The organism is Rhodopseudomonas sp. P1 (assembly GCF_039642825.1).
In the GTDB taxonomy this organism is placed as follows: domain Bacteria; phylum Pseudomonadota; class Alphaproteobacteria; order Rhizobiales; family Xanthobacteraceae; genus Rhodopseudomonas; species Rhodopseudomonas palustris_H.
This window is the reverse complement of sequence record NZ_CP088006.1, coordinates 1,081,339-1,137,943: the sequence shown is the minus strand read 5'-3', so window position 1 is coordinate 1,137,943 and position 56,605 is coordinate 1,081,339. Positions and strand designations below refer to the sequence as shown.

The window sequence follows — 56,605 nt, the reverse complement described above, 5'->3', positions numbered from 1 at the left end:
GATCAGGGCGCCGGCGAGGCCGGCCAGTGCCGCACCGAAAGCAAAGGTGGCACCATAGATTGCGTTGGTGGAGATGCCGGAGGCACGCGCCAACGCCGGGTTCTCAAGCGAGGCGCGGACCCGCAGGCCGAACGAGGTGCGCGACAACAGCAGATAGCTTCCAATCATCACCAGCGCGGTGACGATCACGATCACCAGCCGCCATGTCGACAGATGCATGTCACCGATGGTGATCGAACCACCGACAGGCTCCGGCACCGAGATGTAGAGGCCACCGATCAGGCCGCGCACGATCTCGCGGATGATCAGGCCGAGCGCATAGGTACCGAGCATCGCCACGATCGGCGCGGCGTAGAACCGCCGCACGATCAGCCGTTCGAGCATCAATCCGAACGCCCCGACCACGAACGGCGCCGCGACCATGCCGGTCCAGACCGGCAGGCCGGCGGTGTGGGCCAGGTAGGTGACGTAGGCACCGAGCAGGACGAACTCCCCCTGCGCGAAGTTGAAGATGCCCATCATGCTGGCGATGATCCCGAGCCCCAGCACCACCAGCACGACGATGGACCCGAAGCTCAGGATTTCGAACAGGGCGGCGAACAGGTTTTCCATTCGGCGTTACCGGCTGACGGGCATCGCGCGTGCTACATCGTCTTCCAGTCGCCCGACTGTTCGAACGCATGAGCCGCACGGTAGATCGTCGGTTCATCGAAGTGCTTGCCGACCAGCATCAGGCCGATCGGCAGGCCATCGACCATGCCGCAGGGGATCGACATCGCCGGATGATGGGTGATGTCGAATGGCGCAGTGTTGGTGATCATCTCGAATGCGCGACCGATCACTTCCTCACGGGGGGCGTTCGGTGCCGGCAACGGCGTTGCCTTCATCGGCGTCGTCGGCATCAGCAGAAGATCGAAATTTGCCAGCGCCGCATCGTAGGCGGCGGTGATGCGCCGCGAGATGTTGACGGCCTTGCCGTAGTAACGCGGGCCGAAGGTGTTGTTGATATAGGTGCCGAGCAACAGCATCATCTTGGTGGTCTCGGACAGGGAGTCCGCCTGGCCGCGCCAGCCGCGATGCGCCTTCATCAGCGTCGTCGAGTAAAGATCCGGGCGGCTGAGGCCGTAGCCATCCCCTACCATCATGGTCTGGGTCATGCCCTCGGTGCCGATCGGCATCCACACCGCGCCGGCCAGATTGTGGGCCGGGATCGAGATTTCCTCGATGGTGGCGCCGAGACCAGCGAGGCGTTTGGCGGCCTCGCGGACGCTTTCGTTCACTGCAGGCTCTCCGCCGGGCTGCTCGAAGCCTTCGCGGACGATGCCGATCTTCATGCCCTTGATGCCTTGGCCGAGCGCCGTGGTGTACTCGTGCACCTTGGGTGCGCGGATACGAGGGTCGTAACCGTCGTCGCCGGCGAGCACTTCGAGCAGCAGCGCGTTGTCTTCGACGTTAGCCGTCATCGGCCCGGTGTGATCGACATAGATCTCGATCGGCATGATGCCCGTGTAAGGAACGAGACCCCAGGTCGGCTTCATGCCATAGGTGCCGCTGAATGACGACGGCATCCGGATCGAGCCACCCTGGTCGCCGCCGATCGCCATATCGGCCTCCCCCAGCGCCACCACCACAGCGCTACCTGAGGACGAGCCGCCGGCCGAATAGCCCATCTTGTGCGGGTTGTGCACTGGGCCATTGGAGCCGGTGTGGCTGCCGCCGGACATGCAGAAATGCTCACAATGCGTCTTGCCGAGAATCTCGCCGCCGGCGTCGAGGATACGGGTGACGACGGTGGCGTCGAAGTCCGGCACGTAGCCTTCGAGCGTCGAAGAACCGTTCATCATCGGCACGCCGGCCAGCATGATGTTGTCCTTCAGCGCGACCGTCTTGCCTTTGAGCTTGCCTGAGGACGCGCCCTGCACGCTCGCCTTGCGATACCAGGCATTACGCTGGTTCTCGTCCGGGCCCGGTGTGTAGCCGGGCGTGCGCGGGTACTTCACCAAGGGCACTTCGTCGGGCAGCGCCGCAACAACATTGTAGGCATCGATCGACGGCTGCATCAGCCCGCGAAACGAGACGATGTCCTCGTCGGTGAGCGACAGGCCGCACTGATCGGCGACTTCGAGAAGCTGCGTCGGGGTGGGAAGCGAAACGGCCAAGATCATTCTCCTGCGCGTAGGCGGATCGGCGATGCGGCCCGGGGAAGGCCTGGAGCGGCTCGCGCGAACGGCGCCGCGTCACAGCGATAATACATACGGAAATATTTTCCGTTTCAAGTATTATTTTGCGACTGAATAGCGCGAACGCGAGTGGCGCCGTCTAGAAGGTGCGGAGCAGCTTGAAATCCAGGCCGTCGGCCTCGGCAAGGTGCATCGTCATCCGTGCACGGCCGTCCCTGATCGTCACGTCGCCGCGGCCGCCCTGGTACACAACATTGCGCGCTGCCTGCAGCAGCGAGCGGGCCTGCAGCGTCTGCGCCTTTTCGGCAATCGTCGCCAGAAATCGCAAACCTTCATAGTTGGACTGCCCGACCGACCCGATCGGCGGCGCGGTCGCCCCGAACATCCGGCGATAAGAATCGCGAAACGCATCATTGGCAGCGCAGTCGTAGCAGCCGAAATAGCCCGAGGCGCAGAACAGATTCTCGGTATTGTCCGCGCCGATGCCCAGCAGCACCGTCTCGTCCATCGCACCGGCCAACCGGAGGATATGGCTCGAAAGCCCAGCTTCGGCGAAGGAACGATTGAACGTCACGCTGTCGTTGCCGATCAGCGAAATCAGTACGACATCGGGTCGAGCGGCGCGAATCCGGTCGAGGTGCCGTTCGTGATCGTCCTCGCCGAGCGGCACGAACTCCTCACCAACCACCTTGCCGCCCGCCTCCTTGATGTACTTCTTGACAGCGCGATGCGACAGCCATGGCCAGACGTAATCGCTGCCGATCAGGTACCAGCGCTGCGCCCTTCTCTCCTGGGCCAGCCAGTCGATCGCCGGCCGGCTCTGCCAGCGCGGCGTCTCCCCGATCGCCATCACGCCGGGAGCACGCTCGCCGCCTTCATAGACCGGCGTGTAGATATAGGGCACGCGACCTCGGATGGCGTTCCGCAGTGCTACCCGCACTGCACTGATGTGCGAGCCCATCACGATATCGACGTCGTCGTAGTCGACCGCCAGAGCGACCCGCCGAGCGACGTCCTCGATCGGACCGCCGGCATCGCTGAACACCAGTTCGACCTCGCGGCCCAGGATGCCGCCGCGCTTGTTGATTTCCGCAGCCGCGAGCAGCGCCGCATTGGTCGAGGCCGGCCCCCACAGCCCAGGCGAGCCCTGGAAGGTGACGAAATTCGCAACGCGAAGCTTGTTGCGTGCGCGGCGCGAGGCCGCGCCGCCGCCGTCTCCCGGCCCTTCCACCCAACGCGCATCGGTAAGCGCGCCGCGCTCGAGAAAACCGAGCGGCGGCACTCCATAGGCGCCACTATGTCCGAGATCGACAGCCGAAAGCACGCCCTCTCCTGCCTGGTGCGGGTGATCCCCGCCGAAGTCCCCTCCCCGGGTTCGACGATCGATGCTATTCGAAAATATTGAATCTTCAAGGATTGCTGTGCATATAGATGCAGCAAACTGCGCATCCGATTCACTCAGACGGAACGATAAAGTCTCATCGTGGCCAAATCGCCGACCCGCAATCCGCCGATCACCGAGCACCTCGCCTATCTGCTGGCGCAGGCCAATCGGGAGATCAACCGCCAGCTCGAAGCACGGCTACGCAGCGAAGGGGTGCCGGTCGAGCAATGGCGCATCCTCAAGGTGCTGTCCGACGGCAAGGGCCATTCGATGGGCGAACTCGCCGAGGCGGTGCTGCTCAATCATCCGACCCTGACCAAGATGATCGACCGAATGGTTTCGGATTCGCTGGTGTATCGCGTCCAGGATCCGGAGGATCGCCGCAAGGTGCTGATGTACACCTCCGACCGCGGCAAAGCTCTGACCCAGCGTCTCAATACGTTGGCGCTGAGCCAAGAGGCGCATATCGCCGAAAACTACGGCGACAAGGCCACTGCCGAGCTGAAGCGGCTGCTTGAAAGCCTGATCGACAGCGCCACCTGAGCGCCCTCCATCGTCGCGGATGCTGCGGCTGCGAACAGCGCAGCCGCCTGCAGCGACACGCCGCAAGATACGGCGGTCGCAACGTCTATCCTGCACCGCCGAACTGGCTTAGATCAGCGGGCGATGCGCCGTGCCAAGCGGCCGCCCATTCGAGTGAGGAAACATGGAATACCGATCACCCTGGATGACCGAAGAGCTGGACACGTTCCGCGACCAGTTTCGCAAATTCCTCGCCAAGGACCTCGCACCCCATGGCGACAAGTGGCGCAAGCAGAAGATGGTCGATCGCTCGGCCTGGCTGAAGCTCGGCGAGATGGGGGCGCTGCTGCCCAGCGTTCCGGAAGAGTATGGCGGGCTCGGCGCCAGCTTCGCCTACGATGCCGCGGTCTATGAGGACATGGAGAAGATCGTCCCCGACGCGCTGTCCGGCGTCACCGTGTCGAGCGGCATCGTGGCGCACTACATCCTCAACTACGGCTCGGAAGAGCAGAAGCGGCGTTGGCTGCCCGGCATGGCGCGCGGCGAGTTGATCGGCGCAATCGCGATGACCGAGCCCGGCACCGGCTCGGACCTTCAGAGCGTGCGCACCACCGCCAAGCTCGATGGCGACGACTATGTCATCAACGGCCAGAAGACCTTCATCACCAACGGCCAGAACTGCGACCTGATCATCGTGGTTGCCCGCACCGGCGGCGCAGGCGCCAAGGGGCTATCGCTGATCGTACTGGAGACCAAGGACAACCCCGGCTTCAAGCGCGGCCGCAACCTCGACAAGATCGGCCTGCACGCCTCCGACACCTCCGAACTGTTCTTCGAGAATGCCCGCACGCCGAAGCAGAACCTGCTCGGCGGCGAAGAGGGCAAGGGCTTCGTGCAGCTGATGCAGCAGCTGCCGCAGGAGCGGCTGATCATCGCGATCGGCGCGGTGGCGGCAATGGAACGCGCGGTCGCTCTGACCTCGGACTACACCAAGGAACGCAAAGCCTTCGGCCAGCCGATCATCGAATTCCAGAACACCGCCTTCGCGCTCGCCGAGCGCAAGACCGAAGCCTTCATCGCGCGGGTGTTCGTTGATTACTGCCTGGTGCAGCTGATCGCCGGCAATCTCGACGCCGTCACCGCCTCGATGGCGAAATGGTGGACGACGCAGAAGCAGGTCGAGACCGTGGACGAGTGCCTGCAACTGCACGGCGGCTACGGCTACATGCAGGAGTATCCGATCGGCCGGATGTTCATCGACTCGCGGATCCAGAAGATCTACGGCGGCACCAACGAGGTGATGAAGCTGCTGATCGCTCGCTCGCTCTAACGCGAACAATGCAGGCGCCTCCGCTACTGCTGCAATTCAGCGGTGCGGAGGCGCCGGCAGTGTTCAGTCGCCGCTTTCCGAGACTTCGCGCTTGAGACGGCGCGGATCCTGGGGCTGGCTATCCCATGGCACCGGCCGCTCCAGCCAGCGCTGGATAAAATTCCAAGAGCGCCGATAGCCGTTGTGCGGCAGGGTGCAGTCCGAACAATCCTTGCGCGTCAGCCCATTGCGATCGACGAAGGTCTTGTAGGGGCCGGGGCACTGATAGGCGCTCAGCGGGCAGTAACAGAACAGGCAGTTGAATTCCCGCTCGACGCCGCGATGGCACGGCAGAAACGGGCAGGCCTCGTTGGTGAAGCCCTTAAAGGCTTCGTTGGTCGTTGTGTCTTTCGGCTCCATGACCGTTCCCTCGCGCCGCAGCAATGGGCCGCCAGCTCGATCGCAGCGGCGCTGTGGCTGATTCTGATTGAAGGGGGATGAGTGCTAGGCGATGCCAAGCGTCGCGTGACGCTGCTCCTGCGCCGCGCGCGGCTTTGCCTGCTAAGAGAATTCGGTCATCGCTGCTCCGCTCTCGACCCGCCGTCGATCGGTTAGATGCTTCCGTCTTCGGCCGGTCTCCTGGCTCACGGATGTCGTCTGGATCGCCTTCCCGACGCCGATGGCGTCAGTGGCATATGATCCGGACAGATCCGCTTACAGTTGCGGGGGCAGCTACGGATTTGGCGAAAAACACCGCACCGTATTCCCAGTTTCACCTCGCACGCGAGGCACCGAAGACGTCAAAACCAGAGCACGGGGCTGCAGCCTGTGCAAGCAAAAAGGCTTCGTTCTAAACGGCCAGCCTAACCGACTACGCGATTGACCCAGACGATCCGCCAACCGGACGAGCCCAGCCGGTCGATCTGCGTCAGCGACAGCGGATCGATCACAAAGCTCAGCGCAGCCTCGGGGGATGTCTTAAGGGCAATCGCCAGCACGGCGCGAATGGTGCCGGAGTGTACCACCAGCACGACGTCACCACCGGGCAGCCGCGCCAGACCGCGCCGCACCCGTTCGATCTGATCGACGAAGCTCTCGCCGCCCGGCGGCGCCAAGCGCGCCGCATCCTGCCAGAATGCATCGTAGGTAGGGCCGAGTTCGCGCGACAGATCGTCGTGACGGCGCCCGGTCCAGCTGCCAAAATCCTGCTCGCGGAAATCGGGGTCGAGCATCGCATCGAAGCGGAGTGCTGCGGCGGTCTCGCGCGTGCGCCGGCTGGGGCTTGCGACCACCGTCGCATCGTGCGGCAGTTGCTCGCAGAGCGCAGCGAGCACCGCAGTGTCGCCGAGATCGACCGGCGCGTCGGGAGCGTGAATCACGCCCTTTGGCCCATCCACCGGCGCATGCCGCACCAGCCACAGCCGGCTGAAGTCGCTCATCGGTCATCCTCGCGCAGTCATGATCCGTCCGACAGAGCACGTCGGAGCCATGCCTCGCAAGCGACGACGACCGCTACCGCCCGGCGTCCAAAAAAATAGCAACCTCTGCCGCCTCTCGGAGTTGAAGCCCCCAAGTTCCATCAACCCTATCAGATGATCTAACTTGAAAGGCGGACCATGAAGGATGTCCATCGCGTGCTGATCGACAAACTGCGCGAGCATTCCCGTCTGTCGGCCGATGACCTCACCGCGATCCGCAATTTGAGTTTTACGCTGCGGGAGCTCGAGAGCAGCGAGGATCTGATCCGCCAAGGCGAAACGCCGAAGGGCGCCGCGCTCGTCGTCGAAGGCATGGTCGGACGGTATCATTTGCAGCGAAACGGCCGCCGCCAATTCCTGTCGTTTCACATGGTCGGTGACCTGCCGGATGCGCAGGGGGTTTTTTTGGAGCGGATGGATCATTCGCTGTGTGCGATTGGGCACGCGGTGACGGCGATCATCCCGCATCGGGAGATCCTGCGGATGTTCGAAGCCCGGCCCGGGCTCGGCTTTGCGATCTGGCGCGAAACCCTTGTGGACGCGGCGATTTTCCGCGAAGCGATCACCAACAATTCGGCCCGGACGATGAAGGCGCGGATGGCGCACCTGTTCTGCGAATTGTTCTACCGCGCCGAGGTCTCGAAGCTGACCGACGGTAACTCGATGCAGCTCCCGATCAGCCTCGCCCAGCTCGGCGACACGCTGGGCATGGCGATCGCGACCGTCAACCGCACCATCTCGTCGCTGCGGGCGTCGAAGACGATGGACTTCCGCTATGGGGTGCTGACGATCCGCAACTGGCAGGGGCTCGCCAAGATCGGCGAATTCGATCCCGGCTACCTGCACCTGAAGCGCGCACCGGCGCGCTGAGGCGCTCCGGCGAAGCTACGCGGCAGCGTCGTCCGGCTCGGGATAGACGCCGCGCAGCACCACGTCGAAGTGCTCCTTCACCGCATCATTGCAGCGGCAGGCCCGCGACCGCAGCTTATCGGCATCGTCAACGATCAGGGCGCCGCGCCGCGTCGTGAGAATGCCCTCCTGGCGAAATGCCTGCAGCACGCGGCTGGTGTAGCTGCGGCCGACGCCCATCATCGCGGCGAGCTGTTCATGGGTGAGCGGCACCATGCTGTCGCCGGTGCGGTCCATCGCCGCCGCGATCCACTTCGCGGTGCGCTGCTCGATCGAATGGATCGCGTTGCACGCGGTCGATTGAAACATCTGCGCCATCAGACAGTCGGCGTAGCGCGCGAAAAAGGCCTTGAAGCTCGGCGACCGATCCTTGGCGGCCTGAATGTTGAGGATCGGCATGCGGACGAACGGGCCCTCGAACTTGACAACGATCAGACAATACGCCGGCAGGAAACCGGAGCTGACGATGCCGCCGACCGCGCCTTCGCGCCCGACCAGCACCGTCTCGACGCCGCGGCCGTCGCCGTCGGTCACCTCATAGGAGACGAGGCTCGGCCCGCACGGGAAGAACGCGCTGCCAACGTGATCGCCGGGGCGATACAACAGATCGCCGGCGGCCCGGGTCTCGCACCTCAGATGCGGACGCACGAGCTCGAAATCGCTTGGGCTCAGTGCTCGCAACAAGTTGTTGTTGGGCCGCTCAGAAGAGGCGATCACGGCTGTTCCTCTGTCTACTAGTGAACGGAACAAATAATGCGCTGCGGCTACATTGGTTCCAGCGTCCAAGCGAGGCACGTTGCGAGTGTCTCCAGCCTTAGCCCGGTGGACGGCTTGTCAGCTCGCCCCTCCCCACACCGTAAGGCACCCATTGGCTGTAGGCGCAACGATCCTATCGACGACTGCTTCTGCTCATCGCTCAAATGAGATCAGGCGTGTAGCACCGTGCGCCGCGACGACGCGGAGGTCACGCCATGCCGCATAAGGTCGACCTCACCTCCTGCGATCGCGAGCCGATCCACATCCCCGGCAGCATTCAGCCGCGGGGCTGCCTGCTGGCGTGCGACTCGCAAGCCGTGCGGATCACGCGCATCTCGGAGAACGCCGGCACGATCCTGGGCCGCGAGACGCCGCGGGTCGGCGAGCTGCTGGCCGATTACTTCGGCGAGACGGAGGCACACACGTTGCGCAACGCGCTGGCGCAGGCGTCCGATCCGAAGCGGCCGGCGCTGATCTTCGGCTGGCACGACGGCGGCACCGGACGCACCTTCGACGTCTCGCTGCATCATCACGACGGCACCTCGATTATCGAATTCGAGCCCGCGGCCGCCGACCAGGCCGACAACCCGCTGCGGCTGACGCGGCAGATCATCGCACGCACCAAAGAGTTGAAGTCGCTCGACGAGATGGCGGCGCGCGTGCCGCGCTATCTGCAGGCGATGCTCGGCTATCACCGGGTGATGATGTATCGCTTCGCCGCGGACGGATCCGGCAAGGTGATCGGCGAGGCCAAGCGCAGCGACCTCGAGAGCTTTCTCGGCCAGCACTTCCCGGCCTCCGACATCCCGCAGCAGGCGCGACTGCTGTATCTGAAGAACGCGATCCGCGTGATCTCGGATTCGCGCGGCGACAGCAGCCGGATCGTGCCGGAGCGCGATGCCTCCGGCGCCGCGCTCGATCTGTCGTTCGCACACCTGCGCAGCGTCTCGCCGATCCACCTCGAATACCTGCGCAACATGGGCGTCAGCGCCTCGATGTCGCTGTCGATCATCATCGACGGCACGCTGTGGGGGCTGATCGCCTGCCATCACTACGAGCCGCGCGTGGTGCCGATGGCCCAGCGCGTCGCCGCCGAAATGTTCGCCGATTTCTTCTCGCTGCATTTCACCGCGGTCCATCACCAGCGCCGCTTCCAGTCGTCGCTGCGCACCCGCCGGACGCTCGATGCGCTGACCAGCCAGATGTCGTTCGATGCCTCGGTCGACGACTTCCTGCGCGCGAATCTCCCGCGCATTGCCGACCTGATTCCAAGCGACGGCGTCGGGCTGTGGATGAACGGCGTCTGGACCGCGCATGGTTCGACGCCGCCCGCGAATGCGCTGCCGTCGATCATGTATCTGCTCACCGGCCGGGCCGGCAACGAGATCGTCGCCACCCATGCCCTCGCCGACCGGATTGCGGCGGCGACCGACTATGCGGGTGCGGCCGCCGGCATGCTGGCGATCCCGTTGTCGCAGACCGCCGGCGATTACTTGCTATTTTTCCGCAAGGAGCAGGTGCAGACGCTGAACTGGGCGGGCGATCCGAACAAGACCTACGACACCGGACCGCTGGGCGACCGGCTGACGCCGCGCAAGAGTTTCTCGATCTGGAAAGAGCAGGTCGAAGGCCAGTCGATCCCGTGGAGCGCGGATGATCGCGACACCGCAGCCACCATCCAGGTCGGCTTGCGCGAAGTGCTGCTGCGACAGAGCGAAATTCTCTCGGCCGAGCGCAAGAAGGCCGAAGTGCGCCAGCGCGTGCTCAACGAGGAGCTGAATCACCGCGTCAAGAACATCCTGGCGCTGATCAAATCGCTGGTGAACCAGCCGGCCGGCGAAGGCAAATCGCTGGAGGAATTCGCCTCGGCCTTGCGCGGGCGGATCATGGCGCTGTCGTTCGCGCACGATCAGGTGGTGCGGTCCGACGGCGGCGGCGCGCTGCTCGATCTGATCCGCGCCGAGCTGTCACCCTACCCGGCCACTCAGATCACGCTGGATGGCCCGGACGTCGGCCTCGATTCCCGCGCCTATTCGGTGCTGGCGCTGGTGCTGCACGAGCTGGCCACCAATGCGGCGAAGTACGGTGCGCTGTCGCGATCATCGGGCCGGCTACGGGTGAGTTGGTCGGTGCGCGACGACGGCCGCTGCGACATCGAATGGACCGAGAGCGGCGGTCCGCCGGTCCGGCCGCCGACCCGGCACGGCTTCGGCACGGTGCTGCTGAGCCGCAGCATTCCGTTCGATCTCGGCGGCTGGAGCGAGATCGACTACACGCCGGGCGGTGTCGTCGCCAAGCTCGGCATTCCCGGCCAGTTCGTCACCGAGTCGCTGCAGCGGCTGTCGAGCCCGCAGCCGAACAATGCGAGCGTCGACAGCAGTTCGCTGAATATCGCCAATGCGGCGATCCTGCTGGTCGAAGATCAGCTCGTGATTGCGCTCGATGCCGAGGAAATGCTCGGGGCGATCGGTGCAAAGTCGGTGATCTCGGTCGCGTCCGCCGAAGAGGCGCTGCTGACGATCGCACAGCGGCCGCCGACGCTGGCGATCCTCGACGTCAATCTCGGCAACGGCAGTTCACTGCCGGTCGCCGACGAACTGGAGCGGCTCGGAATCCCGTTCATGTTCGCGACCGGCTACGGCGACACTGCGATGATCCCGGAGCGGATGCGCGACCTGCCGATCGTGCGCAAGCCATATTCGATCGAGTCGCTGCGCGGCGCCCTGTCGGCGATGCTCGACGCCCGCGGCTGACGAGCTTCCCGCCCCGGCCTCAGCCGATACCGACACCGAGCAGGCGGTCGGCCAATTCCCGATCGGCCCTAAACTCCGCCGCCTGGCCACGCCAGACGATGCGGCCGCGCTCGACCACCAGCACGTCGTCGGCAAAGTCGAGCGCGCGCTCGATCTGCTGTTCGACCAGCACCACGGTCATCTCGCCGGACTGCGCGAGCTTGACGATGGTCTCCATCAGCTGATCGCAAATCACCGGCGCGAGGCCCTCGAGCGGTTCGTCGAGCAGCAGCACGGTCGGCTTGCCGAGCAGCGTGCGCGCCAGCGACAGCATCTGCTGCTCGCCGCCGGAGAGCTGCATGCCACCATGGTTGCGGCGCTCCGCAAGCCGCGGAAACATCGCGTACACCGAGTCGAGTTCGGACCGCGGCCGGCCCTTCAGTCCGGTGAACAGGTTTTCCTCGACGGTGAGCGAGCGAAACACGTCGCGAGTCTGCGGCACGTAGCCGAGGCCTGCGGCGGCCCGCGCATAGGTCTTCAGCCCGGTGACCTCGCGTTCGCCGACCCGAACCGTCCCGCCTTTGTGGGTGGTCAGTCCCATCAGCGTCGCCAGCAGCGTGGTCTTGCCGACGCCATTGCGGCCAAGCACGGTCAGCCGCCCGCCTGCCGGCACTGCAAAGCTGATGTCGCTCAGGATGCTCACCGAGCCGTAGCCCGCCGCGAGACCTTGAACCTCAAGACGTGCGGCGGGCATCGGCATAGTTTCCCAGATAGGCCGCACGGACGGCGTCGTTTTCCTTCACCTCGGCAGGCGTGCCTTCGAAGATCAGCGCGCCATTCGCCAGCACCAGCACGCGCTTTGCGAATTTGAACACCAGGTCCATGTCGTGCTCGATCATCAAGATCGCGATATCCGGCGACATCCGGCCGATCGCCTCGAGAATCCGCGGCGACTCGTCGTGCGGCACCCCGGCCGCCGGCTCATCCAGCACCAGCACCCGCGGCTTCATGGCGAGACCGATCGCCAGATCGAGCAGCCGCTGCTGGCCGTAAGCCAGCTTGGTCACCGGCGTCGCCGCCAGATGGCCGATGCCGAGCAGGCTGAGCACGCTCTGCCACTCGTCGCGGACGTCGGCTTTGTCCATCACCGAGGAGAACATCCGCTTGGTCAGGCCGCGGCGCTGCATCACCGCCAGCGCGACGTTCTCGGCGACCGTAAGGCTGGTGAACAGCCGCGTTACCTGGAAGGTGCGTACCAAGCCGCCGCGGACGCGCTCAGGGATCGACGCGGTGGTGACGTCCTGGCCCGCCAGCAGGATACGGCCGTCGGAGGGCGCCAGATCCCCGGAGAGCTGATTGACCAGCGTGGTCTTGCCGGCGCCGTTCGGCCCGATCAGCGCGACCCGGTCGCCACTCGACAGCGTGAACGAGACGTCGTCGGTGACGCGCAAGCCACCGAACGATTTCGACAGGTGCTGGACTTCGAGCAAGGTCGTCATCGCGCCGCCCTCGCCTGCCGGAAATCGCTGATCCGCCGGGTCACTTCGTTGACCAGCCCCTTGGGGAAGAACAGCACCACCACGATCAACAACACGCCGACCAGGATCATCCAGTGGAACGGGCTGGCGGTCGAGACGTAGTGGTGAAACAGCTCGAACAGGATCGCGCCGATCAACGCGCCCCACAGATTGCCGGCGCCGCCGAGGATCAGCATGATCAGGGCTTCGGCGGAGCGTTCGAAGCCGACGCTGTCGAGCCCGACCACGCCGGTATTGATCGCCGTCAGCGCACCGCCGAGACCGGCGACCGCGCCGGCGACGCAGTACATCACCACCAGCCGCGGATACACCGAGACGCCGATCATCCGCGTCCGCAGCGTGTCGTCCTTGATGGCACGGCACATCAGCGCGAACGGCGAGCGGGCGAACCGCAGCAGCGTCACCATCGTCACCAGCAGTACGATCACCGAGAAGACGTAGCCGGTGCGGCCGAACATATCGAAGTTGAAGATGCCAAACACCGGGCTCGGCGAGATGCCGGCCAGGCCATCGCTGCCGCCGGTGATCGACGACAGCTTGTTGGCGAGCGCGGCGACGAGCTGACCGAACGCGATCGACAGCACGAGCTGGGGCAGACCGCGGAAGCGCGTGACCAGCAGGCCCGAGACCAGCCCGGTGGCCGTGCCGGCAAGCGCGCCGACCAGCAGCATCAGGATCGGATCGGTGACGCCGGCGAGACAGAAATTCCCGGCCGCATAGGCGCCGACGCCGAACAGCGCCGCATGGCCGAGCGTGGCGACGCCGCAATAGCCGGTGACGAGATCCAGCGAGATCACCAGGAACGCGAGGCCGATCACCCGGATCAGGAAGGCGAGGTCGTCGGGATAGACGAAATATCCGATCGCTCCGAGCGCGGCGATCACCGCCGCGGCGATCAGGTCGTTGCGAAGACCGGCCCAGGCCGACGGCGCAGCGGTGACGGACAAGGTCGCCATCCTAGTGCGCCTTTCCGAACAGGCCGTGCGGGAACACGTAAACGATCACGATCACCGCGACATAGAAAAAGAACTCACCGAACTCCGGCGCCAGATATTTGCCCGTGGTGTCGGCGAGGCCGAGCAGCAGCGACGCCGCCATCGCACCGGTCACCGAGCCGGCGCCGCCGACCGAAACCACGACCAGGAAGGTCACCATGTAGCGCAGCGCGTAGAACGGCTCGACCGGCAGCAGCTCGGCGCCGACCACGCCGCCGAATGCCGCGAGCCCGACGGCCAGCGCGAAGGTCGCCGAATAGACGATCTGGGTGCGGATGCCGAGCGCCTCGGCCATATCGCCGTTGTCGACGGCCGCGCGCAGCCTGACGCCAAATTCGGTCTTCTCGATCATCAGCCACAACGCCACCGCGGTGACGACACCGCAGCCGATCACGAACAGCCGGTGCGCCGGGATCATGCGAAAGCCGAGATCGAACGGCCCCTTCAGCATCTCCGGCAGCGGGATCGGCTTCGAGGTTGGACCGAAAATGTAGTTGGCGATGCCGACGATGAAAAAGGTGATGCCGATCGTCAGCAGGATCTGGGTCAGTTCATCGGAGCGACGATAGATCCGCCGGTACAGCAGAAACTCGAACGGCACCGAGATGATCACGGCACCGATCACCGCGATCAGGATGGCGATCGGATAGGATACGCCGAGCGAGGTCAGCGCGAACGAGGCGAGGTAACCGCCGATCATCGCAAACGCGCCGTGTGCGAGATTGACCACGCGCATCAAGCCCATCATGATCGACAGGCCGATCGAGATCGTGAACAGCACCATGCCGTAGGCCAGTGCGTCCGGCAGGATTCCGAGAATCGTCCTCATCACAGGGCCGCTGGCGCGGACGCCGTCGATGCCGTTCGCTTCGATCCAGCCTTCACAATCTCACTCCCGACTCACTGGGCGCGCTAACCGTTGAACGTCAGGCGCTTTCTTCAAGAGGACCACGATCCGCTTTGTTCGAAAACGCTATAGTCGACCGGAGCCCTCCGCGCCAAGTCACGAACGAAGGCGCGAAGGGCTCAAAGTTTCGGCTTACTGCTTAACAAGTCCCCAGTCCGGCTGATCCTTGAAGGTCTCGATCTCCTTATTGATCAGCTTGCCGTCCTTCTTTTCCACTTCGCGCAGATACACGCTCTGGGTGATGTGACGGGTGGTCGGATCGATCGACACCGGGCCGCGCGGGCTGGTCCACTTCATGCCTTCGACAGCCTTGACCGCCTTCTCGGGATCCTGCTTGCCGCCGGTGGCCTCGATCATCTTGTAGATCAGACGGGCACCGTCATAGGCCGCGACCGAGGTCATGGTGACGTCGCTGAGCTTGGCGCCGCCCTTTTCGAGCTGGGCCAGGAACGCCTTGTTCTCGGGCGAGTCGTGCGACACCGCGTAGTGGTAGGTCGACAGGATGCCGATGCCGGAATCGCCGATGTTCGGCAGATCGGGCTCGGTCACCACGTCGCCGGTCGACATCAGCTTGACGCCGCCCGCCTTGAGGCCGTTGTCGATGTAGGCCTTGACGAAGCCGAGGGTCGGCGGACCGGCCGGCAGGAAGGTGAAGATCATGTCGGCGCCGGAATCCTTGATCCGCTGCATGATCGGACCGAAGTCGGTGGTGGCGAGCGGCATCCGGATCGCCTCGACGACGCTACCGCCTTCGGCCTCGAAGGTCTTCTTGAACGCGGTCTCGGCGTCGATGCCCGGACCGTAATCGCTGACCGCGATCGCGACCTTCTTGGCGCCCTTCTGCTTGGCGACCTTGGCGGCGGGCACGGTGTTCTGGAACATCGTGAACGAGGTGCGGACGATGTAGGGGCTCTTTTCGGTGATCGATGAGGTCGCCGCGTTCAGCACCACCATCGGCACCTTGGCTTCCTGCAGCAGCGGCGCCACCGCCATCGCGTTCGGCGTGAAGTACAGGCCGGCGATGTACTGCACCTTCTCCTTGACGATCAGCTCCTGCGCCAGCGCCTTGGACTGCGCCGGATTGGGCGAGACCTCGTCACGATAGACGAACTCGACGGTGTGGCCGCCGACCTTGTTGCCGTGCTCGGCGACCCAGGCGTCGATGCCCATCTTGAAGTTCTGGCCGAACAGCGCGTACGGCCCGGACATGGTGCCGATCACGCCGACCTTGATGGTGTCGGCGTGGGCGCCTGCCGCGACGAACGACAAGGCCGCAGCCGCGCAGACCGATCGAAGTCCCTTCATGTTGTGCTTCCTCTCCTCTGGCTGACGAAATTGGTGCCGCTGATCGCTAGAACATCTCGAAATATTCGCGCTGCTCCCACTCGGTGACTTCCGCCTGGAAACGCTCGATCTCGGCATTCTTGATGAAGGTGTAGTAGTCGATGAACCCGTCGCCCATCGTGGTGCGGAAGAACGGATCGTCGCGCAGCGCGAAGATCGCCTCGCGCAGCGACTTCGGCAGCAAGTCCGCCTGGGTCTCGTAGGGCGTGTCCGCCGACGGACCCGGATCGAGCTTGCGATCGACGCCGTCGAGACCGGACAGGATCTGCGAGGCCATATACAGATACGGATTGGCCGCCGGCTCGCCGACCCGGTTCTCCATCCGGGTGGCGCGGTCGCCGGGACCGCCGAGGACGCGGATCATCACGCCGCGATTGTCGCGGCCCCAGATCGCCCGGTCCGGCGCCAGCGAATACGAGCGATAACGCTTGTAGCCGTTGATCGTCGGCGTGGTGAACACCGTCGCGGCGCGGGCGTGGTGCAACAGACCGGCGAGATAGTGCCTGCCGAGATCGGACAACACCTCGGTCTGCGACACGAAGGCGTTGCTGCCGTCGGTCCGCGACACCAGCGACTGATGCAGATGCCAGCCGGACGACACCACGTTGGGTATCTTCGGCCGGCACATGAAGGTGGCGTGGTAACCATGCCGGCGGCAGATCTGCTTCACGGCGCTGCGGAACAGCACCATCAGGTCGGCGGGCATCAGCCCGACGGTGGGCTGGAAGGTGAATTCGCACTGGCTCGGCCCGAACTCGACTTCCATCGAGCGCAGCGGCAGGCCGAGCGCCATCACGTCGTGACGGATCAGGTCGAGCACCGGCTCGATCTGATCGTAGCGCTGCTCGGTGAGATACTGATAGCCGTGCGAAAGCAGGCTGACGGCCGGCGGCTCGCCGGGCTGGCCGGCATGCTCCGGCGACATCATCACGTCGTCGAGCTTGAAGACGTGGAATTCGACTTCGAGCCCGGCCATGTAATCGTAGCCGCGGTCGGCCAGTTGCTTCAGCACCGACCGGTAGAGGCCGCGCGTTGCGAACGGCACCGGCTGACCATTGCCGAAATACAGATCGCACAGCACCCAGCCGGTCTTCGGCGCCCAAGGCAGGACACGGAAGGTGGTCGGATCAGGCAGCATGATGGCGTCGGCGCCGCCTTCCATCTCCTTGATGCCGAAGCCGCCGCCGGCCTTGAACACCGGAAACACGGTGCGGTGCGAGGTATCCTTGCACAGCATCGTGGTGGTGATCGAAGCGCCGCTGTCGAGACAGCTCAGCGCTTCGGCGGTGATCAACGTCTTGCCGCGCAGGATGCCGTGCTGATCGGGGAACGAGAACCGAATGGTCTCGAGCCCCTGTTCTTCGGCGATCCGCCGTACCCGCGCCGCTGCTTCGATCTGCTCGTCGGACCAGAGGCCGTACTTCTCAACCAGACTCAACGTTCGATCCTCGATCCGTTGCCGCGCCGTCTCATTCCGCTGCCGTCAGATGCGGCACCTTCGCCGCGATCTCGGACGGCACCGGCGCGGCCCAGGGCGCGCCGCGGCGACGCTTGACGTCGACCTCCATCCAATAGGTTTCCCAGCCGCGGCTCGGGCCGATGCCGTCCATCGTGGCCGGCCCTTGGATCGCGCGGGCCGCAGCCTCGTCGAGCGCCAATAGCGGCTTGGCGCCGGTGGCGGCCTTTTCGATCTCCTGCCGCAGCAGCCGGCGATACTGGATGATCGCCTTGTCGCTTTGTCCGAGATGTTCGCGGGTGCGATCCTGGATCGCGCCCATCGACTCCACCGCCCACTGGTCGTGCACGTTGATGTCGAGACCCATGCCGGTGTAGGTCGCGGTCGCCTGTTCGTGCGGATCGAAACCGTAATCGTTGGTCTTGTTGCGGCGCGACTTGTAGTCCGGCAGTTCGTAGAGTTCGAGGCGCTGATCGCGCATCTTCACCTTGTCGACCGGCGCGGCGTAGCTGGTGAAAATCGCGTACCAATAGCAGTGGGTGTCGTCGACCGGGACGTGCCACTGCGTGATCGTCATCTCGGTGCTCATCGGGATGACGAAGCCGTGCGGGAACAGCTGATTGGTGACGCGAACGTGGGTACGTTCGTCGTCGATCTCACGCAGCGCGATCAGCCGCAGGCCGTATTCGGTGTGCTCGACATTGATGATCGGGCGATCGTATTCGCGCAGCACCTTGGTCATCGGCAGATCGCTGCCGGCGGATGCGCCGCGGAATTGCTTGCCGTAGGCCTGCGAGGTGTCCTCATCCTCGAAGAAGCGATGCAGGAACGAGGCGTGCGCCGGATCGATGCCGACCTCCAGCGCCTGCAGCCAGTTGCATTCCATCAAGCCCTTGAACGCGAACACGTGGGTGTCGGGCGCGATGAAGCAATCGATCTCCGGAAAAGCCGGCGGCTCGCCCGCGCCGAGATAGGCCCACAGGATGCCGCCCTTCGCGACCACCGGAAACGCGCGCTGCTTGATGTTCTTGCACAGCGGCGAGCCGGCGGGCTCGGCGGGGGTGTCGATGCAGTTGCCGTCGACATCAAACAGCCAGCCGTGGAAGGCGCAGCGCAGGCCGCCGTTCTCCAGCCGGCCGAACGCGAGATCGGCGCCGCGATGCGGGCAATCGCGATCGATCAGGCCGTAGCGGCCGGTCTCGTCCTTGAACAACACGAAGTCTTCGCCGAGCAGTCGCACCGGCTTGATCGGCCGCTCGCCCTCCAGCTCGTCGACCAGCGCCGCCGGCTGCCAATAGGCGCGCATCAGCTTGCCGCACGGCGTCCCCGGTCCGACCCGGGTGATCAGATCATTCTGTTCCTGGCTCATCATGGCGTTGGCCTCCTTCGCGCAGCCTCGGCGGGCCGCTTGTTGTGAGCGCAGGAGCGATCGCGGGTCAGCGAGCGCAGCAGGTGGCCGGTGCCATAGCCGCTCGAATTGATCCTGACCATCATCCGCCCTGCGCGACAAAACGTTCAATAGACGAACATTCGTTCGTTTAGAATGAAACTGCCTCTAAAGAGCATTTCAGGCAAGAACAAATTCTCCGCGTTCCGTGCCTATGAGGATGGCAGCCGCCTAACTCGCTGGCGAACTTGTGTTCGTTGAACGAACAATCGTATAGCTCAGCGCTCAAAGGTCGCGGCGCCTGCCGTCAGCGCCTCGCCTCATCCCCATACCGAAGTACCCGCATGCCCAAACTGAAACGAACTGCCGACGATGCGCCAAGCGAGGGTGCCGAGTTCATCGAAAGTCTGTCGCGCGGCCTGCGGGTGATCGAAGCGTTCGGTTCCGAGAAGCGGCCGATGACGCTGAGCGATGTCGCCAAGGCGTGCGGCCTGCCGCGCGCGACGGCGCGGCGGATCCTGCTGACGCTGCAGAGCGCCGGCTATGTCAGCAGCGACGACCGGCTGTTTGCGCTGACGCCGCGTGTGCTTGGTCTCGCGTCGGCGTATCTGGCGTCCAACCAGATCAGCGCGGTGCTGCAGCCGCTGATGGATCGGGTGTCGGCCAGCGCCAAGGAAGTTTGCTCGCTGGCGATTCTCGACGGCGACGACGCGGTGTTCGTGGCGCGGGCCAGCCCGGCGCGGGTGTTCTCGGCCGGGATCGATCTCGGCTATCGGTTGCCGCTGTTCTGCACCTCGGTCGGCCGCGTGCTGCTCAGCCGGCTTGATAATAACGAGCTGACCGCGACGGTCGGCGCGATGACGCTGACCAAGCAGACCGAAGACACCATCACCGACAAGCAGACGGTGATCGCCACCATCATCGCCGATCGCACCAAGGGCTACTCGCTGGTCGACCGCGAAGCCGAGCCCGGCTTCCGTTCGGTCGCGGTGCCGATCCGGCGCTATGACGGCACGATCGTCGCCGCCGCCAATATCGGCGCCCATGTCGACCGCATCACCACCGGCGAAATGATCGACCGCTTCCTGCCGCTGCTGCAGGCGATGGCTGAAGAAGCGAAGCCGCTGATGATGTGAGGACGCCGACCGCGTCCTTGTATCATCCGGTCGGCCGTGTCCGGCGCTCGGAAATCGCCCGCCGCAGCACGCGCGAGATCGCCTCGACCGAATACGGCTTCTGTACCAGTTCGAAGCCCTGGTGCGCGTTCTCGGCGAGCACACTGCTGTAGCCGCTGGTCAGCACAACCGGCAGGCCGGGATAGCGCTCGCGGATGATGGTGGCGAGTTCGACGCCGTTCTTGCCGGGCATGATCACGTCCGAGAACACCAGGTCGAACGCGAACTCATCCTCGGCCAACGCCGCCAGCGCCTCATCGGCGGATTTCGCCCATTTGATGGTGTAGCCGAGATCCTGCAGCAGCTCGGTCGAGAACTTCCCGACCTCGACATTGTCTTCCACCACCAGGATGCGATGGCCAAGCCCGCCCGCCGGATCGGCGCGCGACAGCGTCGCCGCCGCGGTCTGCTCCGGGGCCTGCGCCTGCGGCAGATAGATGGTGAACGTCGCGCCCTCGCCCTGCGTACTGTGCACGCTGATCTCGCCGCCGGACTGTTTGGCAAAGCCGAAGGCCTGACTGAGACCAAGCCCGGTGCCGCGGCCGACTTCCTTGGTCGTAAAGAACGGTTCGAAGATCACATCGAGATTGCTCGGCGCAATGCCGCTGCCGCTGTCGGTGACCGAGATCGCCACGAACGCGCCGGGCCGCGCCGGTTGCGACCGCACCGGCGGAATCTCGTCGACGCGGCGGAGCGCGATCGACAGCCGGCCCTCGCCATTCATCGCGTCGCGGCCGTTGACGGCGAGATTGACCAGCGCCGTCTCGAACTGGCCGACGTCGGCGATCGCGTAGTTCGGCCCCAAGCCGGTGTCGACGTCGATCTCGACACGGCTGCCGACCAGCGGTCGGATCAGATTGGCGATGCTCTGGATCTGCGCTGCGACGTCGAACACCACCGGCGACAGCGGCTGCCGCCGCGCGAACGCCAGCAACTGCCCGGTCAGCTTCGAGGCGCGATCGGCCGTATCCGAGATCGCATCGACATAGCGGCGGCGGCGCTCCTCGGGCAGATCGCGCCGGCGCAGGAAGTCCACTGCGGAGCGGATGATGGTCAGCAGGTTGTTGAAGTCGTGCGCGACACCGCCGGTGAGCTGCCCGACCGCCTCCATCTTCTGCGCCTGCCGCAGCGCCTCTTCGTTGCGCCGGCGCTCGGTGGAGTCGATGCCTTCCGCCAGCACCGCCATCACGCCGCCTTGCTCATCCGACACCGGCCGCAGCGAGAAATCGATGTGCCGCGGCCCGGCCGGAAGCTGCAGCTCCAGATCGAGCTTGGCGATCTCCCCTGCCCGCGCTGATCGGAACGCGCGTTCGATCACCACCGGCGCGTCGGGCGTCGCGTCGAACCACGGCGTGTTCCAGAACAGCGCGCCCAGCACCTGCGCCGGCTCGGCCCCGATGCCGGCGAGCGCGGTGCCGTTGACGTAGAGCAGCCGCCCCTTCAGATCGAGCAGGCCCTGATACTGGTTGGTGGTCTCCAGAATCGCGCGGAGTTGCGACTCGCTGGAATGCAGTTGCGCGGTGCGCTGCGCGATCAGCCGCTCCAGCACATCGTTGACGTTGCGCAGATCGATCTCCGCCTGCTTGGCGCTGGTGATGTCATGGGCGACGCCGATGAAGCCGATGTGGCGCCCGGCCGGATCCCAGCGCGGCTGCGACTCCGACCTGATCCATCGCCATTTTCCGTCAGCGCGACGGTAGCGGCCCTCAAGCACGAACGGCTGCAGCGAGGCTTCCCCGGCGACGCTGTTACGGACCACCTCGGCGACATCGTCGGGATGGATGATGCTGCGCCAGTCGAACACCAGAGCTTCCTCGTAGGGCAACCCGATGAAGTCGCAATAGGCGCGGTTGGCGAAGCTGCGGGTGCGGTCGAGCCGCGTCACCCAGATCGGCACCGGCGCGCTGTCGGCGATCAGCTTGAAGCGCTGCTCGCTCTCGCGCAGCATCTCGCGGGCGACGGCGCGATCGGTGATGTCGATATGCGCGCCGACCATCCGCACCGCACGCCCCGACGCATCGCGTTCGATCCGGCCCTCGGCCGCGATCCAGCGCACTTCGCCGTCGTTCGGGCGGATGATGCGATACTCGGCCGAGTAGCGCTCGGAGGTGCTGTTGACGAGATCGAGAAACTGCCGCTCGGCGCGCTCGCGATCCTCCGGGTGCAGTCGGCGCACCCAATCTTCATGCGTCTCGTTGACGGCCTCGGGCGGCAGGCCGTGGATCGCCAGATACTCCGGCGAGCGGTGATTGCGGAACCCGGCGGTCAGATCCACCACCACACCGCCGACTTTGGCGATGCGCTGAACCTCCGCGAGTTCCCTTTCCCGATCGATGAGCGCCTGCTCGGACGCCGACAGCTTGTTGGTCACCTGCAGCCTCTTGGGGCCTTGTTGCGACAAACCTAGCGCAATCTTCGGTGACGAGTCGACCTGGGGACGCTCCGATCGCGATGGAACTCATCGGTTCCATTGCACAGCTCACGGCGCAGGTAGCATCAGGGTGAAGACTGCGCCGCCCCCACTGCGGTTCGCTGCTGCAAGCGTGCCGCCATGTTCGCGCGCGATGCCGTAGCTGATCCACAAGCCGAGCCCGGTACCTTCACCGACCGGCTTGGTGGTGAAGAACGGCTCGAAGATCTTGTCGATCAGCCCGTCGGGCAGACCGGCTCCGTTATCCGTGATGGTGATGACGATCTGGTCGCCGTCGCGCTGCGCGACGATCTCGATCCGCGGCGCGGCCTGGCCGCGCACCGCGTCGAGCGCGTTGTCGATCAGATTGACGATGATCTGGTGAAACTGGCCTTCATTGCCGAGGATCTGCAGATCCGGCGCGATGTCGAACGCGAAGTCGACGTGATGCGGCTTGGCGCGCGCCGCCCAGCGCACCGCGGTGCGCACCACGCGATCGACATCGACGCGTAGGCTCTCGCCGCTCTTCGGGAAGCTGAGCCGCCGCAGGTTCTTGACGACGTCGGCAACCCGCATCGCGCCTTCCAGCGTGCCTTCGATCAGCGAGCCGTAATCGGCCAGCAGCGCGTCGATCTTCAAGTCGCGGCGCAGCCGTTCGATCTCTGCAGGTTCGGCGCCGCGATGGATCGCGCCGAGATACGCCGACATCCGGTCGCGATAACGATCGAGCGTATGGATGTTGCCGTAGATGAAGCTGATCGGATTGTTGAGTTCGTGCGCAACACCGGCGACCAGACGGCCGAGGCTCGCCATCTTTTCCTGCTCGACGAGCTGGCGCTGTGCGTGCTGCAGCTCGCTGTGCGCGGCATGCAGCGCCTCATAGGCGCGGCGCAGCTCGCCGATCGGCCGCCCGGTCAGCACCGCACCGAGCCGGTGCCCGGCCGGATCGCAGCGGGTGGCACCGTTGATCGCATAAAGATCTGAGAGGCCGCGCTCGGTGACGAAGCGGATTTCGAGGTTGCTGATTTCGCTCGGACACTGCGCCTGCAACAGCGCATCGATCCGGCCGCGATCGGCGGGATCGACGAGATCGGTAAGCGACCGATGCAGCAGCGTGCCGGCGCTGTCGCCGAGCAGCCGCACCGCCGCCGGATTGACCTGCAGGATGCTGCCGTGGCGATCGCAGACGATCAAAATGTCCGACACCGACTCGATCACGCTGGAGATGAACGCCTGCGCTTCCTCCAGCGCCGCGTTCTTCTCTTCCAGATCGGTCTCGTAGCGCAGCAGGTCGGCGTAGACCTCGTCCATCTTGCGGATCACTTCGATCCACGCCGCCTCCTGGTCGCCGGCAAACGGCGACGGCAGTTGCGAGCCGACCCGGTCGATCAGACTCTCGCGACCGCCGCGATCAGACCTCATCGGCGAGGCCCTTGCGCAGATCGTAGCGGCCGAGCTTGTTGCGCAGCCCGACGCGCGACAGCCCGAGTTCGCCGGCGACGCGGCTGATATTGCCGCCATGGCGATCGAGCGCCTCGGCAATCATGTGCCGCTCCAGCGCTTCGATGTTGGTCTTCAGCGTTGCGCAGCCGTTGCGCACCGGCTTGAGCTGGATCGGCTCGCCGCCCTGCCGCACCCGCGGCGACAGATCGCCTTCCTGCAGCCGATCCTCGGTCGCCAGCACCACCATGCGCTGGATTTCGTTCTGCAGTTCGCGAACGTTGCCCGGCCAGTCGTAGTGCCGCATGCGATTGAGCGCCGCCGGCGCGAAACCTGCAACGTTGCGGCCGTAGGACTTGGCGACGTCGGCCAGCACCTTGGCGGCGATCAGCGGAATGTCCATCGGCCGCTCACGCAGCGCCGGCATATGCAACGGGAACGCGGCGAGCCGGTAGTACAAATCGCGCCGGAACCGGCCGGCCCGCACTTCGGTTTCCAGATCGCGGTTAGTCGCCGCGACGACGCGAACGTCGACCTTGCGGACCCGCTGCGCGCCGAGCGGACGAATCTCGCTCTCCTGAAGTACGCGCAGCAACTTCACCTGAAATGCCGGCGAAGTCTCACCGATCTCGTCGAGGAAGATCGTGCCGCCATCGGCCACTTCGAACAGACCGATGCGGTCCTGATAGGCGCCGGTGAACGCGCCCTTCTTGCAGCCGAACAGTTCGCTTTCGAGCAACTCATCCGGCAGCGCGCCGCAGTTCTCGACCACGAACGCCTTGCCGGATCGCGCCGAACCGTAATGGATCGCCCGTGCCAATAGCTCCTTGCCGGTGCCGCTCTCGCCGGTGATCAGCACCGAGATGTCGAACTCGGCGGCGCGTTTGCCGAGCTCGATGACCTCGCTCAGCGGACTGTCCGGCGCGTGCACGATACGATCGAACTCGTACAGCTTGCGGGCCGCGCCGCGCTTTTCGGTGACGACGCGCTGCGCCCGCTCCGGCGTCAGCTTGATGTCGATGCCGGCGGTCTCGGTCTCCTTCTGCAGCATGAATAGCTGCACCGCGCCGCGGACGATATCGAGCAGCCGGTCCGGATGCCACGGCTTGGCGATATACTGATAGATCCCGGCTTCGTTGATGCCGGCGATGATGTCCTCGCTGTCGGAATAGCCGGAGATGATCATCCGCACCGGGTCGGGCCAGGTCTTGCGCACGTCCTTGAGGAAGTCGACGCCGGTCTCGTATTGCATCCGCTGGTCGCACAGGATGGCGTGAACGATCTCGCTCTCCAACACCCGCCGCGCCTCGCCGGCATCGCGCGCGCAGATCACTTCGAACTCGTCGCACAGCACCCGCTTCAGCGATTCGAGCGACCGGATCTCGTCGTCGACCACCAGCACTGTCGCCTGTCCACTCATCCCCGTCGTCCCGTCACGCAACGAATTGAACCAAACACCATCAACAAATCCGCGGCAACTGCTCGCCGGCCAGCCAATCGACGATCCGGCCGCCGCCGAACGCCGTGGTCATCTGCACAAAATGATGATCGTCCTCGATCACCTCGCCGATAATCGCGGCATCGCGCCCGAGCGGATGCGCCCGCATCGCGGCGAGCAGCGTATCGGCCGCCTCGGGCGCTGCGACCGCCACCAGCTTGCCCTCGTTGGCGACGTACAGCGGATCGAGCCCGAGCAGTTCGCACGCCGCCGCCACTTCGGGCCGCACCGGCACTGCATCCTCATCGAGCCGGAAGCCGACTGCCGATTGCTGCGCCAATTCGTTCAAGGTGGCAGCGAGCCCGCCGCGGGTCGGATCGCGCATCACCCGCAGGCCCTGCGGTGCAGCCGCCACCATCGCGGCGACCAGCTCGTGCAGCGCGGCACTGTCCGATTGGATTGACGTTTCGAACGCGAGGTTCTGCCGCCGCGACATCACCGCCACGCCGTGGTCGCCGATGAAGCCCGACAGCAGCACCTTGTCGCCCGGCCGGGCCTGCTCGGCGGACAGCGCCAGGTCGCGCGGCGCGATGCCGACGCCGGTCGTGGTGATGAACACTCCGTCGGCCTTGCCACGCTCCACCACCTTGGTGTCGCCGGTGACGATCGGCACGCCGGCTGCGCGCGAGGCCGCCGCCATGCTGTCGGCGATCCGCTTGAGGTCGGCGAACGCAAAGCCCTCCTCGATGATGAAGCCGGCCGACAGATACAGCGGCCTCGCGCCAGCCATCGCGACATCGTTGATGGTGCCGTGCACGGCGAGCGAGCCGATGTCGCCGCCAGGGAAGAACAGCGGCGACACCACATAGCCGTCGGTGGTCATCACAATCCGCCCGGCCGCGACGTCGAACGCCGCCTGGTCGTTGCCGGCGCGCAGCATCGGGTTGTCGAAGGCGGCGTGGAAGATCTCGCTGATCAGATGCGCCATCGCGCGGCCGCCGGCGCCGTGCGAGAGGTCGACGCGGCCGTGCGCGAGATCGAGCTTGCGCCGCCTGATCCGGTCGCTCATGCCACCGCCCTCCGTGCGTGGTCGCGGAAGCGACCATAGGTCCAATGCGCCGCGCAGGCGCCTTCCGACGACACCATGCACGATCCCATCGGCGTCTCCGGCGTGCACAGCGTGCCGAACAATTTGCAGTCAGTCGGCCGCTTAATGCCGCGCAGGATCGCGCCGCAGTCGCAGGCCGGATTGTCGGCGGCGCAGATCTCCGCCATCGCGAAGCGGCGCTCGGCGTCGAAGGCTGCGTAAGCTTCGCGCAACTGAAGGCCGCTCGCCGGCACGCGGCCAAAGCCGCGCCATTCGAAGCTGTCGCGCAGCTCGAAGATCGCCGCGACTTCGGCCTGCGCGATGCGGTTGCCCTCCGGCGTCACCGCGCGGATGTACTGGTTCTCGACCACGTGGCGGCCGTCATTGACCTGCTGCACCAGCATCAGGATCGACTGCATCACATCGAGCGGCTCGAACCCGGCGACCACCACAGGCTTGGCAAAATCGCGCGCGAACTCGGCAAATGCATCGGCACCGATCACCGCGCTGACATGCGCGGGACCGATGAAGCCATCGAGGCGTGGCCCCGGCTGGCCGTCGAGATCGGGATGTTCGAGGATGCCGCGGATTGCCGGCGGGGTCAGCACGTGATTGCAGAACACGCTGAAATTGCTGAGCCGCTTGGCGGCCGCAAGCTTGATCGCCAGCGCGGTCGGCGGCGTCGTGGTTTCGAAACCGATGGCGAAAAACACCACTTCGCGGGTCGGCTCCGCCTCGGCGATCGCGACCGCATCCAGCGTCGAATACACCATCCGGATGTCAGCGCCGGCCGCCTTGGCGCGCAGCAGCGAAGTGCCGTGCGAGCCGGGCACCCGCATCAGGTCGCCATAGGTGCACAGCGTCACCTCTGGACGCTGCGCCAGCCGGATCGCCATGTCGATCCGTCCGACCGGCAGCACGCAGACCGGACAGCCGGGTCCGTGCACCATCCGGACGTTCGGCGGCAACAGGTCTTCCAGGCCATAGCGCGAGATCGCGTGGGTATGGCCGCCGCAGAACTCCATGAAGTGATAGCTGCGCGACGGATCGGCCGCCTGCGCGATCGCCGCCGCGATCTGCCGCGCCACCTTGCCGTCGCGATATTCGTCCACGTATTTCATCGCGCCGCCTCCGCCGATTGGCTCATCTCCGCGAGCAGCGCCAGTGTCTGTTTCGCCTCGTCCGGGTCGATCCGGGTCAGCGCGAAACCGACATGCACCACGACGTAGTCGCCGACCGCCACGCCTTCGACCAGCGCGACCGACACCACCTTGCTCACGCCGTCGAGCGACACCCGCGCCATCTGCTCGGGCAGCAATTCCACCACTTCGGCCGGAATGGCGAGACACATCAGTGCGGCTCCTTGCTGGCAGTGAGATGTTGTCCGGCGATCCAAGCCTGACCAAGGCTGAGGCCGCCATCATTCGGCGGCACCTGCCGGGCGAGCAGCGGCGTCAGCCCCCGCGCCCGCAGCCGCGCCGCCAGATCTTCGCTCAGCACGCGATTGAGGAAACAGCCGCCGCCGAGCGCGATGGTGGTGAGTCCGCTCTGCTCCGCAGCCTGCACGGACCACTCGGTCAGCGCGGCCGCGAGCGTGCCGTGGAACAGTTCGGCGCCGTCGCGCGGATCGATCGTCGGTGTTGCCAGATGGGCGAGCAGCGGCGAGAGATCGAGCGTGCCGGCGCCGATCTCCCAGCCGCCGCCCAGCACGCGCGGGATTTGCACCAGCGCTTCGAGCTGCATGGCCGCCTGGCCTTCGTAGCTTTGCACGGCGCAGACGCCGAGCAGGCCGGCGGCGGCATCGAACAGCCGGCCGGCGCTGGTGGTGGTGGCGCAGCCATGATTGACGAGCATCGCGGCGAGCGCAGCGGCGCGAGGGTGATCGACGAAGCGCGATGCGATCTCGTCGTCGCGCCCCAGCGCGTGCAGCGCAGCCGCCGCCATCCGCCACGGCTCGCGTGCCGCGGCATCGCCGCCGGGCAGCGCCAATGGTTTCAGATGGCCCAGCCGGCTGAACCGCGCGCCGTCGACGCGCAGCAGTTCGCCGCCCCAATTGCCGCCGTCGCTGCCGAGGCCGTGACCGTCGAGCACCAAACCAAGCAGCGGCGTGTCGATGCCGTGCTCGGCGGCGATCGAAGCGACATGGGCGTGATGATGCTGCACGGCAATCAGCGGCAGAGCCAAATAGTCGGCGGCCTGGCTCTCGGCAAACCGGGTCGAGGCGAAGTCGGCGTGCAGATCATGCGCGATCGCGGCCGGCTTCACGCCGACGAGACGCATCAGGTGATCCACCGTCTCCTCAAAGAACCGCACGGTTTCGGCGGTCGCGAGATCGCCGACATGCTGCGACACAAAAGCTTCGCGGCCGCGGGTCAGCGTGATGGTGTTTTTCAAGTAGGCACCGACCGCCAGCACCGGCGGCATCTCGCGCGGCAGTGTGATCGGGCGCGGCGTGAACCCGCGTGCGCGGCGGATGAATGACGGTGAACCGTCGATCACCCGCGCAACGCTATCATCGGCACGCACGACGATGCCGCGATCATGGCTGACGATCAGATCGGCGACAGAGGCCAGCCGGCGCAGCGCATCCTCGGTCACGATCGGATCGCCGCCGAGATTGGCGCTGGTGGCGACCAGCACCAGATCGACCGGCGCGCGCTGCCACGCGCGTCCCTCGGGCGCGCCGCTTGCGGCATGGAAGATCAGATGATGCAGCGGCGTATAGGGCAGCATTACGCCGACCGCATCCAGCGCGGGCGCGACCGACGGGGCCAGCACGCCGCGATCGCGCATCAGCACGATCGGCCGCTCGACCGACGACACCAGCGAGCGCTCCGCCTCGGACGCGATGACGATGCGATCGAGCGAAGCTTCGGACGCGACCATCACGGCGAACGGCTTGGCGTCGCGGCCCTTGCGCCGGCGCAGCTCGGCGACGGCGGTTTCGTTGGTGGCGTCACACAGCAGATGATAGCCGCCGAGGCTTTTCAGCGCGACGATCCGGCCAACGCGCAAGCACGCCACGATCTCTTCGATCGGATGGCTGAGCTGCGGGCCGCAGCGCGGACAGGCGATCGGCTCGGCGTGAAAGCGGCGGTTGTGCGGATCCTGATAGTCGCGGCGGCAATCCTCGCACATCGTGAAGCCGGCCATCGAGGTGTTGGCGCGGTCGTACGGCAGGCCGCGCGTCAGCGTGTAGCGCGGGCCGCAATGGGTGCAATTGACGAACGGATAGAGATGAAACCGGCTTGCCGGATTGAACAGATCGTCCAGGCACGCTTCGCAGGTCGCCGCATCCGCCCCGATCTGCGTGGTCACCACCCCACCACGGCTCTCCGCGATGCCGAAGTCCCGCTCGCCGCGCGCCCGAACCGTCTCGGTCTCGATTGTGTCGACCCGCGCCAGCGGCGGCGCCTCTTGGCGGAGCGCAATCAGGAACTCCGGCAGCGCCGCACCTTCGACCTCGATCAGCACGCCGTCCGCATCGTTGGCGACGAAGCCACCGAGTTGGTAGCGCTGTGCGAGATGGTACACGAACGGCCTGAAGCCAACGCCCTGCACCGCGCCGCGCACGCGCACCCGGGCGCGTTCGGCGGCAGCGGTGAGCGGCACGGCCGGCTGCATGGCACTACTCGGCGGCGTTGGCGGCAGCCCGCACCGCGGCCGCACGCTTGCCAATCCAGGCGTAGAACGCGGCCAAGCCTTCGCCGGTCTTCGCCGAGACCGTCAACACTTCGATGGTCGGGTTGACGCGCCGCGCATATTCGATCGTCGCGGCAAGATCGAAATCTAGATGCGGCAGCAGGTCGATCTTGTTCAGCAGCAGCAGCTTCGCAGCGGCGAACATGTGCGGATATTTCAGCGGCTTGTCTTCACCTTCGGTGATCGACAGCACCACTACCTTATGCGCCTCGCCGAGATCGAAGCCGGCCGGACAGACCAGATTGCCGACGTTCTCGATGAACAGCAGCCCGCCCTCCTGGCGCGGCAACTGATCGAGCGCATGGCCGACCATGTGGGCGTCGAGGTGGCAGCCTTTTCCGGTGTTGATCTGAATCGCCGGCGCGCCGGTGGCGCGGATGCGCTCGGCATCGTTGGCGGTCTGCTGATCGCCTTCGACCACCGCGATCGAGTACTGATCCTTCAGATCCGAGATCGTTTTCACCAATAGCGAGGTCTTGCCCGAGCCCGGGCTGGAGACGAAGTTGAGCGCGAAGGTGCCGCTCGCCGCCAGCCTGGCGCGGTTTTCCGCCGCGTAACTGTCGTTCTTGGACAGGATATCACGCTCGATCTGTACGATCCGCGGCTGCGACAGGCCGGGGATATGCACGCCGGCAAGCCCGGCCCCAAAATCGATGCTGCCACCAGCCGGCGCATGCACGTGACCGTGGTCATGCCCGTGATCGTGGTGATGATCATGACCATGGTCGTGATCATGCGTGTGCGGGTGCGCGTGATCATGATCGTGGTGATGGTGATGATGTCCGTGGCCGTCGCCGTGAGAATGGCCATGGCCGTGTGGATGGTCGTGACCATGACCCGGATCCGCACTGGCATCGCCGCATCCGCAAACCGTACACATCAGTCGACCTCCAATTCCCTGATCCGCAATTCTTCGCCGGCGGTGATCTGCAAGTGATGGCCGCCGCAATCCGGACACGGCGCGTCACGCTGCGCGATCGTCACCGTCTTGGCGCAGTCCATGCACCAGGCGGCGCCGGGCATTTCGAGGATTTCAAGCCGCGCATCGGCCGCGATGCCGCCATGCGCCACCGCTGAGAAACAGAACCGCATCGCCTCCGGGTCGACATGACCCAGCGCGCCGATCTCCAGCCACACCGCGCGCACCCGCGAAAACTGCTGCTCGCGCGCCTCGCGCTCGATGATTTCGATCATGCTCTCGCACAGCGCCATCTCATGCATCGGCGACCTCGCAGAAACGAACATCGAAGCCGACGCAGGGATCGAACGCCGCGACCAGCCGCTCGACCCGGCGGCGATCGGCTTCGCTGGCTTGCAGCGTCGTCCCGACCAGCGCGCGGGCGAGCGGACCCTCGGGATGGAAATTCCACTCGGTCGGAGCCAGGATCTCGAACTGCCGGATCGCTCCTGCGGCGTCGAGCGCAATAAGGTGACATAGACGGCCACGGGCGCATTCGACGGCAGCGAGGCCGATGCCATCGCCCAGTCTCATGCTCTGCACGACTGCAGCGGCGTCCGCATCTCCGTGCCGTACGGCGCGTAGTTGCTCGGGCGTCGCGGCGATCTCGATCAGCCGCGCGAGCAGCCGGCCGAACAGGCCGGAGCCGAACGCGGCGACCACCGGGTGATCCGCAGTGCGGGCGAAAGCGCCGGTCTCCGGCACGCGGCCCGCCAGATCAGGACGCACCGCGAAGGACGGCCCCAACGCGATTAGTCGCTTGCCGATCATGGCATCATCCGCCGCGGTGAGCGGATCGACCGCCGCCGCACCGAACTCAGCTTCGGCCACCAGCGGGCGGTGGAGCTCAGCCAACAGCGCATCAGAGCCGAGCCAGCGCCGGCAGGCGGCGACATCCGCAAACGCGCGCGACGTCAGCCCGAGTGCTTCGAGTCCTTGTGCGATGCGCGCGATCGCGTCGTCATCGAGCGGAGCGGCCGGGTTGCTCGGCCGCGCGGCAATCATCAGATCGCGCAGCTGATGAGTGAGGGCGGGCATTCCCGCACCACCGAGCAGCAGCACGGTGCCGCGCAGCAGCTCGATCATGCGCTCCGCCAGCACCGCGCTAGTGTGGGCAGCAACGATCGACGGCGCGAGCGAAATGCCACGTGCCGCCGCGAGCGCTTGTGCCGCCGCAACGCCCTGCGCCGACGCGCACAGCGCGAACAGCCGCGGCACCAGCGCGACGATCGTCTCGCCGGATTTGCCTTGCGCCAGCCGGCCGATGCCGATCGGCCGCCGCGCCGTGATGTCGAGCCGAACGACGCGATCGCCGCGGCGGACGATTCCGACCTCGATGCGATCCTCGCCCGGCGCCGCAGTCATGGCCGCCGCTCCACCCAGGCGCCGCGCAGCAGGCCGCGGCGGTCGAGCGTGGTCGCCATCTTGCTCGGAGCCTGAGACGGCGAGGCCTCGTCAGCGACCTGCTCGGGCTCGAGCACCGCGGCGAGCGCGGCCGCGGCAGCCGCTTCCGCCGCCGCCTGGTCGGCGAAGTCGAACATCGGCGAGAACAGCGAGCAGCTTTCGATTCCGCCGATGCCGTCGAGTTGCCCCACGGTGAACTCCAGCGCGCCGACCGGTAATACGCGTGTCACCACCTCGCCCTGGCTGCATCCGGCGGCAGTGGCGAAATCGAGCGGCATCCGCACCAGATTCATGAACCACGGCGTAACGATCACGCCGAACGCATGATCGTCCAGCGCGCGGAAGCCGATCGCCGCGACATCGAGCGCGGGATTGAACACCGGCAGATCGCGCATCGCCGGCACCGCCGCGCGGTAGATCGCCGCGACCGCTTCGCCGGCGGCGCGCGCTTCAGGATCACGGGGCGCAGCGACCTCAGCGGTCATCGTTCAGCCTCAGGAATTTGGCCGGTGGTGCATCGCAGGTCGGGCAGCACCAGTCGTCCGGCAGTGCCGCGAACGGCGTGCCCGGCGCGGCGCGGCCGAGCGGATCGCCTTCGGCCGGGTCGTACACCGTCCAGCACACGCCGCATTCCATCCGGGTGAGTGGATCGGTTTCACTATCGTGCGAGGTGGCGAATTCGGTCATCGGAAATACGCCTCGATGATTTCGCCGAGGCGTTCGGCGGAGTCCTGGAAGTCCTCATCGGCGGCCCGCACCGCGGCCGGCACGTCGCCGATCTCGATGGTGTCGAGGATCGGCGCGTCCATCGCGTTGAGGAACTGCACCGACCAGACGGAGCGCGCGCCGGTCGCCAGCACGCGGCAGCTGCCGTAGCCGCGCGACCACAGCTGGATCGCACCATTGCCGAGCGTCGTCGCGAGGTGATCCATGTCGGCTTCGTTCATCGGCAGCAGCGTGAAGTTGATCACATGCGACGGCTGGCCGATCTGGTGCGCCGCCATCCGCTCGCGGATCTCCGCCAGCACCGGCTGGACGTTCATCGCGCCCGCGGGCGGCGCGGTGATGTCGATATCGGGCGCGGGGAAATCCTGCGCGGCGCGGCTGACGATCGCCGGGATCGAGCCGATCTCCAGGTAATCGCGCGCCGGTCCGTCGGCGTCGCCCTCGATCCGCACCCGCCACAGCCCGGCGAGCACCGATTCCTGCACCTGCGCGACCCGGCGGTCAGGGAGCGCGACGATACCGGAAACCTCGCCTTCGCCGAGGATGTCGTCGAGCAGGCTGCGCTCGGCCTCCGACAGATGATCGATCGATAGCAGCGTGGTCGGTGCTTCGACGCGCTGGGCGGCGAGCGCTTCGGCAAGCTGCGTCAGCATGCCGGCAAGCAGCGGGCATTGCCGCGTCAATTCCTCGCCGCCGCGGGTCGCCAAGGCGGCGATCGCGCCGGCACCGGTGACGCCGAACCGCCCTGCATCGCCCGCCCCGATCGGCAGCAACGTCATTTCAATGTCGTCGCTATCCGGCTTGGTCCAGTAGCCCACTCTCATGACTGCAGCTCCGCTTCACCGCGCTGATCGACCTCGGCCAGCATCGCGCCGATCTGCGCCAGATAGCTGGACCAATCCTGGATCTTGGCGATCACGCCGAGCGTGCGCTCCGGCTGCACCACCGCCAGGCTCGGACACACCGCAACGCCGAACTTAGCCATCAGGCCGCGTTCAGCCTCGGCGGCGACTTCGGCCGCGACCAGCCGGCCCGGAAACGCATTGATCAGTTCAGGCAGCACCACCGCGAGGTCCGCGGCTTCCGGAAAGCGTGCGGCATCGCCGCGGAAGAACAGCACGACGATCTTGCCGGAGCAGGCGATGAAGTCGTCGACGTTGGCTTCGTCCACCAAGGTCGGTGCATTTGGCCGCGCAGCCGCGCGCGCGAGCGAACCGCTCATGTTTCCTCCACTCCCGTTCCGGCGCTTGTTGTTATCGTCGCCGCTAATTCAGCAAGCGACGTGCCAGCCGGTAATTGCCTCGAATTGGCAGCAAACTAACCATTTTGCGATCGGTTCTGACCAATCGCCCGCTGCCGAGGTGGGGCTATGGAAACATAGTAACCGGCAGGTGGGAAGTAGACTTGTAGATGACGCGCGTTGATGCGCGAACAGCTCGCAACTACTGCGGGTCGCGGCGCAGATGCTCGGGCAGCTCCGGTTCGCGATCGATCAGATCGGCGAACAGATGCTCGAACGGCTTGCCCTCCAGCGCGGCGGCGACGCCGTCCAGCGCATCATCGATCAGCCGCGCCTCTTCGGCGTCAAGCCGGCGGATGGCGCTGTCGATGAACACCAGAAGCTGATCACCCGGGGCGACCTCGCCGATCAGCATGGTCGAGACGCTGCGATGCTCGCCGCGGCGCACGCACAGCGCGGTGCCTTCCTCGGTCGAAATCACCGTCATCGGCAGGCCGACGCACATCGCAGCAATCTCGCCTGTAATTACAGCGGCAGAGCGAGTGCGACACCGGCCGCCGCGATCGCGCCGCCGGCAAGGCGGAGCGACGGCGCCGGCGCAAACCGCGGCAGCGTCGCGCCGAGCGCGAGGCCGATACCGTGCAGCAGCGCGGTGGCGACGACGAAGCCGGCGCCATAGGCGAGCGGCTGCGCCAGCGCCGGCATTTCGGCGCCGTGGGCGAAACCATGAAACAGGCCGAACAGCGCCACTGCCGCGGCGGCAGCGATCGTCGGCACCCGCACCGACAGCGCCACCAGCACGCCGAGCGCGATCACCGACAGCGCGATCATCGGCTCGACCGCCGGCAGCGTCACACCGGAAGCGCCCAGCATCGCGCCAACCGCCAGCAGCGCCACGAAGCTCGCCGGCACGATCCAGCGCGCCGCGCCGCCGAGCGACCACGCCCACAGGCCGACCGCCACCATCGCCAGCAGGTGATCGAGGCCGCTGAACGGATGCACGAAGCCGGCGGCGAACCCGTCCGCCGCCAGGAAGTGGACGCCGGTGTGGGCCTCGGCGAGGCCGGACAGGCCGAGCAGCGCAATCAGGGCGGTGCCGGCGCGGAGCAGATGGGTCATGAGGTTTCCTCGCTCAGATCGTGGAAGATGCGGCGGCTTCGCGCCGTTCGTAATGGTCGTGGTCGATATCATTGGCCAGCAGCGCGGCGCCTTCGGGTAACGGTTCAGCGCGCGGCACCACCGGCACGCCCCACTCGGCCAGAATCGCACAGGCCATCACCAGCGACTCGGCGATACGGCAGCGCACCGGCTCGGTGAGCGCTCCGCCCCAATCTTCCAGATCGAGCGGCTGGCAGCCGATCAGCGCCAGCTCGCGCGGCGCGGCGCCGAGCAGATCGGCGGCGCTCAGCACCTCCTGAAACCCGGTCTGATGCAGGCTCATCTTCTTGGCGCCGGTGAATTTCGGCACTTCGTCGCCGCGCACCAGCTTCAGCGTGCCCGGCTCGAGCCCGTAGTCGATCGCGTCGAACACCAGCAGGTGGTCATGGTCCTGCAGGAAGTTGACGAGGTACAGCCCCTGGGTGCCGCCATCCAGCACGGTGACGTTGGCCGGCACATCATAGGCGCGGTGAAACGCTTCGACCGCACGCACGCCGAAGCCTTCGTCGGCCCACAGAATGTTGCCGATGCCGAGGATCAGGACGCGGGGCGCATCTGTCATGGAGTTCTCACGTTTCAATGTGTCATTGCGAGGAGCGAAGCGACGAAGCAATCCAGCTCCGTGCACCGCACCTCTGGATTGCTTCGCTGCGCTCGCAATGATGGGGAGAAACCCACTTCAACCAACCTCAATCCGGCAGATCGTCGCGGAACAGGCGTTCGCCGGAGACGATCGACGAGATCATGCTCTGGCGGCTGAGGATGTCCTCGCGCACCGCGGCGTAGATGTGCACGATCACGAACACCACGATCGCCCACATTCCGAGATGATGCACGGTGTGCAGATCCTGGCTGTTCGGGAAGATCGAGAACATGAAGCCGAACATCTTGTACTGCCAGCTATCGATGCCCTGGCCTTCGGCATACAGCGCCATGCCGCTGCACATCATGAAGATCATGAACAGCATGAAGGTGAACATTGCCACGTGCGCCAGCGGATTGTGGCCGATGTACTTCTTCGGATCCTTCACCAGGAAGGCGTACCATTTGAATTCGTAAATCATGCCCCACCACCAGGTCCGGTTGGTGATCGGCATGTAGAACAGCTGCTTGGAGTATTTATTGCCGACGATCGCCCAGTAGGCGCGCAGAATGAAGAACACGATCAGCGTCTGGCCCGCCGCGAAGTGGATGAAGCGGATATAGCCCATCTGGAAGCTGGCGCTGGCCTCGCCGGGCACGGAGGGCGGCGGCGACCCGATCAGATAGCCGGTGACGCACAGCGCCACGATCAACAGCGCGTTGACCCAGTGCCACAGCCGCACCGGCGCCTGATAGACATAGACCGTCTGCAACGACCGGGCCCGCTCCCCGGCCGAGTCGATGGCGCCCTGGACCCGTGCGATTTCCGTGGTCATCGTCGCCTCCCCTGCGTCAGCTGACCTTGACCTGTGCCATCTCCTGACCGTCCTCACTCATCACGTGGGTCGAGCAGGCCAGGCACGGATCAAACGAATGCAGCGTGCGGATGATCTCCAGCGGTTGGTTCGGATCGGCCATCGGAGTGTCGAGCAGCGCCGCCTCGAATGCACCGATATTGCCTTGCGGATCGCGCGGGCTGCCGTTCCAGGTGGTCGGCACCACGCACTGATAGTTGTCGATCCGGGTGTCCTTGATCTTGACCCAGTGCGCCAGCGCGCCGCGCGGCGCCTCGGTGAAGCCGACGCCCTTGACGTCTTTCGGCCAGCTCGACGGGTGCCATTTGTCGGTGTTGGCGGTGGACAGGTCGCCGGCTTTGATGCTGGCCATCAGCTTGTCCTGCGCAGCGCGCAGCTTGCGCGCCGCCCACTGGCATTCCAGCCCGCGCGCCGCGGTGCGGCCCAGCGTCGAGAACAGCGCGGTGACCGGCACGTCGAGCGTCTTCAGGAGCTTTTCGGTCGGCTCCTTGAACTCCGGTTTGCCCTGGGCGTAGCCGATGATGTAACGCGCCAGCGGACCGACCTCGACCGCGTGGCCCTTCCAGCGCGGCGCCTTCAGGAACGAGTATTTGGCGGACTCGTCCAGCGCCTCGATGTTGGTGCGGGTGCCCTTGGCGTTGGGGCCGAGCACGAAGTTCGGCTCGGTGACGCCGTCATACGGATGCAGGCCCTTGCCCTCGTCGGCGTATTTGTACCAGGAGTGGGTGACGAATTCCTGGATCTGGTCCGGCGCGCTCAGATCGACCGGAAGCACCTCGTTCAGATTGCCGTTGATGATCACGCCGCGCGGCAGCATCAGGCTCTTGTCGGAATAGTCGTTGGCGTATTCCGGCAGGTCGCCATAGGACATCACCGACTTCGACGACAGCCCGCCGCCATACAGCCAGTCCTTATAGAACCCGGCAATCGCCACCAGATCGGGCACGTAGACCTGCTCGACGAAGGCAACGGTCTGGTCGATGATCGACGACACCAGATTGAGCCGCTCGATGTTGATCGCGCCAACCGCGCCGGTGCCATCGACGTTGATCGAGCACGGCACGCCGCCGACCAGCCAGTTCGGATGCGGGTTCTTGCCGCCGTAGATGGTGTGGATCTTGACGATCTCCTTCTGGAAATCGAGCGCTTCGAGATAGTGCGCCACCGCCATCAGATTAGCTTCAGGCGGCAGCTTGTAGGCGGGATGGCCCCAATAACCGTTCTTGAACGGGCCGAGCTGGCCGCTCTCGACGAACTTGGTCAGGCGGATCTGCAGATCCTTGAAGTAACCCGGCGACGACATCGGCCACGGCGAGATCGACTGTGCCAGCGCGGAGGTGGCTTTCGGATCGGCCTTCAGGGCCGACACCACATCGACCCAGTCGAGCGCGTGCAGATGATAGAAGTGAACCAGATGGTCGTGCACATACAGCGCGAGCTGCATGATGTTGCGGATGGTGTTGGCGTTCTCCGGCACGTTGATCTTCAGCGCGTTCTCGACCGCGCGCACCGACGTGAGCGCGTGAGTGCCGGTGCAGACGCCGCAGATCCGCTGGGTGAACGCCCAGGCGTCGCGCGGGTCGCGGCCCTTGAGGATCACCTCGATGCCGCGCCACATCGTGCCGGTCGACACCGCATTGCGGATGACGTTGTTGCTGTCGACATTGACCTCGACGCGCAGGTGCCCCTCGATCCGGGTCACCGGATCGACGACGACGCGGCGGCCGGCATTGTCGAGCTTGAAGCCGTTGGGAGTCGTGACGTTGGTCATGATGCTGCGTCCTGGGCCTTAAGCAGACTTGCCGTTGGAGGTGCCGTTGCCGTTCGGGACTTCCTTGCGGCGCGACAGATTGCGCACGGTGGTCACCGCGGCGTGCGCGGCGATCGCCGTGCCGACGACGCCGGCGACCGTGGCACCGATCTTGTCGGCGTTGGCCTCGATACCGAACTGATTGATGGTGGTGAGCCGGTCGTAGAACGAGCCCTTGTCCCAGAACGCGTCTTCCGAGCAGCCGATGCAGCCGTGGCCGGACTGGATCGGGAACGACACGCCGCCGTTCCAGCGCACCGTCGAACAAGCGTTGTAGGTCGTCGGGCCTTTGCAGCCCATCTTGTAGAGGCAGTAGCCCTTACGCGCGCCGTCGTCGTCCCATTCCTCGACGAACTGACCGGCGTCGAAATGCGGCCGGCGATAGCATTTGTCGTGGATGCGCTGGGAGTAGAACATCTTCGGCCGGCCTTGGCGGTCGAGTTCGGGCAGCCGTCCGAAGGTGATGATGTAGGAGACGACGCCGGTCATCACCTCGGCGATCGGCGGGCAGCCCGGCACTTTGATCACCGGCTTGTTGCGGATCACCTTGTCGATCGGGGTCGCGTTGGTCGGATTCGGCTTGGCGGCCTGCACGCAGCCCCACGAGGCGCAGCTGCCCCAGGCGATCACCGCCATCGAGTCTTCGGCCATCTCCTTCAGCTTCTCGACGAAGGGGCGGCCGCCGTCGATGCAGAACATGCCGTCTTCGTTCAGCGGCGGATTGCCTTCCACCGCCAGCACGTACTGGCCTTTGTACTTCTTGCGAGTCTCTTCAAGGATCGCATCGGCCTGATGGCCCGCCGCCGCCATGATGGTGTCGTCGTAATCGAGCGAGATCATCGACAGCACCGCATCCTTCACCAGAGGATGCGCCGAGCGGATGAAGCTTTCCGAGCAGCAGGTGCATTCCAGCCCGTGCATCCAGATCACCGGCACGCGCGGCTTGGTCTCCAGCGCGTGCGCGATCTGGGTGGCGCCGATCGGCCCGAGGCCGAGACTGGTGGCCGTGAGACTGCAGAACTTCACGAAGCTGCGCCGCGTGATCCCCTGCCGCCTGATCACCTCGTAAAAGGTTTCCGTCACTGCACCCATGATGGCTCCCGGTGTCCCGCCCTCTCGAAGTCTCGTTCCGGACTTCGCAACTTCACGAGAGATCGCAAGAACCATGCCAGCGACGCGCAGAAATGATGCGGTGCATCAAGTGCTTGATACGAACGGTAAAGGCCGGCGCGCTCGGGTGAGCCCCGTGAGCTTCGGGAAACGACGAGGTGATAAGCCGGTTGCGGCGCTGACAACCGAGTGACCGCAGGTGCGATCAGCCAAGCAGTTAGTGTGCAGTGCACACCATGCAGGGATCGAACGAACGCACGACGTGCTGGATGGTGACCGCGCGCGCGCCTGCGTCGCCGACCGGTGTGCCGACCAGCGCTTGTTCGAGCGGGCCGGGAACGCCGCCCCGATCACGCGGCGAAAAATTCCAGCTGGTCGGCGCGATGATCTGATAGCGGCGGATGCTGTCGCCGCGCAGTTCGATCCAATGGCCGAGGCTGCCGCGTGCAGCTTCGACGAGGCCAATCCCGGTCCCGTCGCGGCCACGCTCGCTTCGCTCCAGAAACGGCTCGGCAAGATCGAGCTGCCGCGCCCACTGGTGCATCGCCAGCGCCAGCCGGGCCGTCTCGCGCAATCGCGCAATAACGCGGGTCGTGACGCAGGGACCGAAGCGGGCGAGACAATCGCGGATCAGCGGATCGCCGTCGACCGCCTGCCGCGCCAGGGCCCCGACTTCGGCCGGGCCACCGCCGAGCCGGGGTGCCTTGCACCAGCTATAGCCGGCCGGCTTGTCGGCATCGGGATCGGTGTCGGCTTCCATCGGCGACAATGAAGTGTCGCGCATCCAGGCGTGAGCCACATCCTCGGTGATCGCGGCGGGATCGAACGACGTCCGCTCCGCACTGGAAGGATCGAGCACGCCGGCTGCAAACAGAGCTGCATCCTCGCCCTGATAGGCGCCGAAGCTCATCAGCGGCAGCGCGATCCGGCCGAGCTGGTGAAGCGCAAGATCATCGGCAATGCTGAGAAAGCCGGCGAAGTCACTGCCGCGGCCGTCCCGCCATGCCTCAAGGCCCGCCACGCTGTCGATCGCCAGCACGTTGTCGAGACTGTCGCCGAACACAGTGCGTTCGAGAAAGTCGCGGAAGTCGCCGATGATCGACAGCAGCTGCACCCGCTCGCCGAGATCGATCGCGCAGGTGGTGCCGCCCGGCTGAAACGCCAGACTGTGCGGCCATTTGCCGGCGAGCAGGCCCATGATCTGCAACAGCCGTGCCCGCGCCGGCAGCATCGCCTGCGCCGCACGGCCCTGCACCGCCTTGAACCGGGCCGCGATCTCAGGATGCCACGGCCGCCCCGCATAAGCATCGCGGGCGAAGTCCGGCATGAAGAACAGATAGAAGTGCGTCAGGTGATCGGCGGCGTTCTCAGCCGCATGGGCCAGATTGGCGGCAAGCACGCCGTTGCGCGCCGGCCGCACCCCGCCGGCGGCCCGCAGCGCCGCCACCGCGGCCATCGACTGCGACACCGAGCAGATGCCGCAGATCCGCGGCACCAGCGTCAGCGCATCCATCGCCGATCGGCCGCGCAGGATCTGCTCGAAGCCGCGATACAACGGCGCGGTGACTTCGGCCGAGCGAACGACGCCGTCGTCGAGATCGAGCCGCACTTCCAGATCGCCCTCGACGCGGTTGAACGGACCGACCGTGATCCGCCGCGTCATGGCCGCCGGCCGGGGTCGCTGCGCGGCGGCACGACAATATGATCCGCCGCCGCGTTGGCGCGAACCCGCTTCGGCGTCGCCGATTTCGATAGCGCCGCCAGCGCGACGAACCACGCTTTCGGCATATCGAGCGGCAGGCCGACTGGGATGCCGGCAAGCTTGGCGGTTTCCATGAAGCCCTGCGAGGTCTCGAAGCCCGGCGAGGTGCAGGCAATGCAGGCATAGCCGCCGCTGGTACAGGAGCCGCTGCCGTTCCAGCCGCGCTGATTGCAGTCGCCGACCGCCTGCGTCGCCTTGCAGCCGAGGTGCTCCATCAGGCAGCCCTGTTGCGACAGCTCCTCGGCGCTGGCCTTGAACTCGTAGTACTCGTTACGGGCGCAGCCGTGATGCGCCAGATGATCGGCAAAGAACCGCGGCCGGCCGAACGCATCGAGCGCAGCGCTGTCGACACCACCGAGCGCCAGCGCGGCGAGTGTTTCGGAAATCCAGCCCGGATGCGGCGCACAGCCGGCGATGTTGATCACCGGCAGCCCGGCGCGGGAGCGGAAGCCGGCGCCGAGCACGCCGCCGGCCTCGGCCGCCGCATATTGCAGGCCGCTGGCGTCGGTCGGATTGCTGCCGGCCATCGGCACACCGCCGAACGCCGCGCAGCTCCCAGCCGCAACCACATAATCGGCGCGCGGCGCCAGCGCCGTCACCCAATGCAGCATCGAACGCCCGGTGCCGCCGAGCATGTTGAAGCGGCCGCTGCCATTCGGCCCACGCAGCACCGCGCCTTCCAGCACCAGCGCGCCGAGCCGCTGCTCACCGGACGCAATGCGCTCGAAGATCGCCACCGCCTCGTCGGCGGTCGCTTCGCTCACCGACGGATGCCACAGCAGATTGATCCCGAACCGCTTCAGCTCGGCAAACCAGCCGGAATGCCCGCCCTCCAGCGCCGCCATGGTGCAGCCGCCGCAACTGGCTCCTTGCAGCCAAAGGATGTCGAAGGAGTCCATCGCCGCCGGCCTCCCAACCAGCTCTGTGGCCGACGACTATGCGGGAGTTCGCGCGACCGCTGCAAGGCGGATGTCCGACACGCGCGCATCGAGACGCGCCGGCAGACCTGAGCTAAGCTGCTGAAATGATTGGCTGGGGCGGGAGGGATCGAACCTCCGCATGGGGGAATCAAAATCCCCTGCCTTACCGCTTGGCTACGCCCCAACAGCCGGTTCCGTGCCGCGCAGGGCGGCCGGATGGCGGATTCGCTTCGGCCCCGCCGGTCTATCGACACCCAAGCGGCATTTCAACCGCCGAAAGCGTCGTGCGCCGGGTGTGGGCGGCCCGGCTGCAGAGCCGGCGCGACGCGACGGACGGTTGAGGGGAATGGGTTTTCGTGGAAAAAGGCCGGCATTCCTTCCGTCAGCCGGGACTTCAACATGACCTATCGCGCTCCGATCGACGACATCCTTCTTTCCCTGAACCACGGTGCAGGACTGCAGGCCGCCGTCGCCGCCGGCCATTTGGGCGACTACGACAGCGAGATCACTGCGCAAGTCCTGGATGAGGCGGGCAAGTTCGCCAGCGACATCCTGGCGCCGCTGAACCGGGTCGGCGACAAACACGGCATCAAGCTGGAGCACGGCAAGGTCACCACCGCGCCGGGCTGGCCGGACGCCTATCAGCGCTGGATCGCCGCCGGCTGGAATGCGGTGTCGGGACCGGAGGATTTCGGCGGCCAGGGGCTGCCGATGGCGGTCAACGCCGCCTGCACCGAGATCTGGGCGTCGTCCAACATGGCGTTCGGGCTGTGCCCGCTGCTGACCCTGTCGGCGATCGACGCACTGCATACGCACGGCAGCGACGCGCTGAAGCAGGTCTATCTCGGCAAGCTCATTTCCGGTGAATGGACCGGCACGATGCAGCTCACCGAGCCGCAGGCCGGCTCCGACGTCGGCGCGCTGCGCACCCGCGCCGAGCGCGCTGCCGACGGCAGCTATAAGATCTTCGGCAGCAAGATCTTCATCACCTACGGCGACCACGACATGACCGATAACATCGTGCATTTCGTGCTCGCGCGGCTGCCGGATGCGCCGGCCGGCACCAAAGGCATCTCGCTGTTCCTGGTGCCGAAATTCCTGGTCAACGCCGACGGCTCGCTGGGTGCCCGCAACGACATTTATCCGAGCGGCGTCGAGCACAAGCTCGGCATCCACGCCTCGCCGACCTGCACCATGACGATGGGCGATCACGGCGGCGCCATCGGCTATCTGATCGGCGAAGAAAACCGCGGCATGCAGTGCATGTTCACGATGATGAACCAGGCCCGTCTCGCGGTCGGCCTCGAAGGCGTCGGCATTGCAGACCGCGCCTATCAGCAGGCGCTGGCCTATGCGCAGGAGCGCAAGCAGGGCCGCGCGGTCGGCAGCGCCGGCCCGGGTTCGGACCCGATCATCAAGCACCCCGACGTCAAGCGCACGCTGCTGACGATGCGCGCGCTGATCGGCGCCGCGCGTACGATTTGTTACTCGACCGCGGTCGCGCTCGACATCGCGGCGCGCAGCACCGATCCGAAGGTCAAGGCCTCCGCGGCGGCGCGCGGCGCGCTGCTGACGCCGATCGCTAAGGCGTTCTCCACCGACATCGGCATCGAAGTCGCCTCGCTCGGCGTGCAGATCCACGGCGGCATGGGCTTCATCGAAGAGACCGGCGCCGCGCAGCACTATCGCGACGCGCGGATTGCGCCGATCTACGAAGGCACCAACGGCATCCAGGCGATCGATCTCGTCACCCGCAAGCTCGGCGCGAACGGCGGCGCCTCGGTGTTCGCGCTGCTCGACGAGCTGACGCTGATCGTCAAGGATGTCGAAGCGTCGAACGATCCGGGCTTCGGCCTCACCGGCCTGCGGCTCCGCGAAGCGCTGGAAGCGCTCGACCGCACCAGCCGCTATCTGCTCGACAAACTCGGCAACGCCACCAACGATGCGCTGGCCGGTGCCACGCCCTATCTGCGTCTGTTCGGCGCCACGCTGGGCGGCTGCGCGCTGGCGGCCGAAGCGCTCGCGGCCCGCGATCTCGAAGGCATCAATGATCCGTCGCGCTACGTCGCGCTGGCGCGGTTCTTCGCCGAGACCGTCGCGGTGCAGGCTCCTGCGCTGGAGCGCAGCGTGGTCGACAGCGCCGCGTCGGTGGCCGGTGCCGAGGCGGTGCTGACGGCTTAAGTTGATCCTTCGGCTTACGAAGAACTCCGGGGTGGCTGCATTGCAGCCACCCTTTATTTTGTGCGCATCGCGATGGGCGTGCGCTTCGACAGAAATTCATCGCGGACGGCGGGCCGTCAGCTGACGTCACGGACGAACGTGATACTGTGCGTACCGAGGAGCGCTCCGCTTGAGGCGGGGACGCCGGGTCTTAGGGGGAAATGCCATGACGGAGCATCTGATCGTCACGGATGAAGACGGCACGCGCGTGATCACCATGCGCCGGCCGGAAAAGAAGAACGCGCTGACGCAGGACATGTATCGCGAGATGAGCCACGCGATCGACACTGCGCAGAACAATCCCAATATCCGTTGCCTGATCATCACCGGCGGCTCCGGCGTGTTCACCGCCGGCAACGATCTCGACGATTTCCTCAAAGCCGGCACCGATACCAGCGGCGCGGCGCGCGTCACCAACGCCACCAAGTTTCTGTATTCGCTGGCTCACAACGTGAAGCCGATCATCGCGGCCGTCGACGGCATCGCGATCGGCATCGGCACGACGATGCTGTTTCACTGCGACTACGTGCTGGCCTCGACCACGGCGACGTTCTCGACGCCGTTCATTCAGCTCGGCCTGGTGCCGGAGGGCGCGTCCAGCCTGCTGATGCCGCGCACCATGGGCTATCAGCGCGCGTTCGCCACGCTGGTGATGGGCCACACCATGACGGCCGAAAACGCCCGCGTCGCCGGCTTCGTCAACGTCGTGGTAGCGCCCGGCCAGACCGAGATGGAAGCCAAAAAAGCCGCGCGGGAAATCTGCGCGCTGCCGGCCGAAGCGGTGGCGATCTCGCGCAAACTGCTGCGGCTGGCGCCCGATGAGATCACCCGGCGGATCGATCAGGAAACGCATCTGTTCGGCGAGCGGATGAAGTCGCCCGAAGCCGTCAACGCCTTCATGCGCTTCTTTCAGCGGAAGAAGAGCTGAGATGACGGCTGCGGCACCCGGCGGGCGCCGCAGCCGGACCGATTACTTTTTCCCGGGCGCGAAATTCTGATCGCTGAACGGGTTCGACGCCGGCGTCCGCAGATGGACGAAGCCGAGCTTGAGCTCGCGGTGGCACGAATTGCAGCCGGCGGTGAGGTCATCATAGGCCCGGGCGAATTCGCGGGCGTCCTTGGCAGCGATCGCCGCCGACACTGCATCGAGCGGCTTGGCCATGGTGGTGACGTCGTTGACCGGCAGGCTCTGATAGAGCTGGGCGGCATCTTCGAGCCTCGCCTTGAGCTGCTTGGTCTCGTAAGTCGCAAGCCCCCAATTGCCGGCCTTGCCGGCGTACCACAGCTTGATGTGCGCGACCTGCGCGCCCTGCATCAGATCGGAAAGGCGCGGCTGGGGCCGTTCGGCTCCCCGCGGCTGCTGCGCGACGGCCAGCGACATCGTGACGGCGAACGCCATCGCACCGATAACAACGGCTGCGGGCCCAGCGAGCGAAAACCTCTTCATGCGTCATCCCCGGTCTTGTACGAGCATCGCGACTCGCGGTCCGTCGCGCGATTGAGTGCCATCAGTAACGCCACGCCGCCGTGAAGTTCAATCGGCACGTCGGCAAGGTTGGTATTCGGCGGCGCATTCGCGTCGTCCTGCGGCAAACCGACGCCACTTGCATTCGCGCGCGCGGCAGGCGATGCGAAGCGTGAAAAAGCTCTGCTCGGATCACCGATGATCAAGCTCCGCTCTCGCCTGCCCCTGCTCGCCACCGCCGCCGCGCTCACCGTCGCATCCGTGTCCGCCCCGCGCGCGGCCGAATTGCTGCCTCCGCCGGTCGATCTGCGGATTCTGGCGATCAACGATTTCCACGGCAATCTGCAGCCGCCGCCCGGCGGCATCGCGATCGACGACCCGGCCGATCGGACCAAGAAGATTCACGTCCCCGCCGGCGGCGCCGAGCACATGGCGACGCTGGTCAAAGCGCTGCGCAAGGATCATCCCAACGCGATCTTCGTTGCGGCCGGCGACCTGATCGGCGCCAGCCCGTTTCTGTCGGCGATGTTTTACGACGAGCCGACCATCGAGTCGCTGTCGCTGATGGGGCTCGCCCTGTCCTCGGTCGGCAATCACGAGTTCGACGAGGGCAAGACCGAGTTGCTCCGGATGCAGAACGGCGGCTGCCATCCGGTCGACGGCTGCCAGGGGCCGCATCCGTTCAAGGGCGCGGCGTTCAACTATCTGGCCGCCTCCACGGTCGAGACCGCGACCGGCAAGACGGTGTTTCCTCCCTACGCAATCCGCAAGTTCGGCGGCGTGCCGGTGGCGTTCATCGGGCTGACGCTGAAGAACACACCCAACATGGTGTCACCGCCGGGTGTCGCCGGACTGTCGTTCAGGGACGAGGCCGAGACCGTCAACGCCCTGATCCCGGAGCTGAAAGCCAAGGGCGTCGAGGCGATCGTGGTGCTAATCCATGAAGGTGGTTTTCCGACCGGCGACTACAACGAATGCCCGGGCATCTCCGGTCCGATCGTCGAGATCGTCAACAAGCTCGACCGCGCCGTCGACGTGGTGATCAGCGGTCATACTCACCGCGCCTACACCTGCCGGATCGACGGCCGCCTTGTCACCAGCGGCGACAAATACGGCACCATCGTCACTGCGATCGACCTCAAGCTCGATCCCACCACCCGCGACGTGATCAGCGCGGCGGCCAATAACACGATCGTCCGGACCGAGACGCTGGCCAAGGATACGGCGCAGACCGCACTGATCGCCGCCTACGACAAACTGGCCGGTCCGATCGCGGCGCGGCCGGCGGGTTCGGTGACATCGGCGCTGTCGCGGGTGCCGAATGCGGCGGGTGAGAGCGTGCTCGGCGACGTGGTGGCCGATGCCCAGCTCGCCGCGACATCGGACAAAGACAAAGGCGGCGCCGAGATTGCGCTGACCAACCCGGGCGGCGTCCGCTCCGATATTCTCGGCGGCGAAGGCGGCGCAGTCACGTTCGGCCAGGTGTTCGCCGCGCAGCCGTTCCGCAATCAGCTGGTAACCATGACGCTGACCGGCGCTCAGCTCAGGGCGGCGCTCGAACAGCAATGGGCGGAGCCGGCGCGGCCGCGAATTCTGCAGGTGTCGAAGGGCTTTCACTTCGCCTGGGATGCGGCGGGCGCCTCGGGTGCACGAATTCCGCCGGACAGGATGACGTTGAACGGAGCGCCGATTGATCCGAACCGTGCCTACCGGGTCACGCTGAACGCCTATCTGGCGGCGGGCGGCGACGGCTTCACCGTGTTCAAGGACGGTGCTGCACTGCAAACCGGCGTGTACGACGTCGACGCGCTGTTCGCCTATTTCAAGACGCACAGTCCGGTGGCGCCGCCGCCGACCGACAGGGTGACGCGCTTGAATTGAGCGAGCTCTAGTTGTTTGTTTTGATGCGTTTTCTTCGAGCGGAGCAGTTTTCATCTCGCTCGAAAACGCTCTAAGCCTTAAGCGGCCCTTTCGCTCGCCGCAGCGAGTAACTACATTCATTCGAATATAATACAGACACAGATCGGCGCCCGGGCACTTCTGAATGACCACGCTTTTTCTGACCCATTCCGCGTGCCTCGACCATCACACGCCGGAAGGACATCCTGAGCGCGCTGCGCGCCTCGCCGCCATCAACAAGACGCTGGGCGAAGAACGCTTTGCACCGCTGGCGCGCGCGGAGTCGCCGATCGGCTCGCTCGAGCACATCGCGCTGTGCCACACCGATCACCACATCGTCGAGCTGCGCCACATGTCGCCGTCCACCGGGATCGTCTATGTCGACGGCGACACCTCGATGTCGCCGGGCACATTCGAAGCCGCGCTACGCGGCGTCGGCGGTTCGGTCGCCGCGGTGGATGCGGTGATGAAGGGCGAGGCCGCCAACGCCTTCGTCGCCACCCGGCCGCCGGGTCACCATGCCGAAATCACCAAGCCGATGGGATTCTGCTTCTTCGGCAATGCCGCGATCGCCGCACGCTACGCCCAGCGCCAATACGGCATCGAGCGCGCCGCGGTGGTGGATTTCGACGTCCACCACGGTAATGGCACCCAGGACATCTTCTGGGGTGACCGAACCGTGATGTATTGCTCCACTCACCAGATGCCGCTGTTCCCGGGTACCGGCTCGCAGGGCGAGCGCGGCGAATATGACAATATCGTCAACGCGCCCCTGGCTTCCGAAGATGGGGGGACTGAGTTCCGTTTCGCGTTCGAGCAGCTGATCCTGCCCCAGCTCAAGCGGTTTTCGCCGGAATTGATCGTGATTTCGGCCGGTTTCGACGCCCATTACCGAGATCCGCTGGCCAGCCTGAACCTGCGCGCCGAAGATTTCGGCTGGGTCACCGAACGGCTGATGGAGGTCGCGGCCCAGACCGCCGGAGGCCGCATTGTCTCAGTGCTCGAGGGGGGATATGACCTCCAGGGCCTGAGTGAATCGGTGGCTGCGCATGTGGGCGCCCTGATGGGCGCTTGAACCAGCCGCCCCGCCAGGCGACCAAGAACAACAACCAAAACAATGCTGCCGCGCCCCAGCGTGGTGCAGCCGGGAATGCGAAATGGCCGAAGCCGCAACCGCCGATGTGAAGAAGCTCAGCTTCGAGCGCGCCCTCGAGGAACTCGAGACCATCGTCAAGCGGCTCGAAGACGGCAAGGTGCCGCTCGAGGAATCGGTCACGATTTATGAACGCGGTGAAGCTTTGAAGCGCCGCTGTGAGGATCTGCTGCGGCAGGCCGAAGCCCGCGTAGACAAGATTACCACCGACGCGCAGGGCGCTCCGACCGGCACCGAGCCGCTGGACGTGCAATAACCCCGACATCCCACAAAGGTAATTGCTTGCGCCGCCGTCCGGCTACGACCGTGTTTGCGGCGCAACACTGGAGTTCCGAAACTACCCCCATCAACCCTGTTGGCCGAAAGTTTACGCAGCCTGACCAAGCCTTGGGCGGCCGATGGTTGGATTTAATGACGGGTTTGTGTAAAGGTATGAGCTTATGCGCCGCGCTTGACACTCGCCGGGATGGCACTGTCAAGTTCGGTGGACGTGTGCAGCCGCAATAAGTGATCGAGGTCACTTCGACGATCGGGAGCGCACACTATGCTTCGATCGTTGATTTCTCCTGAAGTAGGAGTGCGGGAGCCGGGTGAGGCTCACGCAGACTGGACACTCGGACCATTCGTCGAGGGACTCACCACCCTATAGTTATAAGACTGGAATATCGCCGTGACCGAATTTAGCAAAACACCGCTTCTCGACACCATTCGTACACCGGAAGATCTGCGCAAGCTGCGGGTCGATCAGGTTCGGCAGGTCGCCGACGAGCTGCGATTGGAGACGATTGACGCGGTATCGGTCACCGGCGGGCATTTCGGCGCCGGTCTCGGCGTGGTCGAGCTGACTACCGCACTGCACTATGTGTTCGACACCCCGCGCGACCGCCTGATCTGGGACGTCGGCCACCAGGCCTATCCGCACAAGATCCTGACCGGCCGCCGCGACCGCATCCGCACGCTGCGGACGCCGGGCGGCCTGTCCGGCTTCACCAAGCGCACCGAGAGCGATCACGACCCGTTCGGCGCCGGCCATTCCTCGACCTCGATCTCGGCCGGCCTCGGCATGGCGGTGGCCAGCGAGCTGTCGGGCGTCAAGAACAACGTCATCGCGGTGATCGGCGACGGCTCGATCTCGGCCGGTATGGCCTATGAGGCGATGAACAACGCCGGCGCGATGAACTCGCGGCTCATCGTGATCCTCAATGACAACAACATGTCGATCGCTCCGCCGGTCGGCGCGATGTCGTCGTATCTGTCGCGGCTGTATTCGGGCAAGACCTACCGGTCGCTGCGCGAGGCCGGCAAGCAGATCGGCAAGCATCTGCCCAAGCTGATCGCCGACCGCGCCGCCCGCGCCGAGGAATATTCCCGCGGCTTCATGATGGGCGGCGGCACCCTGTTCGAAGAACTCGGCTTCTACTATGTCGGCCCGGTCGACGGTCACAATCTCGACCACCTGCTGCCGATCCTGCAGAACGTCCGCGATGCCGACACCGGCCCGTTCCTGATCCACGTCGTCACCCAGAAGGGCAAGGGTTACGGCCCGGCCGAAGCGGCGGCCGACAAGTATCACGCGGTGGTCAAGTTCGACATCGCCACCGGCGCCCAGGCCAAGGCCAAGTCGAACGCGCCGTCCTACCAGAACGTGTTCGGCCAGAGCCTGGTCAAGGAAGCCCAGAAGGACGACAAGATCGTCGGCATCACCGCGGCGATGCCGTCGGGCACCGGCATCGACATCTTCGAAAAGGCCTTCCCGAAGCGCACCTTCGACGTCGGCATCGCCGAACAGCATGCCGTGACCTTCGCGGCCGGCCTTGCCACCGAAGGCTACAAGCCGTTCTGTGCGATCTACTCGACCTTCCTGCAGCGCGCTTACGATCAGATCGTCCACGACGTCGCGATCCAGAAGCTGCCGGTGCGCTTTGCGATCGACCGCGCCGGCCTGGTCGGTGCCGACGGCGCCACCCACGCCGGTTCGTTCGACAACGCCTATCTCGGCTGCCTGCCCAACATGGTGATCATGGCTGCGGCGGACGAAGCCGAGCTGGTGCACATGGTCGCCACTCAGGTGGCGATCGACGACCGTCCGAGCGCGGTGCGCTATCCGCGCGGCGAAGGCCGCGGCGTCGAGATGCCGGAAGTCGGCGTTCCGCTGGAAATCGGTAAGGGCCGCGTCATCCGCCAGGGCAACAAGGTCGCGCTGCTGTCGTTCGGCACCCGCCTCGCGGAAGCCGAGAAGGCCGCCGACGAACTCGCCACCCTCGGCCTCTCCACCACCGTCGCCGACGCGCGCTTCATGAAGCCGCTCGACGTCGAGCTGGTGCTGAAGCTCGCTCGCGATCACGAAGTGCTGCTCACCATCGAAGAAGGTTCGATCGGCGGCTTCGGCAGCCACGTGATGCAGACGCTGGCCGAGCACGGCATGCTCGACGGCGAAGTGAAGATGCGCGCGCTGGTGCTGCCCGACGTGTTCCTGGATCACGACAACCCGACCGCGATGTACGCCCGCGCCGGCCTCGACGCCAAGGCGATCGTCAAGAAGGTGTTCGACGTGCTCGGCAAGGACGCCAAGGCCGACACCGTGAAGCTGGCCTGATCCGGCTGCTTTCGCTAATTCATCAGGACGGCGGCACGGGCGACCGTGTCGCCGTTTTGTTTTAGGCGCCCATGAAGATCTACCTCGCCGGCCCCGACGTGTTTCTGCCCGATGCGCTGCAGATCGGCCGGCGCAAGGCGGAGCTATGCGCGGACCACGGCTTTGCCGGGCTGTTTCCGCTCGACAATGCGGTCGCGCTCGCCGCGCACGACGCGTCGCTGCAGATCTTCCGCGGCAACGAAGCGATGATGAATGAAGCCGACGCCATCATCGCCAATCTGACGCCGTTCCGCGGTCCCAGTGCCGACGCCGGCACGGTGTACGAACTCGGCTACATGGCCGGACGCGGCAAGCTGGCGCTCGGCTATTCGAACGACCCGGCGAACTACGTCGCGCGGGTCAAGCAGTTCGAAACCGTCGAGAACCGCGACGGCCTGCTGATCGGCGCCGACGGCCTTGCGGTCGAAGACTTCGGCCTCGCTGACAATCTGATGCTGATCCATTGCCTCGATCTGCACGGCGCGCCGCTGGTGACGCCGCGCGAGATGCCGGCCGATCCATGGCACGACCTCGACAGCTTCACCGCCTGCGTCCGGATCGCGGCGGAGCGGCTGCGGCCGCATCGGGCGCGCTGACCATGGCGAAGCCACCGGAGTCCACGCCGCGCAAACGCGCCGATGTCGTACTGGTCGAGCGCGGCCTGTTCGATAGCCGTGCGCGGGCGCAGGCGGCGATCGAGGCCGGGCTCGTAATTGCGGACGGCAAGCCGGTCACCAAGGTTTCCGAACTGATCGCGCTCGACGCACAACTCGAAGCGCAGCCGGCGCATCCCTGGGTATCGCGCGGCGGCGTCAAGCTCGCCGGCGCGCTGGAGCATTATCCGATCGAGATCGAGGATCACGTCTGCCTCGATGTCGGCTCCTCCACCGGCGGCTTCACCGAGGTGCTGCTGGCGCACGGCGCCGCGCTGGTGTTCGCCGTCGATGTCGGCCGCGATCAGCTCCACGCTTCACTGCGCGGCCATCCCAAGATCGTCTCGATGGAAGAGACCGACATCCGCAAGCTCGAGGGCACGCGGCTGCCGCAGCGGCCGGACGTCGTGGTGATCGACGCCAGCTTCATCTCGCTGAAGCAGGTGCTGCCCGCGGCGCTGTCTCTTGCCGCATCGCCGATGAGTCTGCTGGCGCTGATCAAGCCGCAGTTCGAGGCGCCCTCGAAGCGCGGCATCGTGCGCGACGCCAAGGTGCATCGCGCGGTGTGCGACGACGCCATCGCCCTCGCCGCCTCGCTCGGCTGCCACGACATCGAGGTCTTTGCGTCCTCGATCGCCGGCGGTGACGGCAATATCGAATTCTTCCTCGGTGCAAAGCGCGGCTAAGGGCTTTCAAGGCGCGACGTCTTGGCCGGAACCAAAGTCTTACTCCGGCCGCAACTTCGGTTATGGTGCGCGCCATGACCGTACCTGGTTCCAACATCGCCGCCGGCGCGCTTGCGCCGGCGAAATCGTCTGCGTGGCGGACAGAGCTGATCGAAACGCTGTGGCTCGCGTGGCCGATGGCGCTGACGCAGCTCGGCCAGATCGCGATGATGACCACCGATCTGGCGCTGATCGGCCGGCTCGGCGACACCGCCGTGGCGGCGGCTGCGCTCGCGCATATCGTGCTGTTCTCGACCTTCACGATGGGCCTTGGACTGGTCTCCGCAGTGACGCCGCTGGCGGCGCAGGCGTTCGGCGCGCGCGCGCCGCGGCAGGTGCGTGCGTCGCTGCGCGTCGGGCTGTGGGCGGGCGTGATCGCCGGCGTGCCGCTCACGCTTGGCCAGCTCTATGGCGAAGAGCTGCTGGTCGCGCTCGGCCAGAATCCTGAGACCTCGCGCCTCGCCGGCGATTATCTCGACGGCCTGGCATGGTCGCTGGTGCCCGGCTGGCTGTTCATCGCGCTGCGCGGCTTGATGGGTGCGGTGAACCGGCCCGAGCCGGCGCTGTGGATCATGCTGACCGCGATCCCGATCAATCTCGGCCTCGCTTACGTGCTGATCCACGGCTCGTTCGGCCTGCCGCGGCTGGAAATCTTCGGCGCCGGCCTTGCCACCAGCATCGTGTCGTGGGCGATGTGCATCGCCGCCGCATTGGTGTGCGTGACGATGCGCCCGTTCCGGAAGTACCAGGTATTCGGCGAGTTGTTCCGGTTCGACGGCGAGCTGATGCGCCGGCTGCTGCAGCTCGGCCTGCCGATCTCCGGCGCTTCCGTGCTGGAATACGGCGTGTTCGGTGCCGCGGCGCTCCTGATGGGCAAGTTCGGCACCACCGCGCTCGCCGCGCATCAGATCGCCCTGCAAGTCGCCGCGATCATGTTCATGGTGCCGATGGGAATCTCGGTCGCCGCCACGGTGCGGGTCGGCCATGCGGTCGGCCGCGGCGATCCGCCGTCGGCGCGACGCGCCGGCTTTGCGGCGATCGGCCTCGGCTTCATATTCATGGCCGCCATGACGCTGCTGGTCGCGCTGACCCGGCATCAGATTCCGCAGCTGTTCCTCGGCGATTCCGACTCCTCGATCGAAACCGCGACGCTGACCGCGGCGCTGCTGATCGTCGGTGCGAGCTTCTTCATTGCCGACGGCCTGCAGGTCGTCGCCAACGGCGCGCTGCGCGGCCGCAACGACACCAAGGTGCCGCTGCTGTTCGCGGTGCTCGGGTTCTGGCTGATCGGCTTTCCGTTCTGCTGGGTGCTCGGCTTCCACACCGACCTCGGACCGTTCGGTGTCTGGATCGGGCTGGCGATCGGCCTGACCGTCTATGCGGCGCTGCTGGTGTGGCGGTTTCACCGGCTGACGCGCGACGCGATGGCGGCGGCCGTCGCCGCTTGATCACTTCCGGCTTTACGGCCTGCCGGCCGGGGACTATCGCATCGCCATGATCCAGACCCTGACGATCGATCAGCTCGGCCACCGCGGCGACGGCGTCAGCCTGTCGCCAGGCGGCGCGACTTACGTGCCATTCGCGCTGCCCGGCGAAACCGTCGAGGCCGAACCGGTGCAGGGCCATCCCGACCGCCGCAAACTGCTGCGCGTCGAGGTCCCCAGCCCCGACCGGGTGGCACCGTTCTGTCCGCATTTCGGCGTGTGCGGCGGCTGCGCGATCCAGCACTTGCGCGACGAGCCTTATCGGACGTGGAAGCGCAACCTGGTCATCGAGACGCTGGCGCAGGCGGGGATCGACGTTCCGGTCGATCCGCTGATCGATGCCCACGGCGCCGGTCGCCGCCGCGTCACGCTGCATGGACGCCGCGGCACGCACGACATTCTCAAGGTCGGCTTCAGCGCCACCGCAAGCCACGACATCATCGCCATCGATCACTGCCCGATCCTCGATCCGGCGCTGAGCGGCGCGCTGGAAGCGGCGTGGGCGCTGGCCGAAGCGCTGACGCCGGTCGGCAAGCCCCTCGATATTCAAGTCACCGCCACCGAAAACGGTCTCGATATCGATGTACGCGGCTCGGGCCCGCTGCCGCCAAAGATGATCACCTCGCTGTCGCAGCTCGCCGATAAGCACAAGCTCGCCCGGCTGACGCGCCACGGTGAATTAGTTCTGCTACGCCGGCCGCCGGTGGTGGCGATCGGCAAGGCCAAGGTGACCTTGCCGCCGGGCGCGTTCCTGCAGGCGACGGCGCTCGGCGAACAAACGCTGGCAGAGCTGGCGATGGCTCATCTCGGCCGCGCCAAGCAGGTCGCGGATCTGTTCTGCGGCGTCGGCCCGTTCGCGCTGCGCCTCGCCGAGAAGGCGCGGGTGTTCGCCTGTGACAGCGACGCGCCGGCCGTCACGGCGCTGCAGAAGGCCGCGCCGGCGACGCCGGGGCTGAAGCCGGTGAAGGCCGAAGCGCGCGATCTGTTCCGTCGCCCGCTGGCGCCGCCCGAACTGCGCGATTACGACGCCGTACTGTTCGATCCCCCGCGCCAGGGCGCGCAGGCGCAGGCCACGCAGCTCGCAGCCAGCCGGGTGCCGCTGGTACTCGCCGTCTCCTGCAACGCCACCACCTTCGCCCGCGACGCGAAGCTGCTGATCGATGGCGGCTACAAACTCGAACGCGTGATCCCGGTCGATCAGTTCAAGTACACGCCGCATGTCGAGCTGGTGGCGGTGTTGCGGAAGCAGTAGTTCAAAGCGTCATTCCGGGGCGCTCGCGAACGCGAGCGAACCCGGAATCTGGAGCTGTTGAGCTACCGGCATTTCAACATATCGGGATTCCGGGTTCACGCGCTCTGCGCGTGCCCCGGAATGACGAAGTAGCACCTACCCGATCGCGATGCCGCCGCCGATGGTGCGGTTGAGGACCTGGGTGGTGCGCTCGATGCGTTCGGCGGCGCTGTTGAGCGCGGCGGCGACGGCGCGGTTGGTCGACACGGTGCGATCGAGCGAAGCGGCGCGGTCGTTGCGCAAAGCATCGACTTCCTGCTGCAGCGAGGCGATGCGGCCGTGGGCGTCGAGGAGTTCGTCGGCCATCATCAGCGCCGCCATCACGGTGAGCCGCGCGTCGCCGATCTCGCCGAACCGGCCGCGCAGGCTCTGAATCCGCGTCTCGA

Annotated in this window: 53 protein-coding genes, 1 tRNA gene and 1 riboswitch (2 of these 55 running past the window's edge); of the genes, 15 read left to right on the top strand and 39 right to left on the bottom strand. The window is 65.9% G+C overall.

Annotated elements, in window-relative coordinates:
• The 3 genes from LRC39_RS05295 to LRC39_RS05285 form a co-directional block, all read right to left on the bottom strand.
• Window positions 1-612 carry the 5' portion of a branched-chain amino acid ABC transporter permease gene (locus tag LRC39_RS05295; protein ID WP_346296558.1) on the bottom strand. It extends 246 nt beyond the left edge of the window, so 612 of the gene's 858 nt are visible here — the first part of the coding sequence; it begins with the start codon at window positions 610-612; the stop codon falls past the left edge of the window.
• Window positions 613-644: 32 nt separating this feature from the next.
• The gene (locus tag LRC39_RS05290; protein ID WP_346296557.1) at window positions 645-2,159 is read right to left on the bottom strand and encodes an amidase; all 1,515 of its coding nucleotides are present in this window, start codon (window positions 2,157-2,159) and stop codon (window positions 645-647) included.
• Between the two features lie 160 nt (window positions 2,160-2,319).
• Window positions 2,320-3,504, bottom strand: coding sequence for a substrate-binding domain-containing protein (locus LRC39_RS05285; RefSeq protein ID WP_346296556.1), 1,185 nt, complete (start codon window positions 3,502-3,504; stop codon window positions 2,320-2,322).
• 159 nt (window positions 3,505-3,663) lie between these two features.
• On the opposite strand from LRC39_RS05285, the gene LRC39_RS05280 reads away from it, so the two are divergent.
• Window positions 3,664-4,107 carry a MarR family winged helix-turn-helix transcriptional regulator gene (locus LRC39_RS05280; RefSeq protein WP_107343166.1) on the top strand — a complete coding sequence of 148 codons (444 nt, stop codon included), beginning with the start codon at window positions 3,664-3,666 and terminating at the stop codon, window positions 4,105-4,107.
• Between the two features lie 163 nt (window positions 4,108-4,270).
• Window positions 4,271-5,416, top strand: coding sequence for an acyl-CoA dehydrogenase family protein (locus LRC39_RS05275; RefSeq protein ID WP_346296555.1), 1,146 nt, complete (start codon window positions 4,271-4,273; stop codon window positions 5,414-5,416).
• 63 nt (window positions 5,417-5,479) lie between these two features.
• On the opposite strand, the gene LRC39_RS05270 is transcribed toward LRC39_RS05275, so the two are convergent.
• On the bottom strand, window positions 5,480-5,815 hold the full coding sequence (locus LRC39_RS05270; protein ID WP_011156527.1) for a cysteine-rich small domain-containing protein: 336 nt from the start codon (window positions 5,813-5,815) through the stop codon (window positions 5,480-5,482).
• A gap of 192 nt (window positions 5,816-6,007) precedes the next feature.
• Window positions 6,008-6,206, bottom strand: a riboswitch (cobalamin riboswitch).
• 52 nt (window positions 6,207-6,258) lie between these two features.
• A complete protein-coding gene (locus tag LRC39_RS05265) occupies window positions 6,259-6,834 on the bottom strand; it encodes a histidine phosphatase family protein (protein WP_346296554.1) in 576 nt (191 codons plus the stop codon).
• Between the two features lie 177 nt (window positions 6,835-7,011).
• Between LRC39_RS05265 and LRC39_RS05260 the strand changes: the two genes are divergently transcribed.
• Window positions 7,012-7,743, top strand: a complete 732-nt coding sequence (locus LRC39_RS05260) for a Crp/Fnr family transcriptional regulator (RefSeq protein ID WP_346296553.1) — start codon at window positions 7,012-7,014, stop codon at window positions 7,741-7,743.
• 15 nt (window positions 7,744-7,758) lie between these two features.
• Here the strand turns inward: LRC39_RS05260 and LRC39_RS05255 are convergent, their stop codons facing one another.
• Window positions 7,759-8,499, bottom strand: a complete 741-nt coding sequence (locus tag LRC39_RS05255) for a Crp/Fnr family transcriptional regulator (RefSeq protein WP_107354402.1) — start codon at window positions 8,497-8,499, stop codon at window positions 7,759-7,761.
• A gap of 254 nt (window positions 8,500-8,753) precedes the next feature.
• Here LRC39_RS05255 and LRC39_RS05250 point away from each other — a divergent pair, with 254 nt between their 5' ends.
• On the top strand, window positions 8,754-11,291 hold the full coding sequence (locus tag LRC39_RS05250) for an HWE histidine kinase domain-containing protein (protein WP_346296552.1): 2,538 nt from the start codon (window positions 8,754-8,756) through the stop codon (window positions 11,289-11,291).
• Between the two features lie 19 nt (window positions 11,292-11,310).
• Here the strand turns inward: LRC39_RS05250 and LRC39_RS05245 are convergent, their stop codons facing one another.
• The 7 genes from LRC39_RS05245 to LRC39_RS05215 form a co-directional block, all read right to left on the bottom strand.
• Window positions 11,311-12,024 carry an ABC transporter ATP-binding protein gene (locus LRC39_RS05245; RefSeq protein ID WP_107357399.1) on the bottom strand — a complete coding sequence of 238 codons (714 nt, stop codon included), beginning with the start codon at window positions 12,022-12,024 and terminating at the stop codon, window positions 11,311-11,313.
• A complete protein-coding gene (locus tag LRC39_RS05240) occupies window positions 12,005-12,769 on the bottom strand; it encodes an ABC transporter ATP-binding protein (protein WP_107354400.1) in 765 nt (254 codons plus the stop codon). The genes LRC39_RS05245 and LRC39_RS05240 overlap by 20 nt, the downstream gene beginning before the upstream one ends.
• The gene (locus tag LRC39_RS05235) at window positions 12,766-13,764 is read right to left on the bottom strand and encodes a branched-chain amino acid ABC transporter permease (protein WP_107354399.1); all 999 of its coding nucleotides are present in this window, start codon (window positions 13,762-13,764) and stop codon (window positions 12,766-12,768) included. Before LRC39_RS05235 ends, LRC39_RS05240 begins: the two co-directional genes overlap by 4 nt.
• Window position 13,765: 1 nt before the next feature.
• Window positions 13,766-14,632 carry a branched-chain amino acid ABC transporter permease gene (locus tag LRC39_RS05230; protein ID WP_107343157.1) on the bottom strand — a complete coding sequence of 289 codons (867 nt, stop codon included), beginning with the start codon at window positions 14,630-14,632 and terminating at the stop codon, window positions 13,766-13,768.
• Between the two features lie 210 nt (window positions 14,633-14,842).
• Window positions 14,843-16,015 (bottom strand): ABC transporter substrate-binding protein, encoded by a 1,173-nt coding sequence (locus LRC39_RS05225; protein ID WP_107343156.1) that lies wholly within the window; start codon window positions 16,013-16,015, stop codon window positions 14,843-14,845.
• 46 nt (window positions 16,016-16,061) lie between these two features.
• Entirely contained in the window at window positions 16,062-17,492 is a 1,431-nt protein-coding gene (locus LRC39_RS05220; RefSeq protein ID WP_346296551.1) for a glutamine synthetase family protein, read from the bottom strand.
• A 31-nt stretch (window positions 17,493-17,523) separates the two neighbouring features.
• Window positions 17,524-18,882, bottom strand: coding sequence for an aromatic ring-hydroxylating dioxygenase subunit alpha (locus LRC39_RS05215; RefSeq protein ID WP_346296550.1), 1,359 nt, complete (start codon window positions 18,880-18,882; stop codon window positions 17,524-17,526).
• A 359-nt stretch (window positions 18,883-19,241) separates the two neighbouring features.
• Between LRC39_RS05215 and LRC39_RS05210 the strand changes: the two genes are divergently transcribed.
• Window positions 19,242-20,033, top strand: a complete 792-nt coding sequence (locus LRC39_RS05210) for an IclR family transcriptional regulator (RefSeq protein ID WP_346296549.1) — start codon at window positions 19,242-19,244, stop codon at window positions 20,031-20,033.
• A 22-nt stretch (window positions 20,034-20,055) separates the two neighbouring features.
• On the opposite strand, the gene LRC39_RS05205 is transcribed toward LRC39_RS05210, so the two are convergent.
• The 23 genes from LRC39_RS05205 to LRC39_RS05095 all read right to left on the bottom strand — a co-directional run bounded on the left by LRC39_RS05205 (window position 20,056) and on the right by LRC39_RS05095 (window position 42,878).
• Window positions 20,056-22,443 carry a PAS domain S-box protein gene (locus LRC39_RS05205; RefSeq protein WP_346296548.1) on the bottom strand — a complete coding sequence of 796 codons (2,388 nt, stop codon included), beginning with the start codon at window positions 22,441-22,443 and terminating at the stop codon, window positions 20,056-20,058.
• A 108-nt stretch (window positions 22,444-22,551) separates the two neighbouring features.
• Window positions 22,552-23,904 (bottom strand): sensor histidine kinase, encoded by a 1,353-nt coding sequence (locus LRC39_RS05200; protein ID WP_346296547.1) that lies wholly within the window; start codon window positions 23,902-23,904, stop codon window positions 22,552-22,554.
• The gene (locus LRC39_RS05195; RefSeq protein WP_346296546.1) at window positions 23,894-25,342 is read right to left on the bottom strand and encodes a sigma-54-dependent transcriptional regulator; all 1,449 of its coding nucleotides are present in this window, start codon (window positions 25,340-25,342) and stop codon (window positions 23,894-23,896) included. The genes LRC39_RS05200 and LRC39_RS05195 overlap by 11 nt, the downstream gene beginning before the upstream one ends.
• 40 nt (window positions 25,343-25,382) lie before the next feature.
• Window positions 25,383-26,429 (bottom strand): hydrogenase expression/formation protein HypE, encoded by a 1,047-nt coding sequence (gene hypE / locus LRC39_RS05190; protein WP_346296545.1) that lies wholly within the window; start codon window positions 26,427-26,429, stop codon window positions 25,383-25,385.
• Complete coding sequence (hypD, locus tag LRC39_RS05185) at window positions 26,426-27,568, bottom strand: hydrogenase formation protein HypD (RefSeq protein WP_346296544.1); 1,143 nt, start codon at window positions 27,566-27,568, stop codon at window positions 26,426-26,428. The genes hypE and hypD overlap by 4 nt, the downstream gene beginning before the upstream one ends.
• Window positions 27,565-27,798: a HypC/HybG/HupF family hydrogenase formation chaperone gene (locus LRC39_RS05180; RefSeq protein WP_107354391.1), complete on the bottom strand. Its 234-nt coding sequence runs from the start codon at window positions 27,796-27,798 to the stop codon at window positions 27,565-27,567. The genes hypD and LRC39_RS05180 overlap by 4 nt, the downstream gene beginning before the upstream one ends.
• On the bottom strand, window positions 27,798-30,071 hold the full coding sequence (hypF, locus tag LRC39_RS05175) for a carbamoyltransferase HypF (protein WP_346296543.1): 2,274 nt from the start codon (window positions 30,069-30,071) through the stop codon (window positions 27,798-27,800). The genes LRC39_RS05180 and hypF overlap by 1 nt, the downstream gene beginning before the upstream one ends.
• A gap of 4 nt (window positions 30,072-30,075) precedes the next feature.
• Window positions 30,076-31,029 carry a hydrogenase nickel incorporation protein HypB gene (gene hypB / locus LRC39_RS05170; protein WP_346296542.1) on the bottom strand — a complete coding sequence of 318 codons (954 nt, stop codon included), beginning with the start codon at window positions 31,027-31,029 and terminating at the stop codon, window positions 30,076-30,078.
• Window positions 31,029-31,370, bottom strand: coding sequence for a hydrogenase maturation nickel metallochaperone HypA (gene hypA / locus LRC39_RS05165; RefSeq protein ID WP_011156506.1), 342 nt, complete (start codon window positions 31,368-31,370; stop codon window positions 31,029-31,031). Before hypA ends, hypB begins: the two co-directional genes overlap by 1 nt.
• Window positions 31,363-32,472 carry a nickel-dependent hydrogenase large subunit gene (locus tag LRC39_RS05160; protein ID WP_346296541.1) on the bottom strand — a complete coding sequence of 370 codons (1,110 nt, stop codon included), beginning with the start codon at window positions 32,470-32,472 and terminating at the stop codon, window positions 31,363-31,365. The genes hypA and LRC39_RS05160 overlap by 8 nt, the downstream gene beginning before the upstream one ends.
• On the bottom strand, window positions 32,469-32,996 hold the full coding sequence (hybE, locus tag LRC39_RS05155; protein ID WP_346296540.1) for a [NiFe]-hydrogenase assembly chaperone HybE: 528 nt from the start codon (window positions 32,994-32,996) through the stop codon (window positions 32,469-32,471). The genes LRC39_RS05160 and hybE overlap by 4 nt, the downstream gene beginning before the upstream one ends.
• Window positions 32,986-33,198: a rubredoxin gene (locus tag LRC39_RS05150; RefSeq protein ID WP_346296539.1), complete on the bottom strand. Its 213-nt coding sequence runs from the start codon at window positions 33,196-33,198 to the stop codon at window positions 32,986-32,988. The genes hybE and LRC39_RS05150 overlap by 11 nt, the downstream gene beginning before the upstream one ends.
• Window positions 33,195-34,061, bottom strand: coding sequence for a hydrogenase expression/formation protein (locus LRC39_RS05145; RefSeq protein WP_346296538.1), 867 nt, complete (start codon window positions 34,059-34,061; stop codon window positions 33,195-33,197). Before LRC39_RS05145 ends, LRC39_RS05150 begins: the two co-directional genes overlap by 4 nt.
• Window positions 34,058-34,459: a hydrogenase accessory protein gene (locus tag LRC39_RS05140; protein ID WP_346296537.1), complete on the bottom strand. Its 402-nt coding sequence runs from the start codon at window positions 34,457-34,459 to the stop codon at window positions 34,058-34,060. Before LRC39_RS05140 ends, LRC39_RS05145 begins: the two co-directional genes overlap by 4 nt.
• Before the next feature lie 220 nt (window positions 34,460-34,679).
• Window positions 34,680-34,982: a HypC/HybG/HupF family hydrogenase formation chaperone gene (locus LRC39_RS05135; protein ID WP_107343140.1), complete on the bottom strand. Its 303-nt coding sequence runs from the start codon at window positions 34,980-34,982 to the stop codon at window positions 34,680-34,682.
• 20 nt (window positions 34,983-35,002) lie between these two features.
• Complete coding sequence (locus LRC39_RS05130; RefSeq protein ID WP_346296536.1) at window positions 35,003-35,596, bottom strand: HupE/UreJ family protein; 594 nt, start codon at window positions 35,594-35,596, stop codon at window positions 35,003-35,005.
• Between the two features lie 13 nt (window positions 35,597-35,609).
• Window positions 35,610-36,197 (bottom strand): HyaD/HybD family hydrogenase maturation endopeptidase, encoded by a 588-nt coding sequence (locus LRC39_RS05125; protein ID WP_346296535.1) that lies wholly within the window; start codon window positions 36,195-36,197, stop codon window positions 35,610-35,612.
• Window positions 36,198-36,324: 127 nt separating this feature from the next.
• Window positions 36,325-37,053, bottom strand: coding sequence for a Ni/Fe-hydrogenase, b-type cytochrome subunit (gene cybH, locus LRC39_RS05120; RefSeq protein ID WP_107354382.1), 729 nt, complete (start codon window positions 37,051-37,053; stop codon window positions 36,325-36,327).
• A 16-nt stretch (window positions 37,054-37,069) separates the two neighbouring features.
• Window positions 37,070-38,863 carry a nickel-dependent hydrogenase large subunit gene (locus tag LRC39_RS05115; RefSeq protein ID WP_011156496.1) on the bottom strand — a complete coding sequence of 598 codons (1,794 nt, stop codon included), beginning with the start codon at window positions 38,861-38,863 and terminating at the stop codon, window positions 37,070-37,072.
• 18 nt (window positions 38,864-38,881) lie between these two features.
• Window positions 38,882-39,994: a hydrogenase small subunit gene (locus LRC39_RS05110; protein ID WP_011156495.1), complete on the bottom strand. Its 1,113-nt coding sequence runs from the start codon at window positions 39,992-39,994 to the stop codon at window positions 38,882-38,884.
• Between the two features lie 235 nt (window positions 39,995-40,229).
• Window positions 40,230-41,675, bottom strand: a complete 1,446-nt coding sequence (locus LRC39_RS05105) for a nickel-dependent hydrogenase large subunit (protein WP_346296534.1) — start codon at window positions 41,673-41,675, stop codon at window positions 40,230-40,232.
• On the bottom strand, window positions 41,672-42,673 hold the full coding sequence (locus LRC39_RS05100) for a HupU protein (RefSeq protein ID WP_346296533.1): 1,002 nt from the start codon (window positions 42,671-42,673) through the stop codon (window positions 41,672-41,674). The genes LRC39_RS05105 and LRC39_RS05100 overlap by 4 nt, the downstream gene beginning before the upstream one ends.
• A gap of 130 nt (window positions 42,674-42,803) precedes the next feature.
• Window positions 42,804-42,878: transfer RNA gene (locus tag LRC39_RS05095), tRNA-Gln, on the bottom strand.
• A gap of 215 nt (window positions 42,879-43,093) precedes the next feature.
• Between LRC39_RS05095 and LRC39_RS05090 the strand changes: the two genes are divergently transcribed.
• The gene (locus LRC39_RS05090) at window positions 43,094-44,875 is read left to right on the top strand and encodes an acyl-CoA dehydrogenase (protein ID WP_346296532.1); all 1,782 of its coding nucleotides are present in this window, start codon (window positions 43,094-43,096) and stop codon (window positions 44,873-44,875) included.
• Window positions 44,876-45,080: 205 nt separating this feature from the next.
• The gene (locus tag LRC39_RS05085; protein ID WP_107354378.1) at window positions 45,081-45,842 is read left to right on the top strand and encodes a crotonase/enoyl-CoA hydratase family protein; all 762 of its coding nucleotides are present in this window, start codon (window positions 45,081-45,083) and stop codon (window positions 45,840-45,842) included.
• Window positions 45,843-45,884: 42 nt separating this feature from the next.
• Here the strand turns inward: LRC39_RS05085 and LRC39_RS05080 are convergent, their stop codons facing one another.
• Together LRC39_RS05080 and LRC39_RS05075 are read right to left on the bottom strand one after the other, a co-directional pair.
• A complete protein-coding gene (locus LRC39_RS05080) occupies window positions 45,885-46,361 on the bottom strand; it encodes a hypothetical protein (protein WP_346296531.1) in 477 nt (158 codons plus the stop codon).
• Window positions 46,358-46,585 carry a hypothetical protein gene (locus LRC39_RS05075; protein WP_346296530.1) on the bottom strand — a complete coding sequence of 76 codons (228 nt, stop codon included), beginning with the start codon at window positions 46,583-46,585 and terminating at the stop codon, window positions 46,358-46,360. The genes LRC39_RS05080 and LRC39_RS05075 overlap by 4 nt, the downstream gene beginning before the upstream one ends.
• Here LRC39_RS05075 and LRC39_RS05070 point away from each other — a divergent pair.
• From LRC39_RS05070 to LRC39_RS05035, 8 genes are all read left to right on the top strand, one after another.
• Window positions 46,578-48,260 (top strand): bifunctional metallophosphatase/5'-nucleotidase, encoded by a 1,683-nt coding sequence (locus tag LRC39_RS05070; protein WP_346296529.1) that lies wholly within the window; start codon window positions 46,578-46,580, stop codon window positions 48,258-48,260. The genes LRC39_RS05075 and LRC39_RS05070 overlap by 8 nt on opposite strands.
• 163 nt (window positions 48,261-48,423) lie before the next feature.
• Complete coding sequence (locus tag LRC39_RS05065) at window positions 48,424-49,353, top strand: histone deacetylase family protein (RefSeq protein ID WP_346296528.1); 930 nt, start codon at window positions 48,424-48,426, stop codon at window positions 49,351-49,353.
• An 82-nt stretch (window positions 49,354-49,435) separates the two neighbouring features.
• Window positions 49,436-49,687, top strand: coding sequence for an exodeoxyribonuclease VII small subunit (locus LRC39_RS05060; RefSeq protein WP_107343103.1), 252 nt, complete (start codon window positions 49,436-49,438; stop codon window positions 49,685-49,687).
• Window positions 49,688-50,101: 414 nt separating this feature from the next.
• Window positions 50,102-52,027 (top strand): 1-deoxy-D-xylulose-5-phosphate synthase, encoded by a 1,926-nt coding sequence (dxs, locus tag LRC39_RS05055; protein WP_107354374.1) that lies wholly within the window; start codon window positions 50,102-50,104, stop codon window positions 52,025-52,027.
• Window positions 52,028-52,098: 71 nt separating this feature from the next.
• Window positions 52,099-52,662: a nucleoside 2-deoxyribosyltransferase gene (locus LRC39_RS05050; protein ID WP_346296527.1), complete on the top strand. Its 564-nt coding sequence runs from the start codon at window positions 52,099-52,101 to the stop codon at window positions 52,660-52,662.
• A 2-nt stretch (window positions 52,663-52,664) separates the two neighbouring features.
• Window positions 52,665-53,405, top strand: a complete 741-nt coding sequence (locus LRC39_RS05045) for a TlyA family RNA methyltransferase (RefSeq protein ID WP_346296526.1) — start codon at window positions 52,665-52,667, stop codon at window positions 53,403-53,405.
• 62 nt (window positions 53,406-53,467) lie between these two features.
• A complete protein-coding gene (locus LRC39_RS05040; RefSeq protein ID WP_346296525.1) occupies window positions 53,468-54,892 on the top strand; it encodes an MATE family efflux transporter in 1,425 nt (474 codons plus the stop codon).
• A gap of 46 nt (window positions 54,893-54,938) precedes the next feature.
• A complete protein-coding gene (locus LRC39_RS05035) occupies window positions 54,939-56,180 on the top strand; it encodes a class I SAM-dependent RNA methyltransferase (RefSeq protein ID WP_346296524.1) in 1,242 nt (413 codons plus the stop codon).
• 135 nt (window positions 56,181-56,315) lie between these two features.
• On the opposite strand, the gene LRC39_RS05030 is transcribed toward LRC39_RS05035, so the two are convergent.
• On the bottom strand, window positions 56,316-56,605 hold the 3' portion of the coding sequence (locus LRC39_RS05030) for a cell division protein ZapA (RefSeq protein ID WP_107343097.1). The gene runs 121 nt beyond the window's last position; the window shows 290 of its 411 coding nt (coding positions 122-411); its start codon lies off the right edge, out of view — the gene reads right to left on this strand; the stop codon is at window positions 56,316-56,318.

Excerpts from the sequence above, each read along its gene's own strand:
- LRC39_RS05200 (WP_346296547.1), bottom strand. The coding sequence starts at position 23,904 with ATGAGGTCTGATCGCGGCGGTCGCGAGAGTCTGATCGACCGGGTCGGC.
- LRC39_RS05045 (WP_346296526.1), top strand. The coding sequence starts at position 52,665 with ATGGCGAAGCCACCGGAGTCCACGCCGCGCAAACGCGCCGATGTCGTA.
- hypD (WP_346296544.1), bottom strand. The coding sequence starts at position 27,568 with ATGAAATACGTGGACGAATATCGCGACGGCAAGGTGGCGCGGCAGATC.
- LRC39_RS05210 (WP_346296549.1), top strand. The coding sequence starts at position 19,242 with ATGCCCAAACTGAAACGAACTGCCGACGATGCGCCAAGCGAGGGTGCC.
- LRC39_RS05090 (WP_346296532.1), top strand. The coding sequence starts at position 43,094 with ATGACCTATCGCGCTCCGATCGACGACATCCTTCTTTCCCTGAACCAC.
- LRC39_RS05260 (WP_346296553.1), top strand. The coding sequence starts at position 7,012 with ATGAAGGATGTCCATCGCGTGCTGATCGACAAACTGCGCGAGCATTCC.
- LRC39_RS05265 (WP_346296554.1), bottom strand. The coding sequence starts at position 6,834 with ATGAGCGACTTCAGCCGGCTGTGGCTGGTGCGGCATGCGCCGGTGGAT.
- LRC39_RS05130 (WP_346296536.1), bottom strand. The coding sequence starts at position 35,596 with ATGACCCATCTGCTCCGCGCCGGCACCGCCCTGATTGCGCTGCTCGGC.
- LRC39_RS05235 (WP_107354399.1), bottom strand. The coding sequence starts at position 13,764 with ATGGCGACCTTGTCCGTCACCGCTGCGCCGTCGGCCTGGGCCGGTCTT.
- LRC39_RS05100 (WP_346296533.1), bottom strand. The coding sequence starts at position 42,673 with ATGGACTCCTTCGACATCCTTTGGCTGCAAGGAGCCAGTTGCGGCGGC.
- LRC39_RS05140 (WP_346296537.1), bottom strand. The coding sequence starts at position 34,459 with ATGAGCGGTTCGCTCGCGCGCGCGGCTGCGCGGCCAAATGCACCGACC.
- LRC39_RS05180 (WP_107354391.1), bottom strand. The coding sequence starts at position 27,798 with ATGTGTCTCGCCATTCCGGCCGAAGTGGTGGAATTGCTGCCCGAGCAG.
- LRC39_RS05080 (WP_346296531.1), bottom strand. The coding sequence starts at position 46,361 with ATGAAGAGGTTTTCGCTCGCTGGGCCCGCAGCCGTTGTTATCGGTGCG.
- LRC39_RS05065 (WP_346296528.1), top strand. The coding sequence starts at position 48,424 with ATGACCACGCTTTTTCTGACCCATTCCGCGTGCCTCGACCATCACACG.
- LRC39_RS05060 (WP_107343103.1), top strand. The coding sequence starts at position 49,436 with ATGGCCGAAGCCGCAACCGCCGATGTGAAGAAGCTCAGCTTCGAGCGC.
- LRC39_RS05195 (WP_346296546.1), bottom strand. The coding sequence starts at position 25,342 with ATGAGTGGACAGGCGACAGTGCTGGTGGTCGACGACGAGATCCGGTCG.
- hypE (WP_346296545.1), bottom strand. The coding sequence starts at position 26,429 with ATGAGCGACCGGATCAGGCGGCGCAAGCTCGATCTCGCGCACGGCCGC.
- LRC39_RS05230 (WP_107343157.1), bottom strand. The coding sequence starts at position 14,632 with ATGAGGACGATTCTCGGAATCCTGCCGGACGCACTGGCCTACGGCATG.
- LRC39_RS05115 (WP_011156496.1), bottom strand. The coding sequence starts at position 38,863 with ATGACCAACGTCACGACTCCCAACGGCTTCAAGCTCGACAATGCCGGC.
- LRC39_RS05245 (WP_107357399.1), bottom strand. The coding sequence starts at position 12,024 with ATGCCCGCCGCACGTCTTGAGGTTCAAGGTCTCGCGGCGGGCTACGGC.
- LRC39_RS05105 (WP_346296534.1), bottom strand. The coding sequence starts at position 41,675 with ATGACGCGGCGGATCACGGTCGGTCCGTTCAACCGCGTCGAGGGCGAT.
- hypA (WP_011156506.1), bottom strand. The coding sequence starts at position 31,370 with ATGCATGAGATGGCGCTGTGCGAGAGCATGATCGAAATCATCGAGCGC.
- LRC39_RS05150 (WP_346296539.1), bottom strand. The coding sequence starts at position 33,198 with ATGACCGAATTCGCCACCTCGCACGATAGTGAAACCGATCCACTCACC.
- LRC39_RS05110 (WP_011156495.1), bottom strand. The coding sequence starts at position 39,994 with ATGGGTGCAGTGACGGAAACCTTTTACGAGGTGATCAGGCGGCAGGGG.
- LRC39_RS05160 (WP_346296541.1), bottom strand. The coding sequence starts at position 32,472 with ATGACTGCGGCGCCGGGCGAGGATCGCATCGAGGTCGGAATCGTCCGC.
- cybH (WP_107354382.1), bottom strand. The coding sequence starts at position 37,053 with ATGACCACGGAAATCGCACGGGTCCAGGGCGCCATCGACTCGGCCGGG.
- LRC39_RS05085 (WP_107354378.1), top strand. The coding sequence starts at position 45,081 with ATGACGGAGCATCTGATCGTCACGGATGAAGACGGCACGCGCGTGATC.
- LRC39_RS05035 (WP_346296524.1), top strand. The coding sequence starts at position 54,939 with ATGATCCAGACCCTGACGATCGATCAGCTCGGCCACCGCGGCGACGGC.
- LRC39_RS05225 (WP_107343156.1), bottom strand. The coding sequence starts at position 16,015 with ATGAAGGGACTTCGATCGGTCTGCGCGGCTGCGGCCTTGTCGTTCGTC.
- LRC39_RS05145 (WP_346296538.1), bottom strand. The coding sequence starts at position 34,061 with ATGAGAGTGGGCTACTGGACCAAGCCGGATAGCGACGACATTGAAATG.
- LRC39_RS05050 (WP_346296527.1), top strand. The coding sequence starts at position 52,099 with ATGAAGATCTACCTCGCCGGCCCCGACGTGTTTCTGCCCGATGCGCTG.
- LRC39_RS05250 (WP_346296552.1), top strand. The coding sequence starts at position 8,754 with ATGCCGCATAAGGTCGACCTCACCTCCTGCGATCGCGAGCCGATCCAC.
- LRC39_RS05125 (WP_346296535.1), bottom strand. The coding sequence starts at position 36,197 with ATGACAGATGCGCCCCGCGTCCTGATCCTCGGCATCGGCAACATTCTG.
- LRC39_RS05270 (WP_011156527.1), bottom strand. The coding sequence starts at position 5,815 with ATGGAGCCGAAAGACACAACGACCAACGAAGCCTTTAAGGGCTTCACC.
- hybE (WP_346296540.1), bottom strand. The coding sequence starts at position 32,996 with ATGACCGCTGAGGTCGCTGCGCCCCGTGATCCTGAAGCGCGCGCCGCC.
- LRC39_RS05135 (WP_107343140.1), bottom strand. The coding sequence starts at position 34,982 with ATGTGCGTCGGCCTGCCGATGACGGTGATTTCGACCGAGGAAGGCACC.
- hypF (WP_346296543.1), bottom strand. The coding sequence starts at position 30,071 with ATGCAGCCGGCCGTGCCGCTCACCGCTGCCGCCGAACGCGCCCGGGTG.
- LRC39_RS05275 (WP_346296555.1), top strand. The coding sequence starts at position 4,271 with ATGGAATACCGATCACCCTGGATGACCGAAGAGCTGGACACGTTCCGC.
- LRC39_RS05040 (WP_346296525.1), top strand. The coding sequence starts at position 53,468 with ATGGTGCGCGCCATGACCGTACCTGGTTCCAACATCGCCGCCGGCGCG.
- LRC39_RS05215 (WP_346296550.1), bottom strand. The coding sequence starts at position 18,882 with ATGATGAGCCAGGAACAGAATGATCTGATCACCCGGGTCGGACCGGGG.
- LRC39_RS05240 (WP_107354400.1), bottom strand. The coding sequence starts at position 12,769 with ATGACGACCTTGCTCGAAGTCCAGCACCTGTCGAAATCGTTCGGTGGC.
- hypB (WP_346296542.1), bottom strand. The coding sequence starts at position 31,029 with ATGTGTACGGTTTGCGGATGCGGCGATGCCAGTGCGGATCCGGGTCAT.
- LRC39_RS05070 (WP_346296529.1), top strand. The coding sequence starts at position 46,578 with ATGATCAAGCTCCGCTCTCGCCTGCCCCTGCTCGCCACCGCCGCCGCG.